The following is a 42,675-nucleotide window of genomic DNA, read 5'->3' as shown; positions in this document are numbered from 1 at the left end:
CGCTGGGACAGAACCTGTTCGTGGGCACCCAGGCCCGTCCGAACGAGGTGACCTTCAGCGAGGACTGGCTGCGGCCCGACTACATCCCGCCGTCCAGTGCCCCGCCGGCGGGGCCGGCGGGGCACTGGACGGCGGGATGTAGTCGGGCCGCAGCCAGTCCTCGCTGAAGGTCACCTCGTTCGGACGGGCCTGGGTGCCCACGAACAGGTTCTGTCCCAGCGGCAGGAAGTTGTACTGCCGGTTCTTGACGATCGGCGCCAGATACTGCATGCACAGTTTGGCCGACTGCTCGGCGCCCAGCCGGGAGGCCGCCTGGACGGCCCCGCACAGGAACGAGATCGGGTTGGCGAAGTTGTTGATCGCCAGCACGCTGGTGGCCGCCCCCTGGGCCGGCTGGTAGATGTTCACGTAGTTCTGCAGCGTGTTCGGGGCGACGTGCAGCAGCTGCTTGATGTCGTCGAGACTGTCGTAGAGCGTCTGCGACACCGCGGCCAGCTTGTCCGATGTGGTGCCCAACGTCTCGCGGTTGTCGGCGACGAAGCTCTGGACGTCGCCGACGGCCGCGTTGAGATCGGAGACCGCGGCGGCGACCTCCCCGGGGTCGTCGGCGAGCAGGCCGGTCACGTTCGCGAGGTTCTGGTTGAGCTGGCGCATCAGGTCGGTGCTCGACTGCAGCGCCGAGACCAGGATCGACAGGTTCTTCACGGTGCTGAAGATGTCGGTGCTGTGGTCGCCGAGCGCCGAAATGGCCTGCGACAGTTTGATCAACGTCTGCCGGATGTTGGCGCCCTCACCGCGCAGGTTGTCCGCGGTGGTGTTCACCAGTGCGCCCAGCGTGCTGACCCCGCCGGGCTCGGTGGGCTGCAGCGTCTCGGTCAACCGCTCCAACTGTTCCCGGAAATCGTCCCACTCCACCGGGACCGCGGTGCGGTCCTGACCGATGACGGCGCCGTCCTGCATCGTCGGACCGCTCGAGTAGACGGGGGTGAGCTGGATCGCGCGGCTGGTCACCAGCGCCGGCGAGAGGATCACGGCCTTGGCGTCGGCGGGAACCTTGTACTTGCTGTCGAAGGAGAAGCTGATCTTCACCCGTTCCGGTTGGGGCTCGATGCTGTCGATGCGCCCCACCGGCACCCCGAGGATGTCCACGTCGTCACCGACGAAGATCCCGTTGCTGTTGTCGAAGTAGGCCACCACGTTGGTGCGGTTGATGGGGCCGCCGGGGCGCAGCAGCAGCGCCACCGCGGCGACGATCGCCAGCACCAGCAGAACGGCGATACCGATCTTGCCGTTGCGGCCCACGCGCGGGGTCATCCTCGGACTCGTCATCGGCCGCCCTCCCCGTCAGCCGGGCCGGGCAGCGGGCCCTGCGGGGGTGCGGGCGCCGTCTGCGTCACCGGGGGCAGCTGGCCGGGCCCGGGAACCGCGACCGGTGCCACCGACGGTGCCGGGGTGGTGGCGATGCCCGGCGGCGCGATGCCCGGCGGCCCGGGCGGCGGGCCACCCGGCGGCGGGGCCGGCAGCGGCTCGCGGAGCGGATAGCAGCCGGGACCCGGCAACGCGATGCCCGGCGGGCCGCACTGCCGGTCTTCGGGATTGCCGGTGATCGCGTCGGGCAGGTTCAGATGCGGCTCGCCGCCCTGGCCGGTGCGCGGGAACGGCACGGGCAGGGCCGGTGTTCCGGGCTGGCCGATCTGCGGGTCCACCAGCTCGCTGGGCAGCTTGACGTTCGGGTCGAGGCCGAGGTCGGAGAAGGCCGCGTCGATGAACGGCTGAACGAACTGGCCGGGCAGCAGATTGGCGATGTAGGACTTGAAGAAGGGGCCGGCGGCCACCGACTCACCCAGCGCCATCGCGTAGGTGCCCAGCATCTTGATCGACTTCTGCACCCGGTCGCGGCGGTTGTCGATGGTGGCCAGCACGCCGTTGAGTTTCTCCAGCGCCGGTTTCATGGTCACGCGGTTCTCGGCGATGAAGCCCTGCAGCTGCCGGCTGAGGGTGGAGATGTTGCCCGAGATCTCGTCGAGGGCGGCGCTCTGGGTCTGCAGCTCTGCCATCAACGCGTTGGTGTTGCGGATCAGGCCGACCACCTGGTCGCTGCGGTCGGCCAGCACCGTGGTGGCCTTGTTGGCGTTGGTCAGCAGATCCCTCAGCTGGGCGTCCTTCTCGTTGAGGACGTCGGAGAACCGGGCCACACCTTCGACGGCCGCCTTGAGCTCCGGGGGCGTCTCGGAGAACGTCGAGGACAGCACCCGCAACGAGTCGGAGAGCTGATCGGTGTTGAGACCGCTGATGGTGGCGGCCAGATCGCCCAGCGCGTCGGGCAGTTGGTAGGGCGAGCGGGTGCGGTCGGCCGGGATGGTCTGGTCGAGGCTGCCTTCGCCCCGCGGGGTGACCTCCAGGTACTTGGTGCCCAGCACGCTCTTGGTCTTGATCGCCGCCTCGGTGCGGTCACCGAGGCGAATGCTCTTGTCCACCTTGAACTTCACCAGCACGTGTTGACCGTCCAGGCTGATGCTGGTGACCTGGCCGGCGCGCAGGCCCGACACCTGCACCTGGGCGTTGCCCGCCAGACCGCCCGCCTCGGCGAAGTAGGCGGAATACGTCTTGCCCTGGTTGAAGAAGGGCAGCTTCTGATAGTTCAGGGCGGCCAGCACGATGGCGGTCGTGCCGATGATTCCGATCAGGCCGATCACGAAGGGATTGCGTTCACCGAAGGACTTCATCGCGGTGTGCACCTCCCCGTGTCCTGACCCGCAACCTTGACGTACACCGGCTGGCCGCCCTTGCCGTTGAGCTTCAGCGACACGTCACACAGGTAGAAGCTGAAGAAGTCGCCGTAGATGCCCTGCCGGTTGAGCACCTGATAGGCGTTGGGCAGTGTATCCAGCAGGTCGTCGAAGTAGGCGTGATCGGCCATCACGATGCCGGCGGTGCGGTCGGTCTCGGTCACCACCTTCTTCAGCGGCGGCCGGGCCTGGGCCAGCAGGTCGGAGATCGAGCCGGCCGCGGCGTTGGTGTAGGCCACCCCGTCGGCGATGTCGGTCTTGCGTTTCTCCAGCGCGGAGATCAGCTCCGACAACGCGGTGACGCCCTTACCGAACTGATCACTCTGCCCGGCAAGCGAACCCATCACCGTGTTCAGGTTGGTGATGACCTCACCGATCAGCTGGTCGCGGTCTGCGAGGGTGTTGGTCAGCGCCGCCGTCTGCGACAGGAAGGAACCGATGGTGGCCCCCTGGCCCTGCAGCGCACTGATCAGCTGCCCGGACAGGGCGTTGATCTGGTCGGGATCCAGGGCACGGAACAGTGGCCGGAAGCCGCCGATGAGCGCGTCGAGATCCAGGGCCGGCTCGGTCTGGTCGAGCGGGATCGTGTCGCCGGGCTTGAGCCGCTTGGTGTCGCCGGCGCCTTCGGTCAGCGACAGATAGCGGCCGCCGATCAGGTCGTCGTAGCGGATCACCGCCCGGGTGCCGTGGGTGAGCACCACCGAGTCGTCGGCGGTGAACTCCACGTCGAGCGTGCCGTCGTCGTTGACGGTGATGGCCTGGACCTTGCCGACCTCCACCCCGGCGATCCGCACGAAATCGTTGCCCTGCAGCCCGGTCACGTTCGAGAAGTGGGCGCGGTAGCTCTGCGCCTTCTCGAACCGGAGCTGACCGAACACGGCGAACAGCGCGAACATCCCCAGCAGGCAGACCATCACGAAGATGGCCAGGCGCCACAGCGCACCTACCAGGTTGTCTTTCACTGCCTGTCGCCTTTCGCTGGTCTCGGAGTTGTCGGGATGGGGACTCTACGGTCCGCGGCCCCCTGGGAGCGACCTATTGCTGGGGCCCCGGGGCGGCCGGAACCGGTAGCGGTGTCGGCGGCAGCGGGGTCGGCTGCTGACCGGGGAAGGGCACCACGAAGGGTTCCGATCCGGGGGTGGGTCCCGGTGCGCGCGGCGCACCGGGCGGTGGCGCCGGCGGGAGGTTGTTCCACAGCGGGGTGCCGTCGGGGGCGTACATCTGCGCGCCGTAGGGGTAGTCGCCGGGCTCCGGGATCACCTTGGGCGGGTTGCCGACGTTCGGGCCGGGCGCCGGGCCGCCGAACAGATTACGCACGCTGGGCGGTTCGGGAATGCCGCGGGTGGTCGGCAGGTAGTTGGCGTAGCCGGGGAATCCGATGCCGGGGTTGGGCCGGATGTCCACGCCGGTGCCCCATCCGGTGTTGGTGACCAGCGCCCGCACCGGCCAGTTGTCGTCGACGATCGGCAGCGAGCCGCATCCCGGTTTGCCGCCGGGGCCGCCCTTGGCGCCGGTGATCGGCAGGTTCTCCGGGTAGCGGTACTGGTCGTCGCCGGCCAGGGCGCCGCCGTCGACGATGAAGGACTTGCCGTTGCCGCCGGTGGCGTCGTATCCGCCGTTGTCGAGCAGCCACTTGGCGCCGACCAGCATGCAGGTGTACTCCGGGTTGTACTTCATCAGCAGGTTGGTGGTCGGCTCCAGCGTGTTGATGGCCTTGATCAGGTTCTGCTGGTTGGGCGCCAGCAGCGCGATACCGCTGTTGGACAGACCGATCACGTTGAGCAGCAACGCGTCCAGGGGTTTGGCGTTCTTGGTGATCGTGACGCTGGTGGTCGACAGGGCGTCGAGGGTGTTGAGGATGTTGCCCGCCGCGGCGCTGTAGGTGTCGCTGAATCCCTTCAGGGCCTGCCAGTCGGCACGGATCGTGTCACTGCGCGGATTGAGTGCCAGCAGAACCTGGTTGGCGTCGGTGGTCGCCTCACCGATGCGTTCGCCCTGCCCGCGCACACCGTCGGCGAGCGCGGTCAGCGTCGCGTTGAGCTTGACGGCGTCGACCTGGTCGAGCACCCCGACCAGGTTCTGGAACACGGTGTTGACCTCGGTGCTGACGTTGGAGGACTTGAGCACCTGCCCGTCGGACAGCCGTTTCGCGCTGGGATCCTCGGGATACATCAGGTCGACGAACTTGGCGCCGAACACCGTGGTGGCGCGGATCTGTGCGCCCACGTTGGCCGGGATGTTCTTGATCTGGTCGGGATAGATCTCCAGCTGCAGCGTGACCGGCTCCCGGCCGCCGGTGATCTGACCGACCCGGCCGACCTGCACGCCGCGCATCTTGACCTTGCCGCCGGTCTCCATCACCAACCCGGAGCGGTCCGAGGTGAGCGTGACGTTGACGTACTTCTCCAGGGTTCCCGCGAACAGCGCGCCGGTGAGCCAGGCCAGCACCGCCAGGACCACGACGAGAATCGCCGTCGCCCATGCGGGGTGCAAACCCTTGTCATCGTCCATGTGTTCGGGTCTCCCGTTACCCGGAGAGGTTGAAGTTGCCGGACTGGCCGTAGACGGCCAGCGAAATCGCCACCACCACAAGCGCCGCCACGATCAGCGAGGTCCGCACCGCGCGACCGACCGCCTCACCCACCCCGGCCGGCCCGCCGGAGGCGGTGAATCCGTAATAGGTGTGCACCAGCATGATCACCAGCGCCATGGCCAGGGCCTGCAGGAACGACCAGATCAGGTCGACGGGATTGAGGAACGTCCGGAAGTAGTGGTCGTAGACACCGGTGGACTGGCCGTAGATGACCGTGGTGCCGACGCGGGCGGCCAGGAAGGACATCAGCACCGCGACGCAGTACAGCGGAATGACCACGAGGACGCCGGCGATCACCCGCGAGGAGGCCAGGTAGGCGATGGCGCGGATGCCCATCACCTCCAGGGCGTCGATCTCCTCGTTGATGCGCATCGCGCCGAGCTGTGCGGTGGCACCGGCACCGATGGTGGCCGCCATCCCGACCCCGGCGGTCAGCGGGGCGATGAGCCGGACGTTGAAGAACGCCGAGGCGAACCCCGTCAGGGCCTCCACACCGATGGTGGCGAACTGGTTGTAGCCCTGCACCGCGACCAGCGCGCCCGTGGTCAGGGTCAGGAAGCCCACGATGGCGATGGTGCCGCCGATCACGGCCAGGGCGCCGGCGCCCAGACCCATCGACGCGATCAGCCGGATGACCTCCCCCTTGTAGAAGATCACGGCGTCCCAGGTGCCCTTGAGGGTGCGGCCGTAGAACTTGGTCTGCCGGCCGATCCGGTTCCAGCCCTCCCCCCAGGAGCGGACCGTGCGCCGCAGGCGCACGAACGAATCGGTCGAGACGGCGGTCATGCCGTCACCTGCACACCGACGGCGGTCACCAGCAGGTTGATGACGTTGAGGGCGATGAAGGTGAACACGACGGTCTCGTTGACCGCGTTGCCGACACCGGCCGGTCCGCCGCCGACGGAAATCCCCTTGTAGCAGGCGATCAGGCCCGCCGAGAGTCCGAACAGGGTGGCCTTGACCAGCGCGATGATGACGTCGGCGGTGCCGGTGATCAGCGTGAGGCCCGCGACGAAGGCGCCCGGGGTGACGTGCTGGAAGAACACCGAGAAGAAGAACCCCCCGGTCAGGCCTACGACGATGACCGTGGACGCCAGCAGCAGGGCCACCGCGGTGGCCGCGAGCACCCGCGGCACCACCAGGGCCTGGATCGGGTTGATGCCCATCACCCGCAGGGCGTCGAGTTCCTCGCGAATGGTACGGGCGCCCAGGTCCGCGCACATCGCGGTGGCGCCGGCGCCGGCGACGACGAGCACCGTGACGATGGGTCCGATCTGGGTCACCGTGCCGATCGCGGCGCCGGTGCCCGAGAAGTCGGCCGCGCCGAACTCGACCAGCAGGATGTTGAAGGTGAACACCAGCAACACGGTGAACGGGATCGCCAGCATCAGCGTCGGCACGATGGAGACCCGTGCGACGAACCAGGTCTGGAGGATGAACTCGCGCCACGCGAACGGTGGTCGGAACATGGCCACGAAGGTGTCCATGGTCATCGCGAAGAAGCCCCCGATCGACCGGACGGGCTTGGCGAATGACTGCGCGGTAACCACTCAGCGCCCCCCGGGGCGGACGGGCAGCAGTCCGTGCCGCGAGGCCACCTGCGGGGTCGTCCTCGACGTCATCGGCCGCTGCTGTCCTTCCACTCCGCCCCCACTTCCCGCGTTACCACTGTGACCTGTGACACAGAACTGACGAAGAACGTACACCACCGTTTTCACGGCGAGCAACCGTTTGTCAGACCTGGTGACCGGTCCGCCGAACCGCCCCCCAGACCTCTCGGCAGCCAGGCGATCTTCGCATATCTCATTCGGCGGCGTGCCGGTTGCCACAGAGTTGCCCGCCCACGCGGCCCGGCGTGCACGGGCAGCAAAGAATGAATTCAGGTGACGGGCATGGCCGGGGTGCGCCGCAGCGGCGGCCGAGCCGCTGGGTAACGTCGGGTGCCTGGCGCAGAAAGTGGGTACGGAGTGATCACACCGCAGACCGTCGAGTTCTCCGGCGCCGACGGCATCACGCTGGTGGGCGACGAATGGAACCGCGGGTCCGCCGCGGCCGCCGAGCATCCCACGATTCTGATGCTGCACGGCGGCGGTCAGAACCGCTTCTCGTGGAAGAACACCGGCCAGGTGCTGGCCGAGCGGGGCTTCCACGTCGTCGCGGTGGACACTCGCGGCCACGGTGACAGCGACCGCGCACCCGGCGCCGACTACGCGCTGGAGAAGCTCACCGCCGACGTTCGCCACGTGATGGACGCGATCGGCCGGCCGGTGAGCCTGATCGGGGCCAGCATGGGTGGTCTCACCGGAATCCTGGTCGCGCACGAGGCCGGGCCGGACCGGGTGACCAAACTCGTGCTCGTCGACGTGGTGCCCCGCTTCGAGAAGACCGGCAGTGCCCGCATCCGGGATTTCATGTTCAACCACGTGCACGGCTTCGACTCGCTGGACGAGGCCGCCGAGGCGGTGGCCGCCTATCTCCCGCACCGGGCAAAGCCCCGCAGCCCCGAGGGCCTGAAGAAGAACCTGCGACGCCGGGACGGCCGGTGGTACTGGCATTGGGATCCGGCCTTTCTGACCAAGCCCACCGACGACCCGTTCGAACGGACCGACAAGCTGGAGGCGGCCGCCCAGGAGCTGCAGATCCCGATCCTGTTGATCCGCGGCAAGCTCTCCGACGTGGTCAGCACCGAGGGCGTCAACGACTTCCTGCAGAAGGTGCCGGCCGCGGAGTTCGTCGAACTCACCGGCGCCGGGCACACCGCAGCCGGGGACGACAACGACGCGTTCAGCGAGGTGGTCGTGGAGTTCGTCAGCCGGCCCTGACCACCGGGCCGACCGTCATTCGGTCCCGGCACCGGCCGCCCGCCGACGCGCAGAACCACGGTTTACAAAGCGCCGCGAACGCTCAGAAACTAAGGTATTCAAACCTCCCTCGAGTACCCCAGGATGCGTGGATGGCCAAGACCCGGAGCGAGCCGCGCCAGCAGCGCTCACGCCAGACCTACGAGCGGATACTGACCGTCGCGTCCAGGGTCTTCGCCGACCTCGGCTATGCGGGCACCACCACCAACAAGGTCGCCGACGCCGCGGGCATCTCGATCGGCACGCTGTATCACTACTTCCCCGACAAGGACGCCCTGCTGTCGGCCCTGGCCGAACGCCACATCGCCGACAGCCTGGCCAGCCACACCACGATGTTCGAGACCATGACCGCGACCAACCAGGACCTCGAAGAGACGGTCCGGACCGCGGCGGAGGGCCTGGTGGCCCTGCACATCCGGGACAGACACCTGCACAACCTGCTCTACGACAGCGCCCCACGAACGCCCCAGCTGCTCAGGCAGCTGCGCGAGGCCGACGACGCCATCGCCGACCAGGTGGCCCTCCAGTTCGAGCGGCTCGGCGTGGTCACCGAGCACCGCAGGCTGGTGTCGCAGCTGGTGGTGTCGGGGATGGAAGCCCAGGTTCACCATGCGGTGGGCAGTGCGGACGCCGGGCGCGAGGCCATGAACCCGCAGGTGCTCACCGACCTGTTGACGCGGATGTGGACCCGCGCGCTCAACAGCGGCTGAACCCCGTCAGGGCCCGTCGGCCGCGCCCTCGGCCTCGGCCAGCCGGGCGTGCAGGCGGGCCCGGATGTCGTTCGGGGTGTAGGAGTTGCGGCGACGCTGATCCCGGGCGACGAGCACGCCACCGGCCGCCACACCCACGACCCCGGCCAGGCCGATCCACTTCCATACGCTGCGCATAGCGTCAGTGTGCCTACGCTGCGGGGGTGAACGCGAGCACCGTTGGCCTCGGCCAGGCGCTGGAAGCCACCCGCACCGGGGACATCTGGCTGTTCCGCGGGGTGTCCGGGCCCGACCGCGCCATCCAGACGATGACCAACGCGCCGGTCAACCACGTCGGAATGACCGTGGCGATCGATGACCTGCCGCCGCTGATGTGGCATGCCGAGCTCGGCGACAAGCTCCTGGATCTGTGGACGGGCTCGTATCACCGCGGCGTGCAGCTCAACGATTTGCGGGCCTCGGTCGAACAGTGGATGGACCGGTACGGGCAGCGGTGCTGGCTGCGTCAGCTCATGCCGTTCGCCGATCGTGAGCAGGAGGACCGGATGCTCAAGGTGATCGCCCGGATGGACGGCACGCCGTTCCCGTCCACCGCACGGCTGACCGGTCGCTGGCTGCGTGGCCGGCTGCCCACAGTCAGCGACTGGACCCGGGGAATCCCCCTCGTACACCCCCGAGTTCGCCGGTCGGCCGAGCAGAGCAAGACCCGCCGTCGCAGCACGGGACTGGAGGCCGCCTACTGCGCGGAGACGGTCGCCATCACCTACGAGGAGATGGGCCTGTTGAGCACCGAGAAGCGGGAGAACTACTTCGATCCGGGATCCTTCTGGAGCGGGGACTCGCTGCCCCTGGCGCCCGGCTACGAGCTGGGCCGCGAGATCGCCGTGCTGCCGGGGTAGCGGCTTAGGCTGTCGCCGTGACGACGATCCGGGTGTTCGGTGATCGGGCCCTCGACGGCCCCTCGGGCGTGATCGCGGCCGCCGGAGACGTCTGGTTCACCAGCATCGGCAACCACCGGGTGGGCCGGGTGCGTGACGGCCGCATCGAGACGTTCGCCGATCCGGCGAACCGGGTCCGGTTGCCCGCCAACATCTTCCCCGGCGGCGACGGGCGGGTGTGGTGGGTCAACTCCTCGACCGACACCGTCGGCTGCCTGTACACCGCCTCGGGCACTGTCGGCGTCGTCGAACCTCCCCTCGGCAGCCCGCGGGCCTGGACCCAGACCGCGGACGGACGCCTGTGGCTGAGCACCCGCGAGCCGGCCGGGCTGTGGTCGTTCGATCCGGCCGACCCTTCGGGCAGCGCGCGGCACGTGACCCATGAGCGTCTGCGTGAACCCGACGGCGTCTGGGCCGGCGTGGACGGCGCCGTGTGGATCGCCGATACCGCGGCGAACATGCTCGCCGGGTACCACCCCGCCACCGGGCGGTGGCGTTTCGCCGGAGGGCCCCCGCAGGTGGACGGCCCGTTCGACATCAAGGCGGGACCGGACGACGGCAACCTCTGGTTCACCAACAAGGCCGGCAACACCATCGGGTGCCTCACCCTCTCAGGGGACCCCGCCCAGGAGTGATCACCGGTCAAGCCGCGTTCGAAGGCCCCTGCGGGCGTCGCTACACCCCGAACTTCGCACGCGCGGCGTCGCTGACCGGAGTGAACAGGTTGACGAGGTTGCCCTCTGGATCACGGAACAACAGCGCACGGTTATCCCACGGCATCGTCGTCGGCGCGGTGACGATCTCCCCGACGTGGTCGCGCAACCGCGCGTATTCGGCGTCGACGTCCTCGACAAGGAACTCGAGGATCGCGCTCCGATTCGCTGCCGGCTCGGCCGAGCCCGGACCGAACAGCGGGACCGTCTTGTCGCTGCCGATGGCCAATGTGCCCACGGGTGTGGCGATCTCGGCGAAGAGCTCGTTGCTCCACACCGCGGCGCTGCCCGTGACCAGCTCGTAGAAACCAACGAGCCGGGCGACGTCGGCGGTGATGATCCGAGTCGAGATGAATCTCATGGTCCTCCCAGGCCGGGCGACGCCGTCCCTATCGGACAGCGTCGTGTAGAGGGGATGCTAGAAGCACCCTCCGACAACGCCGGTGAGCGGCTGTTCGAGCACTATCCGTTCCGGTGGGGCGACCCGCTGTCCGCGCTCGCCGTCCTCGGCCCGTTGGCCATGATCTCTGCGGTCTTCGCAATCTTCGCGATCTCGTGCATCGAGCCGCGCGACCGGTGACTCGGGCGTCGCCCCTGGCGCCTCGGAGCCGGAGAGAATCAGCCGAGATCACGTCACCGGTAAGCGTCACGCCGGTGAGCGATGTGGATGACCCGAACCGCGACTCTCTCATCGAAAATCCGATATATCAACCGAAATTCGCCGCGTCTCGCCGAGTACCGGCCCTCCAGTTGACCACGCAAGGGCTTGCCGACACGGTGCGGATTCTCGGCGAGGGGACCTCGAATGAACTCCCAGCAAGCCACTGCGACGGCTTCGGGCAGTGTTTCCGTCAGCGTCTTCTTGGCAGATGGAGTCAGCTCGATCCGATAGGTCACCCTGGTAGCCGCCCGGCGGCCCGCATCTCCTCGCTCACCTCGTCCAGTGTGTACACGTCGCCCGCCTCCGCCTCCGCCTCGGCCTGGGCGACCTCCCGCATCAGTTGACGGTCGCTGAGGATTGCCAGGGTCTCCATGATCGAGTCGTAGTCGTCGGCGCTGAGGATCACCGCGGCCCGCCGGCCCTGCCGGGTGACCTCGATCCGCTGATGGGTGCGCACCGCCTCCTCGACGAGCTTGGACAGAGTTGCCCGCACCTCGGCCAATGGCAGCGTCAACATGTACAGAATTCTAGCGCGATCGATGATCGGCGCGGCTCGACACAATCGAAAGCGGCGATGACGCACCCGACGGGCTCGGACCGAGGTTGCGCAGGTGAGCCAGGCCAGCCACATCGACGTCGAGGTCATATGCAGCGACACAGACGCACACCGGCGGCGCGTCGAGTCGCGGTCTGCAGACCTCGAGGGGCTCGCGGTACCGACGTGGCAGCAGGCCGAGACACGCATCTACGAACCCTGGGCTCAGGAAGTGCTTCGCGTCGACACCGCAGCAGGAACCGAGCATGCAATCCAAACTGTCGCCGTCGCCCTTCGCGGGCTCAGCTGCTAAAACCCTGATCCTGGGAGAACCGGGAGTGCAGTTCGACGCCGAGCCGGAACTCCATCTAGTCACCACGGCACGGGTCCTTCGTCGTTGAAGAAGCCGCCGTGCGGTCCGTCCTCCCCCGCGACGGCCATGTCGACGATGATGCGCGCGCCTTCCTGGACCGTTCGGACGCCGCGGTGGTTGTTGATGTCGGTGGCGACATATCCCGGGGTGACGGCATTGACCGTGATGTGGGCGAACGCGGGGTCGGCGCGCAAGGCATCCGCGAGCTGCAGGGTCACCATGTTCAACGCCGCCTTCGAACTGGAATACGCCATTCGCGTGGACGCGTACCCGCCGAAATCGTGCCCGCCGGCGGTCATCGACAGCGACGCCGTGGTGCTGGGCACGTTGACGATCCGCGGCCGGCTCGATGCCGCCAGCAGCGGCAGGCAGGCGTTCGTGAGTTCGACGACGCCGAACACGTTGGTGGCGTAGACATCGGCCATCTCGGCGGCGGTGGTCTGGGTGGCCGGCGCCTCGACGAAGCGGCCGGCGTTGTTGACGAGTACGTCGAGGCCGCGTCCGCTCGACGCGACGGCGGCAACCGCCGCGGCGATGCTGCCGGCGTCGGAGACATCGAGTCGTACGGCCTCGGCGGCCCCGCCGGTGTCGGTGATCTGCTCGGCGGCGCGTCGGCCGGCGTCGATGTCACGGGCACCGAGGTGGACGAAGAATCCGCGCGCCGCGAGCTGCCGGGCGGTTTCGAAGCCGAGTCCCTTGTTTGCACCCGATATGAGAACCGAGCGTCGACTCTCCACCATGAATTTCAGGCTAGCGCGGCCACTCCACCGAGGCCGGTCCACGTCATCGCCCGCGGCCGCGTCTACTGCCTTCCTATTGCCGGATCTTGCCGGATCTTGCCGGATCTTGCCGGACTATCAGACGTTGAACCGGAACTCGACCACGTCGCCGTCGGCCATCACGTAGTCCTTTCCCTCCATGCGCACCTTGCCGGCGGCCTTGGCGGCGGCCATCGACCCGGCCTCGACGAGGTCGTCGAAGGAGACCACCTCGGCCTTGATGAAGCCCTTCTCGAAGTCGGTGTGGATCACCCCGGCGGCCTTGGGTGCGGTGTCGCCGCGGTGGATGGTCCACGCCCGGGCCTCCTTGGGGCCCGCGGTCAGGTAGGTCTGCAGCTTGAGGGTGTGGAAACCGGCCCGGGCCAACGCGTCGAGCCCGCGCTCGGTCTGCCCGATCGACTCCAGCAGTTCGGCGGCCGACTCGTCGTCGAGCTCCTGCAGCTCGGCCTCGATCTTGGCGTCGAGGAACACCGCGTCGGCCGGGGCGACCAGCTCGCGCAGCTCGGCGATCCGGGCCGGGTCGGTCAGCACGGCCTCGTCGGCGTTGAAGACGTACAGGAACGGTTTGGTGGTCAGCAGGTTCAGCTCCCGCAGCAGCGAGGTGTCGGCCCCGGCGACGAACAGGGTCTTGCCGCCGTCGAGCACCTGCTGGGCGGCCACGGCCGCCTCGTAGACCGGCTTGCGGTCCTTGTTGTTGCGGGCCTCCTTCTCCAGCCTCGGCACGGCCTTCTCCAGCGTCTGCATGTCGGCGAGGATCAGCTCGGTCTCGATCACCTCGATATCGGAGCGGGGGTCGACTCGGCCGTCGACGTGGACGACGTCGTCGTCGGCGAAGACCCGCACCACCTGGCAGATGGCGTCGCATTCGCGGATGTTGGCCAGGAACTTGTTGCCCAGTCCGGCGCCCTCGGAGGCCCCTTTGACGATGCCGGCGATGTCGACGAACGTGACCGGGGCGGGCACGGTCTTCTCCGAACCGAAGATCTCGGCGAGCTTGTCCAGCCGCGGATCGGGCAGCGGCACCACGCCCTCGTTGGGCTCGATGGTCGCGAACGGATAGTTCGCGGCCAGGACTTCGTTGCGCGTCAGGGCGTTGAAGAGCGTCGACTTCCCGACGTTGGGCAGGCCGACGATTCCCAGGTTGAGGCTCACGGGATCCCAAGTCTAGAGCGCCGCGGCACCCCGGCGGGCACGGCACGTCGACGGTGACACCGGTCACGGCGGCCGGGTCCGGCGACATGCGCTAGCCCGCCCGCCATCAGCGCTACCTCGGCGCCAGCCGGTACGGTCTACGTGTGTCAGCTCAGCGGGCGCGGTCGTCGATCCCGGCCGAACATCGCTCGGCGCATCCCGACATCCCGGGTGTGCCGTGGTGGGCTGCCGTCCTCATCGCGGTGACCTCCGCCGCCGCCGGCATCGCCTTCGACGCCGGTTCCGGGGACCGGGAACTGACCAACGTCTTCGCCGCGCTGTATTTGGTCGGCTGCGTCGCCGCCGTGCTGGCGGTGCGGCGGGTCGGAATCTTCACCGCGGTGGTGCAGCCCCCGCTGATCCTGTTCGTCGCCGTGCCCTCGGCCTACTTCCTGTTCCACCACTCCGAGATCCACGGGATCAAGGATCTGCTCATCAACTGCGGCTACCCGTTGATCGAGCGGTTCCTGCTGATGTTCTCGACATCGGTGATCGTGCTGGTGATCGGGCTGGCCCGGTGGTATTTCGGCGCGGCGGGCCGAACAACGGCGACGGCCACCGAGGGTGCCGCGACCGCGGCGGCCGGTGCGGCCGCCGTGGGTGTGGCGGCCGGGTTGCGCGCCAGGTTCACCGACTTGTTGGGCCGCCCGGCGGTCGCCCGGGACACCGCCGACGAGCACACCGGGACGGACACCAAGACCGACACCGAGAAACGGTCCCGCCGCCATGCCGTCAACCGGCAGTCCGCCGGCGCCAAGACCGGCACCCGCCGCCCCGCCGGGAAACGCGCCGCCGCCGCCCGGTCACGCCAACCCAGACCCGCGCCCGACGACCGGGACGCACCGCCCCCGCGCCGGCGCCGGCCCGGCCCGGCCCGCGAGGCCGACCGCGTCGACGACCTCGACGGTCTCGGCGGTCACCGCGGTGCCGACCGGCCGGACGACCCGCGGCCCCCGCGGCGCCGTCCACGCCCGCCGCGCGACGAGGCGCTGCGCGAACCACCGCCGCGTCCCCGGCGGCGCGGACCACGGGACACGTACAACACGCGGGACGCCCGAGACCCCCGCGACGCTCACGAGGACCCCTACGCGCCGCCCATGCGGCGGCGCAGCCGCTACGACTCCCCCGAGGACCTCAACGGCGCACGCCCCTACGAACGCCGAGACCCCTACGAATCTCCCGCGCCGCGCCGGCGGTCACCGGACGGCGGCACGCATCACCCGTTCTCCCATGTGCGGTACCGGGGCGAGTCCGCCGGTGACGGCGACGACCGAGTCGAATACCGCAGCCGCCCCTCACGTCACCGGCTCGATGCCGACGATTGGCGCTACGGGGGCTGAGGCGGGCACCGGTGCGCGACCGGAGCGGCCCCCGGGTCAGCGCCGGGCCGGACGGATCTCCCGGGGCAACGCGAAGACCAGCGTCTCGTTGGCGGTGGTCACCGGCTGCACGGTGTCGAAACCGTTGTCGGCCAGCCGCTCGAGCACCCCGCGGACCAGCACCTCGGGCACCGAGGCCCCGGAGGTGACGCCGACGGTGGTCACACCGTCGAGCCAGGCCGGGTCGATGTCGTCGGCGTAGTCCACCAGGTGCGCGGCATCCGAGCCGGCGCCCAGGGCGACCTCGACCAGCCGCACCGAGTTCGACGAGTTGCGCGAGCCGACCACGATCACCAGCTCGCATTCGGGCGCCATCGCCTTCACCGCGACCTGACGGTTCTGGGTGGCGTAGCAGATGTCGTCGCTGGGCGGGTCCTGCAGGCTGGGGAAACGCTCGCGTAGCCGCTGCACGGTCTCCATCGTCTCGTCCACGCTCAGGGTCGTCTGGGACAGCCAGATGACCCTGCTCTCATCGCGGACGACGACGTCGTCGACGGCGGCGGGCCCGTCGACCAGCTGGACATGGTCGGGCGCCTCGCCGGCGGTACCGATGACCTCCTCGTGCCCCTCGTGACCGATCAGCAGAATGTCGTAGTCGTCGCGGGCGAAGCGTTTGGCCTCGTTGTGCACCTTGGTGACCAGCGGGCAGGTCGCGTCGATGACCTGCAGGCGGCGCTGGGCGGCCGTGTCGTGGACGGTCGGCGCCACGCCGTGGGCGGAGAACACCACGATGGCGCCCTCGGGCACCTCGTCGGTCTCGTCGACGAAGATCGCCCCCGCCTTGGCCAGCGTCTCCACCACGTGGCGGTTGTGCACGATCTCGTGGCGGACGTAGACCGGGGCGCCGTGTTTCTCCAGCGCACGCTCGACGGTCTCGACGGCCCGGTCCACACCGGCGCAGTACCCTCGCGGTTCGGCGAGAAGCACCCGTTTACCGGTGACGGAGTCCGCCGCCGGCCGGGTGGCACCGGGAAGGCCCATATTGACGGTTGGCGGCATACAAACCAGGGTAACTTCCCCCGGGCCTGCCTACGAGCGCGGCGAGCCACCCGTAGGCTTGCCGACATGGCGACTGCACCATACGGCGTCCGGCTGCTGGTGGGAGTGGCGGCGACGGCCGTCGAGGAAACCCGCAGACTGCCGCAGAACATCATGATGTACCCGATGACGCTGGCCAGCCAGGTCGCCCACCTGGTGATGAAGGTGCAGCAGGATCTGGCGGATCTGGTGATCAAGGGCGACGAGACCCTCGAGTCCATCTTCCCGCCGAGGGACGAGCAGCCGGCGTGGGCCACCTTCGACGAGGATGAGGCCACCGAGGACGGCGACCGCGAGCCGGCGGCATCGGCAGAATCGGGCCGCATGACCGAGGGCCGCTTCGCGCTCTACTCGATTCCCGAACCCGCCGAGGCGGGCACCGCGGCGCCGGGCGGGCCCGACGGCGACGCCGACGCGTCGATCACCGCGCCCGCGGTGGCGGCCACCATCGAGTACGGCTCGCTGACGCTGGCCCAGCTGCGCGCCCGGCTGCAGTCGCTGTCGGTGGCCGAGCTCGAAGAGTTGCTGGCCTACGAGGAGGCCAGCAAGGCCCGCGCCCCGTTCCAGACCCTGCTGGCCAACAGAATCACCCGCGCCAGCACCAAGTGAACGCACCCGCGCAGGGGCATTCTGCGCAGAACCCGTTTCCGGTACGCGCCGTCGCGATCCGGGTGGCCGGCTGGATCGACAAGCTGGGCAGCGTGTGGGTCGAGGGCCAGATCGCCCAGATGAACGTGCGCCCGGGCGCCGCGACTGTGTTCATGGTGCTGCGTGACCCCGCGGCCGACATGTCGCTGACGTTGACCTGCTCGCGCGACCTGGTCGCCTCGGCACCGGTGCCGCTGACCGAGGGCACCCAGGTGGTGGTGTTCGGGCGGCCCAGCTTCTACACCGGACGCGGCACGTTCTCGCTGCGGGTCAGCGAGATCCGCGCGGTCGGAATCGGCGAGCTGCTGGCCCGCATCGAGCGGCTGCGCCGGTTGCTCGACGCCGAGGGCCTGTTCGACCGGCGGCTCAAACGCGCGCTGCCGTTCCTGCCCGCACGGATCGGGCTGATCACCGGGCGGGCCAGCCACGCCGAGCACGATGTGACGACGGTGGCGGCCGCCCGCTGGCCGGCCGTACGCTTCGCGATCCGCAACACCGCGGTGCAGGGCCCCAACGCGGTGGCCCAGATCGTGGAGGCGCTGCGCGAACTCGACGCCGACCCGGAGGTCGAGGTGATCGTGGTGGCCCGCGGCGGCGGCAGCGTCGAGGATCTGCTGCCGTTCTCCGACGAGACCCTGTGCCGGGCGATCGTGGCGTGCCGGACGCCGGTGGTCAGCGCCGTCGGACACGAACCGGACAACCCGCTGTGTGACCTGGTGGCCGACGTGCGCGCCGCCACGCCCACCGACGCCGCCAAGCGCGTCGTGCCCGACACCGCGGCCGAGCTGGCCCTGGTCGCCGACCTGCGCCGGCGTACCGCACGGGCGCTGCGCCACTGGGTGACCCGGGAAGACCATCACCTCGCCCAGCTGCGCAGCCGGCCCGTGCTCGCGGCGCCGCTGCGGATGCTGGAGGTCCGCGCCGAGGAGGTCGACCGGGCCCGGGCGGCCGCCCGCCGCGACATCGGGCGGCTGGTCGGCGCCGAGACCGAGCGGATCGGGCACCTGACGGCCCGGCTGGCGACACTGGGTCCGGCCGCGACGCTGGCCCGCGGGTACGCGGTGGTCCAGGCGGTGGCGGGCCCGGGCGACGACGCCGCGGTCCTGCGGTCGGTGACCGGGGCCCCCGAGGGCACCCGGCTGCGGATCCGCGTCGCCGACGGCGCCATCGGTGCGGTCAGCACCGGAGAGGGTGGCGATGACTGAGAAGAAACGGAGAACCGGAGAAGTGAAGCCCATTAGTGCGCGGGGCTACGAGGAATGCCGCGACGAACTGGTCGAGGTCGTCCATCTCCTGGAGCAGGGTGGACTGTCCCTGGACGAATCGCTCAAGCTCTGGGAAAAGGGCGAGGAACTGGCCAAACGATGCGAACAGCACCTGGCCGGCGCCCGGGAACGCGTCGAGACCGCGCTGGCCGCCGAGGCCGACGAGACCGCCCCCGAGGACGACTGAACCCGCCCCCGGTTCGGCCGGGGCTCGATTTCTAGAACGTGTTTCAGTTATGCTGGCGCCCATGACTGACACCACCGGTTCCGCCCCGGGACCCGCCGGGCCGCCCGCCGGGCTGGGCCAGATCCTCGTCACCGGCGGATCCGGGTTCGTCGGGGGCAACCTGGTCAGCGAGTTGCTCGCCCGCGGCCACCGGGTGCGCTCCTTCGACCGCACCCCCTCACCGCTGCCCGCACAGCCGGGGCTGGAGACCGTCGTCGGCGACATCACCGACACCGACGATGTGGCCGCGGCCGTCGCCGGCGTGGACACGGTCTTTCACACCGCGGCGATCATTGAGCTGCTCGGCGGGCGCTCGGTCACCGCGGAGTACCGGCGGCGCAGCTTCGCCGTCAACGTCGGCGGCACCGAGAACCTGGTCCACGCCGGGCAACGCGCCGGGGTCGGGCGATTCGTCTACACGGCGTCGAACAGCGTGGTGATGGGCGGGCAGCGCATCTCCGGCGGTGACGAGACGCTGCCCTACACCGACCGGTTCAACGACCTCTACACCGAGACCAAGGTGGCCGCGGAGCGGTTCGTCCTCGCCCAGAACGGCGTGGCGGACATGCTCACCTGCTCCATCCGCCCCTCGGGGATCTGGGGCCGCGGCGACAAGACGATGTTCCGCAAGGTCTTCGAGAGCGTCATCGCCGGGCACGTGAAGGTGCTGATCGGCAGCAAGAACGCCAAGTTGGACAACTCCTACGTGCACAACCTGGTGCACGGCTTCATCCTGGCCGCCGAGCATCTGGTCCCCGGCGGGACCGCCCCCGGGCAGGCCTATTTCATCAACGACGGCGAGCCGATCAACATGTTCGAGTTCGCCCGGCCGGTGATCGAGGCGTGCGGCGAGCGCCTGCCCACGCTGCGGGTGTCGGGGCGGATGGTGCGCGGCGCCATGTCCGGTTGGCAGCGGCTGCACTTCCGCTTCGGGCTCCCCCAGCCACCGCTGGAACCGCTTGCGGTGGAACGTCTCTACCTCGACAACTACTTCTCGATCGCCAAGGCCCGCCGCGATCTCGGTTACCAGCCGCTGTTCACCACCCAGCAGGCGATGGCCGACTGTCTGCCGTACTACACGGACATGTTCGCGAGCATGAAGGCCGCCACGGACTCCCCCGCGCCGCTGCCGACCACCTGAACGTCGCCGCGCGCCACCGAGCCTCAGGTGGTGGCCGACGGCCCCGCGGTCCGCAACACCTCGGCGCCGAACTGGTCGCAGGCCAGCAGCGCCAGCTCGACGTCGATGCGGTCGGCGCCGATGGGCCGGCCTCGGCGTTCGAACGCCCGCTGGACCCGGTACCGCACCGAGTTGAAATGCAGATTCAGAACGTCGGCGGCGGCCTTGTAGCTCGCGCCCTCGCGCAGGAACACCCGCAGCGTCTCCCGCAGCCTGCCGTCGGATTCGGTGTCGGCGGCCAGCGGCCCGAGTGTTTCGCCCACCCACTCCCGGGTGGCCGCCAGGTTCTCGGCGAGGAGGGCCGCCGCGGACACCCCCGGGTCGCCGGCGGCGGTGACGCGGGGGCGTCCGCGGCGGCCCCGCGCTCCCACGATCGCCACGCGGCGCGCGGTACGGGCCTGCATGTGCGATCGCCGGAATCCCAGCGCCCCCGGAAGTTCGGTGCCGACCGCCAGGTACGGCGGATCCTCGCTGCCGGCCACCACCTGCCGGATGCGCTCGACAGGGTCGGCATGGGCGCCCTCCGTGAGCGGGAGCCAGCCCCAACCGCTGACCCGGTCGGCCGCCACGAACAGTGGGCCGTCGCGCAGCCCGAGGGAGTCGCCCAGTTCGCACAGGAACCGTTCCAGCCGCAGAAGCTCACGCCCGGACGCCTCCTCGCCGGCTGCCACCCACAGAATCACCGCGAGGTGGCTGCGGCGCAGCGGGTAGCGGATCGCGGTGCCCGCAGCGTCGACGTCGAGGTGCTCGAGTTGGTCGGCGGGGGTCTCCACCAGTTCACGAACACGCACCGCCCGCACGCTGTTGCGGTTCTCCAGCCATCGCTCGCGCTCGGTTTCGTAGGCCTGGATGACCTGCTCGGATATCCAGTCGATATAGCGGAACGTGACCGAGGAGATCACGTCGAACACGTCCAACGCCTGGTCCGGCGCCAGGTCGGCACGCCGGACCTCGTCCAGGACATCCATGAGCATCTGCTGCTGGCCCAGCCGGTAGGCGCGCACCAGCGCGGTCACCGGGATCCCGTGCTGCGCCACCCGGCGGGCGTATTCAAGAGCCGCGGTCGGCGGCTCGATCCGCTCGATGCCGATGCCGTAGCGCAGCGCGTCGAACACCGTCTCCACGTTCCCGGCGACGCTGGCGCCCATCAGTTCGAGCAGCTGGGCATCACCGCCGAGCTCGGCGATCTCGGCGGCCAGGTGTCGCTGGATCCTGCCGATGAGCTCGCCGCCGCGCTGCTCGACCGAGTCGATGACCGCCGCCACCCGCGCCTCGACCACCGAGCGGCCATCGCCTGAAGCCACCACCGCACGGTAGACCCCGCCCACGCCGCCCCAGGCAGGTTTTGTGCTCTCGATACAAGTGCGTGACGCAATTTGATCGCCGGGTGACGGAGTGATCGGGATCACTGACTCCTAGCTTTGTGGCGTTCGTACACCACCGATCGATTCCAGGAATCCCCGTGAAGCTGCCGTCCCTACCCGATCGGCGGGCCGCCGAGGCGCCCCACGGCCTCTGCCTCGCCGATGACGAGCGTTCCCTGACCAACGCCGAGTTCCGCGACGCCGTCCGGCGCGCGGCGACGGCACTGAGCCGGCACGGCGTGCGCGCCGGGGACATCGTCGCCGTCTCGCTGCCCAACACCGTCACGTTGGTGGTGGCGCTGTTCGCCGCGTGGCGACTCGGCGCCGCCGTGACACCGCTGAACCCCGCGCTGTCGGCCGACGAGGCGAAGTATCAGATCACCGACGCCGCGGCGCGGGTGCTCATCACCGACCGTCCCGACGGCGACGAGGCCGGTGCCACGATTCTCACCCCCGCCGAGCTCGACGCCGAGCCGGACCCGTCGATCGAGCCGGCCGCCGACGAGCGGGCGCTGGCGCTGGTGATCTACACCAGCGGCACCACCGGCCGACCGAAGGGCGTCATGCTCGACCAGGCCAATCTGGACGCGATGTGCGCGATGGCGATCGACGCCTTCGCGCTGACGGCCGCCGACCGCAGCCTGCTGATCCTGCCGCTGTTCCACGTCAACGGGATCGTGGTGGGCACGCTGTGCCCGCTGCTGGTCGGTGGCCACACCACCATCGCGGGGCGTTTCGACCCCGCCACGTTCTTCGACCGGGTGCAGCGCAGCCGCGCCACCTTCTTCTCGGCGGTGCCCACCATCTACACGATGCTCGTCGGGCTACCGCCCGAACCCGTCCCGGACACCTCGTCGTTGCGGTTCGCCGTCTGCGGGGCCGCACCGGCCAGCGTCGAGCTGCTGGCGAACTTCGAGAGGCGCTATCGGGTGCCCATCATCGAGGGGTACGGACTGTCCGAAGGCACCTGTGCCAGCACCGCCAACCCGCTGCACGGTCCGCGCAAGCCCGGGACGGTGGGCCTGCCGCTGCCCGGTCAACGCGTCAGGATCGCCGACGCCGACGGTCGGCCGGTGGCCCCCGGCGAGTCCGGCGAGGTGCTGATCGCCGGCCCCAACGTGATGCTCGGCTATCTCAACCGACCGGAGGAGACCGCAAGCACCCTCGCCGGCGGCTGGCTGCACACCGGCGACATCGGCCGCCTCGACGAAGACGGTTACCTGGTGCTGGTCGACCGCGCCAAGGACATGATCATCCGCGGCGGCGAGAACATCTATCCCAAGGAGATCGAGACCGTCGTCCACCGGCTTCCCGAGGTCGCCGAGGCCGCCGTCGTCGGCGGTGCGCACCCGGTGTACGGCGAGGTCCCGGTGCTGTTCGTCTCGGCCGCCCCGGGCGCCCGGGTCGACGTCGCAACGCTGCAGGCCCATCTGGAGGCCTCGTTGGCGAAATACAAACGCCCCGCTGAGATCACCGTGCTCGACCAGTTGCCCAAGAACCCCGTCGGAAAGATCGACAAGCCGGCGCTGCGAGCCCGCACCGCCTCCGCTGCGGTATCCGGCTGACCCGACCCGCATCCACCGAATCAAGGAGTCACGCCATGGGATTCACCCAACCGGACCTGCCCGCGGTCGAACCGGCGGAGTTCCTGCGAAAGCCGCTGATGGACCGGCTGCACCTGCTTGCCCTCAGCTGGGTCGAGCGGGGCTTCGGCTCACCGCGGATGGTGCACACCATCTACATCGCCAAACTCGTGTTCTTCTACGCGCTCGGCGGGGTCGTCATCGCCACGGCCACCTCCGACCTGCCCGCGTTCTGGCACGTCGGGCAATGGTGGGACCAGCCGATCGTCTACCAGAAGCTGGTGCTGTGGACCGTCCTGCTGGAAGCGATCGGGGTGGCCGGGTCGTGGGGTCCGCTGGCCGGCAAGGTCAAACCGATGACCGGGGGAATCCGGTTCTGGGCCCGGCCCGGCACCATCCGCCTCCGTCCCTGGACATGGGTACCGCTGACGGCCGGTGACCGGCGTACTCGATTCGACGTCGTGGTCTATCTGGCGCTGCTCGTCTCGGTCGCGGTGGCGCTGCTGGCGCCGGGGGTGAGCACCCCGTCACTGCGGGCAGCGTTGCCGGACAACACCTCCGGGCTGGTGAACCCGATCCTGATGATCGCCCCGATGGCGCTGCTGGTGCTGATCGGACTACGCGACAAGACGATCTTCCTGGGCGCCCGGGGCGAACAGTATCTGCCGGCGATGTTCTTCTTCGCCACCCTCGGATTCGTCGACATGATCATCGCGCTGAAGTTGCTGATCGTCGTGGTGTGGGTCGGCGCCGGCGTCTCGAAGTTCGGCAGACACTTCTCGAACGTCATCCCGCCCATGGTGTGCAACAGCCCCTGCATCCCTTCTGCCTGGCTCAAGCGGGCCCAGTTCCGGGATTTCCCCAGGGATCTGCGGCCATCCCGCGTCGCCGATGTGATGGCCCACGTGCTGGGCACCACCGTCGAGATCGTCGCGCCGCTGGTGCTGCTGTTCTCGGCCGACGCCACCCTCACCGTGTCGGCGGTGGTGCTGATGGTGGCGTTCCATCTGTTCATCGTCTCGACGTTCCCGCTTGCCGTACCGCTGGAATGGAATGTGCTGTTCTCCTACGCCGCGGTGTTCCTCTTCCTGGGCTTCCCCGCCTGGGACGGCTACGCCGTCACCGACATGTCCTCGCCCTGGCTGACCGCCGCGATCGTCGCCGCGCTGGTGTTCTTCCCGATCCTGGGCAACTTCCGTCCCGACAAGGTGTCCTTCCTGCCGTCGATGCGCCAGTACGCCGGCAACTGGGCCTCGGCGACGTGGGCGTTCGCCCCGGGGGCCGAGCAGAAACTCGACCGGGTGACCCGACCGGCCGCCAACACCGTCGACCAGTTCATCGGCTTCGGCTACGAGCCGCTGTGGGCCGAGGTGACCATGCAGCAGGCGGTGGCCTGGCGCAGCATGCACAGCCAGGGCCGTGGACTGCTCTCGGTGCTGCTCAAGGCGTTGCCCGACCTGGACACCCGTACCGTCCGCGAAGCGGAGTTCGCCTGCAACACGCTGATCGGTTTCAACTTCGGCGACGGCCACCTGCACGACGCCGCGATGATCGCCGCCGTCCAGCGCCAGGCGCGCTTCGAGCCGGGCGAGCTCGTGGTGGCCTGGGTGGAGTCGCAGGCCTGGGGATCGTCGGTGCAGCGCTACCAGCTGATCGACGCGGCGCTGGGTGTCGTCGAGGAAGGCACCTGGAAGGTGGCCGATGCCGTCGCCGCACAGCCCTGGCTGCCCGACGGCCCCATTCCCACCCGGGTCAGCTGGTCGCGAGACCGTGGTACCCGACGGGGCCGCGGGGCACTGGCGTGATCGCGGCGGGAAGAATGGCTCCTCGATGAGCACCGCGACCGTCGTCGGCGGCGGGCCCAACGGGCTCGCCGCCGCCGTGACGCTGGCCCGCGCCGGGCTGTCGGTGACGGTGCTGGAGGCCGCCGACGACATCGGCGGAGGCACCCGCACCGGGGAGGCGCTTCTGCCCGGCCTGCTCCACGACCACTGTTCGGCGATCCACCCGATGGCCGTCGGTTCGCCCCTGCTCCGTGACCTCGATCGGTACGGGCTGTCGTGGCGATGGACCGATATCGACTGCGTCCACCCACTCGACGGAGGCGAGGCTGCCGCACTTTACCGCTCGGTCGGGGACACCGCGGCGGGCCTCGGTGTCGACGGACCGGCGTGGAGATCCCTGTTCGGTTACGCCGCAGCGCGATTCGACTCGCTGGCCGAGGACATCATGGGCCCCCTCGTGAGTGTGCCGCGACACCCACTGATGCTGGCCCGGTTCGGGGCGCCCACGCTGCTGCCGGCCTCCACGCTGTCGCGGGTGTTCCGGACCGCGGCGGCGCGGGCGCTGTTCGGCGGGGTGGCCGCACATGCCTTCCGCCCCCTGCACCTGCCGATGACCTCGGCGATCGGGCTGGGCATCCTGACCGCCGGACACCGGCACGGTTGGGCCGTCGCCGCCGGCGGGTCGCGGAGCATCACCACGGCGATGGCCACCGTGTTGACCGAACTGGGCGGCACCATCGAGACCGGAATCCGCATCGGCGCGGCCGGGCAGCTGCCGGCCGCCGACGTCACGGTCTTCGACCTGGCTCCCGAGGCCGTCGCCGACATCCTCGGCGATGCGCTGCCGCAACGCGTGGCTCGCGCCTATCGCCGATTCCGCCGCGGTCCCGGCGCGTTCAAGGTCGACTTCGCGGTGCGGGAGGGTGTGCCCTGGACCAGCGCAGCCGCGCACCGGGCCGGCACCGTCCACCTCGCCGGGACGTTCGACGAACTCGCCGCAACCGAACGCGACATCCATGCCGGCCGGATGCCCGAGCGACCGTTCGTCCTGGTCGGCCAGCAATATCTGGCCGACCCGCAACGCTCGGTCGGCGACGTGCACCCCGTGTGGAGCTACGCCCACGTGCCGCACGGCTACACCGGCGACGCCACCGAGGCCATCATCGGCCAGATCGAGCGTTTCGCACCGGGCTTTCGCGAGCGGATCGTGGCACACACCTCGCGCTCGACGAGCGGGATGGCCGACTACAACGCCAACTATGCCGGCGGCGACATCATGACCGGCGCCAAGGACATCCGGCAGCTGACGTTCGGGCCACGGATCACCCTCTCGCCCTATTCGACCGGTGTGCCCGGCTACTACCTCTGCTCCGCCGCCACCCCACCGGGACCCGGCGCCCACGGCATGTGCGGCTACCACGCGGCCAGGGCCGCCCTGGCACACCTCGGCCACGATCGCTGACGTCGTCGCCGGGCGACCATCGCCATTGCGGTGTGCGGCCCACTGCTGATCCTCACCGGCGCCTACCGGCCCGGCTTCGTGCTCACCGGCGCGGTGACGGCCGCCTCGGCGGTGGTGGCCCGGCGGACCATCGAGCACCGGCAGTCGGCAGGTCCATGAGCGGATTCCATCACGCGCGGACCGTGAATCAGCGGAGGCCGGCGCGGCTCGCGTCGAGCCGGTTCATCACACCCAGCTTGCGGTAGATGGAACGCTGATGTGTCTTGAGGGTGTTCACCGAGACCGACATCTGCTCGGCGATCTGGGCCGAGGTCATCGGTGTGCGCAGATAGGCCAGCACCTCCCGCTCCCGCCGGGTGAGCGGCGGTGTCGACGCCGAGGCACCACGACCGGCGGCGATGTAGCAGGCGTCCAGACACTGCTGGAGAAAGCGGTGGTACCCGGTGACCGGCAGGTGCGCGGCCAGCATCTCCAGACACTGCGCATCGGCGTTGTCCAGGAACGGATAGACGATGTACTCGGCCTCGGCCTGCGCCAAGGCGTCCTCGAGCTTGTCGTGGGCGGCACTGCCCGCGCCGCGGCTCCAATCGACGAGCGCCAGTGTCAGCAGTGCGTAGACCCGGGTGTAGCGCTGGAGTTCGGTGGCCACCGCGACCTCGGCGTACCGGACGGCCACCGCGGGCTCACCCAGCCGCCGCGCGATGCCCGAGGCGATCGCCAACATGGTCGGGATGTTCGTGCCATCCCCGAGCCGGGCGACCATGGCCAGGGCCGTCCGTCGCTCACCACGAGCCTCGGCCAACCTGGCGGCGGCCACCAACTTGTAGGTGCCCAGCGGCGCCCCGTGGCAGTCGATGTCGTGGATGCGCGCGACGGCCTCGGCCGCCTCCACCAACCCGTCGCCGAGGGTTGCCGCGGTGAACGCGAGCAGCGACCGTGCGATGTCCGGGTAGCCGATGCCCGCCACGGCCTCGGCGGCCACCAGATCCGCCCGGGCACCGTCGAGCTCACCCCGCCACATCCGGGCGTAACCGCGCGTCAAAGGCTCGATTCCAACCCAGTAGTTGTGAACGAACGACTGGTCCTGGTCGCCGGTCCGAGCCGAATCGAGCTCGCGCAGGACCGTCAGTGCGCGCTCGAACTCGCCGATGCTGACCGCGGAGAACGCCAGGGTCTGCCGGGCCCGCAGGGCGAGCTCGGTCAGACCCAGCGCCTCGCTCTCGCCGACCGCGGCCTCCAGCAGGTCCAGCCCCCCTCGCCGCAGACTCGACTGCGCCCACCCCAGCACGAACAGCGCACCGGCATACACCGGCGTCGGCACCAGACCGCGGTCGGCAAGCGCCGTCACGGCGCGATCTCCGGCCGCCAGTATCTCCTCGTCGTCCGCGGAGACCAGGACGCACGCGATGTCGGCCACGAAGGCCGACCGCGCGGACAGCGCCTCCCCCGGCTCGGCGCGGCGTGCCCGCTGCAATATCAACCGCGCATTCGCGGTGTCGCCCAGCAGATCCCGGCAGCAGGCCCGGATCATCAGCAGCATCGGATGCTCGCCGAATTCCGCCATCGCGGCGAGGCAGATCCGATCGAGCGCCTCCGGCCGAGACTGCAGTAGCAGTCCCAGCCAGTGGTCGAAGATCACCCCGCGGGCCAGCTCGGAATCACCGGCCCGAATGGCGTGCTCGACCGACGTCAACGGATGCTCGTCGGCCAACTCCCTGGCGGCGACGGTGTTCAACCGTTCCCAGCGTCGGACGTCGGCGCGGCGCAGGATGTTCTGGCAACTCGTCGTGAGCATCGAATGCCATTGGTAGACAGTGCTTCCACCGGATTGGAACCGCTCGACGAACAATCCCGCGGCGATGCACTCGGCGAGCAACTCACGGGCGTCCGAACGCCCCGAGAGGGTGCGGGCCAGTTTCTCGTCCACCCGACCGGTGACCGTCACCGACAACACGAAATCGGCGAGGTCCGGCCGCATCCGCTGCAGCACCGCGGAATCGACATAGTCGGTGGGATCGACATCGGTGGCCAGGTCCGGGGACCGCCCGCCGTTGTTCAGCGCCAGCCGAACCGCCGCGGGCCAGCCGCCGGTTGCCGACATGATCTCCGCGGCGGCGCCGTGGTCGACGGGTACCCCGGCCCGCGCACCCGCGGCCACGATGTCGGCGGGTGCGAACGCCAGATCCGCCGGCCCCAGGACGGTCACACGGCCGTGGGCCCGAAGCCGCACCAGGACGGGATCCGCTGCGTCGGTGGTGACCACGACCAGGTGCAGCCACCGCGGACCGTACTCGACCAGTTGAGCGAACCCGGAATCACTCAGCGCCCAGCGCGCGTTCTGGGCGTCGTCGACCACGACGACGACCGACTCACGATGCTGAATCGCCGCCAGAACCGTCATGGCGTCGTCATAGGTTTCCGCGTCCAGGACCGCCGACAGCGAGCGATCGAACCGCGAGTCCCCGGCTTCCTGCGCGGACTGCCGCAGGGCGGTGACGGCGGCACGCAGCACGTCCCAGAGGTCCGTCATCTGATCGCTGAGCGTCACCCACGACACGCTCCCCACGCGCTGCGCGCAGCGCGCCGCGGCGAACTGCGCGACCGCCACCGTCTTGCCGAACCCCGAGGGCGCCGAGACGATCGTCGCCCGATGCCGAGCCGATGTCCGGAGCTTGTCGACGACCGCCGGGCGAGGCACCATCTCCGGGTTGTCCTGCGGAGCGACGGTCAGGAACCAGGGCACCCGGCCCATCGACGGCGTCCTCAAACGCATGGCGCAACGATCTCACACGGTCAGGGTGATGTGCAGGCTGACCAGCGGTACGAGGATATCCGCTCGTGTATCAGACGCTGTTCGAACTGGCGAGCGGCACCACCCATGCCGCAGGGCTTGTCGCGCACACCCTACAAGGCGTCGAGGCCAGCCAACAGGAACTCAATGCCTTCACGGTCGTGCTGGCGGATGCGGCACGCGACGCGGCGGCCGAGGCGGATCGCCGGCGCGCACGCGACCAGAAGGCTCCGCTGCTCGGAATTCCGGTGGCGGTCAACGACGAGGTCGACGTCTCGGGAGCGCCGAGCGCCTTCGGGATCTCGACGGTCACGGCGAAGGCCACGACCGATGCGGCGGTGGTACGCCGGCTCCGGGACGCCGGGGCGGTCATCGTCGGCAAGACGGCAGCAGGTGTTCTCGGTCAACAACTTTGCCCGACGGGACTCGGAGGCCGTCCGGTCCGCAATCCGTGGGCGCTCGACCACACTCCCGGCGCCAGTTCGGCCGGCGCCGCGGCCGCCGTCGCCGCCGGGCTGGTTCCCGCGGCCATCGGAACCGATACCGGCGGCGGGCTGCGCATCGCTGCGGCGTGGACGAACCTCATCGGCCTCAAGCCCGGCCGCGGTGTGTTCCCCGCCGCCGCACTGCGCGAGGGCTTCAACGGTCTGACGTCGTGTGGCGTCCTGGCCCGAACGGCGACCGATGCCGCGCTGGTGCTTTCCGCGGTGGCCGGCGACGGGTCGTACCGGCCACGGGGCATCGACCGGGAGCTCCAGATCGCCATATCCGGACGGTTTCCCTTTCCGGCCGGACTGGTCGGCGGCGGTATCGACGCCGAGATCGCGGTTGCCCTGGTTCAGGCCGGCGAGGTCCTCGAGTCGCTGGGCCATCGCGTCGTACCGGGTTCTGCCGACTACGGCGTCCGGCTCTGGCAGGACTACGGAGTGCGACGTGCGGCCGGACTGTACGACTGGGCCTACCGTCAGGGCGGCCTCACCGCAGTGCCGGATGCGGCGATCCGCGGCCGCGCCCGGCTCGGGTTGGCCCTGTCCGAGGTGACCCTACGACGGGCCCGCGCCCGCGAGCCCGGCCAGCGCAAACGCATCGGGCGCGTCTTCGAGATCGTCGATCTGCTGGTGACGCCGACGACCTCGGTGCCGGCTCCACGGCTGGCCGAAGACGCCGCCACCGCAGCGTCGCCGCGGCAGATGCTGGCCATGTGCCCGTGGACATGGCCGTGGAACGTGCTCGGCTGGCCCGCGGTGAGCGTGCCCGCGGGTTTCACCTCCGACGGTCTGCCCGTCGGCGTCCAGCTCCTCGGGCCACCCGGGAGTGAGCTTCTGCTGCTGTCGGTGGCCGATATGTTGATGGCCGCGAACCCCCGTGTCGGCCGGCAGCCGGACCCCCAGTTCTCCACGACGTCGTCGCGCACCGGGCGATCCGCGAGTTCCGAAGCCACGCCCAACGGGTGGGGATGACCGCTGATCATCCGCGCGGCGAAGCCGCTGCAGCCAAACAATTCTCACAGGCGGCATTGCTCCCCATCCAGGCGACTATCGCCTACGGTGAATTGGCGACTTATTCCATCCATGACGAGGGGTCACCGTGCCTGACAAAAAACCCAACATCCTGGTGATCTGGGGCGACGACATCGGCATCACGAATCTGAGCTGCTACAGCGACGGCCTGATGGGCTACCGCACCCCCAACATCGACCGGATCGCCAAGGAGGGCATGCGCTTCACCGACTCCTACGGCGAGCAGAGCTGCACCGCGGGCCGCTCCTCGTTCATCACCGGGCAGAGCGTCTACCGCACCGGGCTGTCCAAGGTCGGGATGCCCGGCGTCGACATGGGACTGTCGCCCGACGACCCGACGATCGCCACCCTGCTCAAGCCACTGGGTTATGCCACCGGCCAGTTCGGTAAGAATCACCTCGGCGACCTAAACAAGTACCTGCCCACCGCGCACGGCTTCGACGAGTTCTTCGGCAACCTCTACCACCTCAACGCCGAAGAAGAGCCCGAACACCCCGACTACCCGACCGAGGCGGAGGCGCCCCGGCTGCGCAAGGCGTTGCTGCCGCGCGGGGTGATCAAGTCGTGGGCCACCGAGGAGGTCTCCGACGAGGTCGACGAGCGGTTCGGGCCGCTGGGCAAACAGAGGGTCGAGGACACCGGTCCGCTGACCAAGAAGCGGATGGAGACCGTCGACGACGAGACCACCGCCGCGGCGATCGACTTCATCAAGCGCCAGACCGAGGCCGACACCCCGTTCTTCGTCTGGATGAACACCACCCACATGCACTTCCGGACGCATACCAAGCCGGAGAGCCTGGGCCAGGCCGGTCGGTGGCAGTCGCCGTACCACGACACGATGGTCGACCACGACAAGCACGTCGGGCGGCTGCTGGACTGCCTCGACGAACTCGGTATCGCCGAGGACACCATCGTGGTGTACTCCACCGACAACGGCCCGCACGCCAACACCTGGCCCGACGGCGCCACCACCCCGTTCCGCAGCGAGAAGAACACCGGCTGGGAGGGCGCGTTCCGGGTGCCGGAGATGATCCGCTGGCCCGGAAAAATCGAAGCCGGCACCGTGTCCAACGAGATCGTCCAGCACCACGACTGGCTGCCGACGTTCCTGGCCGCCGCCGGCGAGCCGACCATCGTGGAGAAGCTCAAGCAGGGCCACACGATCGACGACACCACTTACCACGTTCACATCGACGGCTACGACCTGCTGCCGTATCTGACCGGCGAGGTGGACAAGAGTCCGCGCCGGGGCATGATCTATTTCTCCGACGACTGCGACGTCCTCGGCATCCGGCTGGAAAACTGGAAGGTCGTGTTCATGGAGCAGCGCTGCAAGGGCACGCTGCAGATCTGGTTCGAGCCGTTCACCGAGCTGCGGGCGCCGAAGATCTTCAACCTGCGCACCGACCCGTTCGAGCACGCCGACGTCACGTCGAACACCTATTGGGACTGGTTCCTGGACCACGACTACATCGCGTTCATGGCCAATGCGGTGGTGCTGGAGTTCCTGGAGACGTTCAAGGAGTTCCCGCCGCGGCGCGAGCCGGCGTCGTTCACCATCACCAATGCGGTCAACAAGCTGAACAACTATCTGGAATCGGTCGGCGGCTGACCGACGCGACCGGATACGACCGTGGGAATTCTGGATTCCTGGATCGACGGGCCCACGAAGTCGGCGATCGTCGACTTCGTGGACCGGGTCACCGCCGAGGGCGGTCCGGACTACGTGGCCCCGGAGGCCCGGGTGGCGGTCTTCGACAACGACGGCACGCTGTGGGTGGAGAAGCCCGCCTACGTCCAACTGGACTTCCTGGTGCGCCGGCTGGCCGAGCAGGCGGCCGCCGATCCCGCGCTGGCGGCCGACCAGCCGTACCGGGCGGCCGCCGAGGGCGACCTGGCCTGGTTCGGTGACGCGGTGACCCGGCACTACAACGGCGACGACTCGGCGCTGAAACTCCTTGCCGGCGGGATCTTCTCGGCGTATCAGGGGCTGACGGTGGAGGAGCACGCCGACCGGGTACGGGCGTTCTTCGACGAAGCCGCCCATCCCACCCTGGGCCGGCCCTACACCGCGTGCGGCTATGCGCCGATGGTCGAGCTGCTGGCCTACCTGCAGGCCAACGGGTTCACCAACTACATCGCCTCCGGCGGCGGACGCGACTTCATGCGCCCGGTCACCGCCGCCATGTACGGTGTGCCGCCCGAACGGGTGATCGGCAGCTCGGTGGGACTCGACTACGCCGACGGCCAGCTGCGGACCACCGCGGAGCCGGAGTTCCTCAACGACGGACCGGTCAAGGCGGTGCGCATCTGGGGCCGGGTGGGCCGCCGGCCGATCCTGGCCGCCGGAAACTCCAACGGCGACATCGCGATGCTGGAATACGTCGACGCCGGGCCCGGCCCGTCGTTGTCGGTCCTGGTCCGCCATGACGACGCCGACCGGGAGTTCGACTACGTCGCGGGCGCGGAGAAGGCCCTGGCCGAGGCCGAGGCCAGGAGTTGGACGGTGGCCAGCATCCGCGACGACTGGGCGGCCGTATTCGGTGACTGATAGTGACTGACAGTGATTGATAGTGATTGACGAGGACCTCGTCTGGATACCGGCGCAGACCGCCGTGCTCGGCGACGACCACCACTACCCCGAGGAGGCGCCGGCTCACGAGGTCACCGTGTCGGGGTTCTGGATGCACAGATACGAGGTGACCAACGCCGAGTTCGCCGAATTCGTCGCGCAGACCGGCTATGTCACGGTGGCCGAGCGCCCGCTGGACCCGCAGGACTACCCGGGGGCCCCGCCGGAGAACCTGCAACCGGGGTCGATGGTGTTCCACCGCACGTCCGGCCCGGTGGACCTGCGCCATCTGAGCCAATGGTGGACCTGGACGCCCGGGGCATGCTGGAACCATCCCCGCGGGCCCCGTTCGTCACTGCGCAACCGCGAGAACCATCCGGTGGTGCACGTCGCCTTCGAGGATGCCCGGGCCTTCGCCGACTGGGCCGGCCGTGAGCTGCCGACGGAGGCGGAGTGGGAGGTCGCGGCCCGCGGCGGTCTGCCGCACGCGACCTTCACCTGGGGCGACGAGCCCGAGCGGCCCGGGCAGCGCTGGGCCAACTACTGGCACGGCGAGTTCCCGTATCTGCCCGACACCGGTTACGGGCAGACCGCGCCGGTGGGCAGCTTTCCCCCCAACGGTTACGGGCTTTTCGACATGGCCGGCAACGTCTGGGAGTGGACCGTCGACTGGTACACCGACACCCCGGTCGACGGCGGCTGCTGCGCCGCAGACAGTTACGATCCCGCGCAGCCGCAGTTCGAGATCCCCCGCAAGGTGATCAAGGGCGGGTCGTTCCTGTGCGCCGACAGCTACTGCCAGCGCTACCGCCCCGCGGGACGGCGACCTCAGATGGTCGACACCGGGATGAGCCACATCGGCTTTCGCTGCATCCGGCGGTGACGGTTTCGCCCCAACCGCACCGACGGTGTTGTGGCGGTCCGGTGTGCAGGGCCACGTCTGCGGCCACGCAACGATGCCGGCGCCGGGAGTCTCGCGAGTTTCGGGAGTCTCGAAGGCCCACCCGCGTCCGCTCGGTGTGTTCCCGATGTGCGTCCGATGTCGGTACGACCTGGTGTCGGCACGCCTCGTGGGCGATGATTCCTAGGACCCACTTCCGAGGATCCACCTTCCGGGAGTCAAATCGGACACGACGATGGGAGACGCATGACGGTTCTGGTCACCGGAGCGTTCGGCCTGGTCGGATCGGCCACGGTGCGGCAATTGGCGGCCGACGGGCGGTCCGTGGTCGCCTCCGACCTCGACATTCCCGCCAACCGCAAGGCCGCGGAGCAGGTCACCGAGCAGCTGCGCGGGGTTGAGGTCCGCTACGCCGATCTCGGCGACCCCGCCGCGGTCGACGCGCTGGTCGACGCGGTCAAGCCCGAAGCGATCATCCACCTGGCCGCGATCATCCCCCCGTTCATCTACATGCGACGCGAACTGGCGCGCAAGGTCAACGTCGACGGCACCGCGCACCTGCTGGCCGCGGCCGCCAAGCAGCCCACTCCCCCGCGGTTCGTGCAGGCCTCCAGCATCGCGGTGTACGGCTCGCGCAATCCGTACACCGTGGGCGGCGTTCTGACCGCGGAGACACCGACCAACCCGGCCGACATCTACGGCGACCACAAGGTGCAGGCCGAGCAGCTCATCCGCGGCTCCGAGCTGGACTGGGTGATCCTGCGCCTGGGCGGGGTGATGACCGTCGACCTCACCGCGGGCTACATGAAGCTGGACAACGCCTACTTCGAGTCGCTGCTGCCCATCGACGGTCGGCTGCAGACCGTCGACGTGCGCGACGTGGCGTCGGCGTTCGCCGCCGCGACGACCGCCCCCGTGGTCGGCGAGACACTGCTCATCGGCGGCGACGACACCCACCGCCAGATCCAGGGCGACGTCGCACCGGCGATGGCGGCGGCGATGGGGCTGGTCGGAGGCATGCCCGTCGGTCTCAAGGGCAATCCCGCCAGCGACGACGACTGGTTCAACACCGACTGGATGGATTGCCGTCGCGCGCAGGAAGCCCTTGATTACCAGCACCATTCGTGGACGGACATGCTGACCGAAACCGCGGACAAGATGGGCTGGCGTCGCCACCTGCTGCGCATCGCCGCACCCCTGGCCCGCGAGCTCCTCTCCCGCCGTTCGGCCTACCACGGCAAGAACCTGCAGTACGCCGATCCCTGGGGCGCCATCGCCGAGAAATGGGCCGACCCCCGGCCGGACCGGGCCCAGCCATGACGTGTGCGCCCGCGGCGCCCGGCGCCGCGGGCCGGCGACAGTCGACACCGAGGACCGGGCGGGATGCTGGATGAGTTCACGCTGACCCAGAAGCGCGCCCTGGCCGTTGCGACGGTGGTGGCACTGGGCTTCGGCGCCTACTTCCTGCGCAGCTATGTGGTGCTGATGGCGATCGCCGCGGTGATGGCCTACCTGTTCCGGCCGATCTACAACCGGTTCCGGGCCCGGATGAACACCGGGCTGGCGGCCACGCTGACGCTCCTGACCGCGATCGCGATCGTCGCGATCCCGCTCAGCGGGGTCGTCTTCCTGGCCGTCCTGCAGATCAGCCAGATGGTCAGCGGCATCAGCCACTGGATGTCGGAGACCGATCTGACGGCGCTGGGGCAGCGCCTGCTGGATTCCACCAACGACCTGCTGGCCAAGATCCCGTTCATGCACATCACCCTCACGCCGGACTCGATCCGCGAGGGGGTCACCAAGGTCGGGCAGAACGTCGGCGGTGTCGCCCTGGACTTCGCCCGCGGGTCGGTGGGCAACATCGCGATGATGGTGACCTCGGCGGTCATCTTCCTCTACGTGTTCCTGGCGTTGCTGACCAACGGCGAGAAGGTGCTGGCGCTGTTCCGCGACCTGAACCCGCTGGGAAGCGAGGTCTCCAACATCTACCTGGCCAAGATCGGGGCGATGGTGTCGGCGACGGTGCGCGGCCAGTTCATCATCGCGGTGTGCCAGGGAACCGCCGGGGCGGTCTCGATCTACATCGGCGGCATTCACGACGGATTCTTCATGTTCGTCATCTTCTTGACCGCGCTGTCGTTCATCCCGTTGGGCAGCGGCATCGTCACGATCCCGCTGGGCATCGGGATGGCGTTGTTCGGCAACGTCGCCGGGGGCGTGTTCGTGGTGGTCTTCCACCTGGTGGTGGTGACCAGCATCGACAACGTGCTGCGCCCGTTCCTGGTGCCCAAGAGCGCCCACCTCAACGCGGCGTTGATGCTGCTGGCCGTGTTCGCCGGACTGCGGATGTTCGGCTTCTGGGGGATCGTGCTGGGCCCGGTGCTGATGATCGTCATCGTGACCACCATCAGCATGTATCTGGCCGTCTACAAGGGGGCGCCGCTGGAGATGCCGCCCGAGCCGGCGGACGACCCGGAGCGCAGGATCCCGGTGTGGCGCCGGTGGTGGCCGTTCGGGTTGTCGAACAGGGACGCCGATACCGACGCCGATACCGAAGAGGCTGGTGACGGGGAGACCCCGGCCGAGGGTGGCGGCACCGACCAGGGCACGCTGTCCCGGTCTTCTCCGTCGTCCCCGTCTTCTCCGTCGTCCCCGTCTTCTCCGTCGTCTGAGGCGGCTACCCGGCCAGCCGCTCCTTGAGGAATTCCAGGACCCGCTTGCGGGCCTCGTAGGCCGGGTGCCCGTCGTATTCGCGCACCTGGTCGGTGAGCACCGAGTGGGCCATCCTGTTGAAGCCGTCGGGATTGCCGGGGCCCGAGTTGATCTCGATGACCTCGAAGGCGTCCCCTAGCCGTGCTTTCAGGGTCTGGAAGCGGTCCCCCGGCGACATCCGGTCCTCGCTGAACCGCAGCCCCAGCGCGCACAGTCCCTCCTGGGCCGCACGCTGCTCGATGATCTTCAGCTCGCCCTCGGAGAGGCCGGGGTCGCGGCGCTGTTTGGGAGTCAGCGGCAGCGGCAGCGACGGCTGGCTCATCACCGGCGCCAGGACGCTGTCGTCGACGGCGGCCGCCAGCGCGAACCCACCGGAGAAGCACTGGCCGATGACGCCGACGCCCTTGCCCGGGGTCTGCGAGTTGAGGTCACGGGCCAGGGCCTGCAGGAACCGTGACACCGGCCGGTTCTTGTTGGTGGCGAAGGCGGCGAACTCCTTGGCCACACAGCCGCGGAGCAGGACCGGCACCGCAGACGGCCCGACCGGTGCGCCCGGGGTGCCGTAGAGCGAGGGGCTGACGACCGTGAACCCGTTGTCCACCAGGTAGTTGCCCAGGGCGAGCACACCGGGGTGAATGCCCGGCATCTCGGGGATCAGGACGACGCCCGGCCCCTCCCCCTTGCGGTAGACGTCGTACGTCAGTCCCCCCGCGGTGAACGGTGCGCTCGTCCACCCGGTGAGATCAGCTTCCGGTGCCGCCGATGCCGACATGTTCTCCCTGCCCTCTTGCCTCAGCGCGGCCGCGAGGACAGCGGCTGCGCGGTTTGTGTGGCCGCGGCCAGCGTACGGAATTCGTCTGTCGAACCGGCGCCGGTGATCGCGAGCTGCGTGGTCGCGTCCCCACTCCGCAGCCGCGTCGTCCACACCGGCTCCTGGTCGGCCGCGGATTCCCCGGTGCCCTCGTAGACGACCCAGTTCTGGCCGTCGACCGTCACGACACCGGTGGGGTAACTCTGCGGGTTGATCGACTTCACCAGCGCCGCCTCGTCGGCGTTGCTCTGGGTGAGGCTGACGAACTCCTCCGTCGGCGTCAGATAGCCCACGGTGGAGATCAGCGCGCGTTCGGGTTGGCCGGTCTGCGGGTTGGTGCGCGCCCCGTCGAGTCCCTCACGACGACCGGAGTTGGCCCGCCAGCCGTCGGGCAGCGCGGGATTGCGAATGGGGAATCCCAGCGTCTCGGCATCGGATTTCAGCGCGGCCGCCGCGTCGTATGCGGGGACCTCGCCGGTCTTGGGTCCGCTCAGCTGGAACGAGCAGGTGCCGACCAGCCCCGCCAGCACGATGCAGGCGACGACCAGGGGGGCCAACGACCAGAACATGTCGCGCCCGTCCTGCAGCAGCCGGGGCTTGGCGGGCTTGGGCTCCGGAGTCGCCGCGCCGACGACATCGGACTCCGGAGTCGCCGCGCCGACGACATCGGACTCGCGAGTCGCCGCGCCGACGACATCGGACTCCGGAGTCGCCGCGCCGGCGCCGAGAGCATCGGATTCGGGAGCCGCGACCCCGGCGACATCAGACTCCCGGGCCGCGCGGCGGGCGCCCTCGGACGGCTGCGGTGGCTGCGTGGTCACCAGACCAGTATCCCAGCTCCCAACTACCGACCCCGATCTGGGACAATGACCCCATGACGGAGACATCTGCCGCGGCATCTCCCGGGGGTTCGGCCGGCCCGGTCCGACGCCGGGAGGCCCCGGACCGAAACCTGGCGTTGGAATTGGTACGAGTCACCGAGGCCGGCGCCATGGCCGCCGGCCGCTGGGTGGGCCGAGGTGACAAGGAAGGCGGCGACGGCGCCGCCGTCGACGCGATGCGCGAGCTGGTCAATTCCGTCTCGATGCGCGGGATCGTGGTCATCGGTGAGGGCGAGAAGGACAACGCCCCGATGCTCTACAACGGTGAGGAGGTCGGCAACGGCGACGGCCCGGAGTGCGACTTCGCCGTCGACCCGATCGACGGCACCACCCTGATGAGCAAGGGCATGCCGAACGCCATCTCGGTGCTGGCGGTCGCCGAGCGCGGAGCGATGTTCGACCCGTCGGCGGTGTTCTACATGAACAAGATCGCCGCCGGCCCCGATGTCGCGGACTTCATCGACATCACCTCCCCCATCGCGGCCAACATCCAGCGCATCGCCAAGGTGCGCAAGGCGTCGGTCTCCGACATCACGGTGTGCATCCTGGACCGTCCCCGGCACACCAAGCTGATGGCCGACGTCCGCGCGGCCGGCGCCCGCATCCGGCTGATCTCCGACGGCGACGTCGCCGGGGCGATCTCGGCCTGCCGGCCCGATTCCGGCACCGACATGCTCGTCGGCATCGGCGGCACCCCGGAGGGCATCATCACCGCGGCGGCGCTGCGGTGCATGGGCGGCGAGATCCAGGCCACGCTGGCACCCACCGACGACGAGGAGCGACAGCGCGCGATCGACCGGGGCCACGACCTGGACCGGGTGCTGACCACCGAGGATCTGGTGTCCGGCGAGAACGTCTTCTTCTGCGCCACCGGAGTGACCGACGGCGACCTGCTGCAGGGTGTGCGGTTCTACGGCGGCGGCTGCACCACCCAGTCGATCGTGATGCGCTCGAAGTCCGGCACGGTCCGGATGATCGAGGCCTACCACCGCCTGTCCAAGCTCAACGAGTACTCCGCGGTGGACTTCACCGGGGACCTGACCGCGGCGCATCCCCTTCCGTAACGGACCCTTCCGCAACCGACCGCTCTTCTGAAACCGACCCAGACCGACCGAGATAAAGGGAGCACATGACCGACAGCGCTGTCGACAACACCGGCGAGGGCGAATACCGCATCGAGCACGACACGATGGGCGAGGTCCGGGTGCCCGCGAAGGCACTGTGGCGGGCGCAGACCCAGCGTGCCGTGGAGAACTTCCCGATCTCGGGTCGCGGTCTGGAGCGCACCCAGATCCGGGCGCTGGGCCTGCTCAAGGGCGCCTGCGCCCAGGTGAACAAGGATCTGGGCAAGTTGCCCGCGGACAAGGCCGACGCCATCATCGCCGCGGCCGCCGAGATCGCCGACGGCCGCCACGACGACCAGTTCCCCATCGACGTGTTCCAGACCGGGTCGGGCACCAGCTCCAACATGAACACCAACGAGGTGATCGCCTCGATCTGCGCGGCCAACGGTGTGAGCGTGCACCCCAACGACGACGTCAACATGTCGCAGTCGTCCAACGACACCTTCCCCACCGCCACCCACATCGCGGCGACCGAAGCCGCGGTCCGGCTGCTCATCCCGGCCCTGGAGGTGCTGCACGAGTCGCTGGCCGCCAAGGCGCGGCAGTGGCGCACCGTCGTGAAGTCCGGCCGCACGCATCTGATGGACGCTGTGCCGGTGACGCTGGGCCAGGAGTTCGGCGGGTATGCCCGCCAGATCGAGGCCGGCGTGGAGCGGGTCCGCGCGGTGCTTCCCCGGCTGGGCGAGCTGGCCATCGGCGGCACCGCCGTGGGCACCGGCCTCAACGCGCCCGACGGCTACGGCGCCAAGGTGGTCGAGGTGCTCAAGAACGAGACCGGGGTCGCCGAGCTGCGGTCGGCGGTCAACTCCTTCGAGGCGCAGGCCGCGCGCGATGGCCTGGTCGAGGCGTCCGGCGCGCTGAAGACCATCGCGGTGTCGCTGACCAAGATCGCCAACGACATCCGCTGGATGGGCTCGGGCCCGCTGACGGGGCTCGCCGAGCTGCACCTGCCGGACCTGCAGCCGGGCAGCTCGATCATGCCGGGCAAGGTCAACCCGGTGATCCCGGAGGCGGTCACCCAGGTGGCCGCTCAGGTCATCGGCAACGACGCCGCGATCACCTGGGGCGGCGGCAACGGCGCGTTCGAGCTCAACGTGTACATCCCGATGATGGCGCGCAACCTGCTGGAGTCGTTCACGCTGCTGACCAACGTGTCCAAGCTGTTCGCCGAGCGCTGCATCGACGGTCTGGTGGCCGACGAGGCCCGGCTGCGGACCCTGGCCGAATCCTCGCCGTCGATCGTGACGCCGTTGAACTCGGCCATCGGCTACGAGGAGGCCGCCGCGGTGGCCAAGCAGGCCCTCAAGGAGAAGAAGACGATCCGCCAGGTGGTCGTCGACCGCGGCCTGATCGGCGACAAGCTCTCCGAGGAGGAACTCGACAAGCGGCTCGACGTCCTGGCGATGGCCAAGGTTCAGGACGGCGACAACTAGCACTCGATCGATTCGGTACTGAGAGCGAACTCTGCGCGTAGTTTTCGCGCTCAGTACCGAATCAACGCCAAGCCAGTTGGGGGTGGGCCATCGGCACCGAGGTTTCCCCGTGGCGTGCCGCGGCGGCCAGCTTCGTCGGGACGACGGTCGAGTTCTACGACTTCCTGATCTACGGCACCGCCGCCGCCCTGGTGTTCCCGAAGCTGTTCTTCCCGGGCACCGACCCGGCCACCGGTGTGCTGCTCTCGTTCGCCACCTTCGGGGTCGGGTTCGTCGCCCGGCCCCTGGGCGGAATCGTGTTCGGGCATTTCGGCGACCGGGTCGGGCGCAAGCGCATGCTGGTGTATTCGCTGCTGCTGATGGGCGGGTCCACCGTGGCGATGGGGCTGCTGCCCACCTTCGCCCAGATCGGCGTCGCCGCGCCGATCCTGCTGACCCTGTTGCGGCTCATCCAGGGGTTCGCGGTCGGCGGCGAGTGGGGCGGCGCGACGTTGATGGCCGTCGAGCACGCCCCCGCACACCGTAAGGCCTTCTTCGGGGCCTTTCCCCAGATGGGCGCGCCGGGTGGGACGGCCATCGCGACGCTGGCCTTCTACGCGGTCTCCCGGTTGCCCGACGAACAGTTCCTGTCCTGGGGATGGCGGATCCCGTTTCTGGCCAGCGCCGTACTGATCGCGATCGGCCTGGTCATCCGGCTGTCGTTGACCGAGAGCCCCGAGTTCGCCGCGGTGCGGCAGCGCGCTGCGGTGGTGCGCCTTCCCATCGCCGAGGCGCTGCGCCGGCACTGGCGGCAGATCCTCCTGGTGGCCGGCGCGTACCTGTCGCAGGGGGTGTTCGCCTACATCTGCGTGGCCTACCTGGTGTCCTACGGCGCGACGGTGGCCGGCATCGACCGCACCGATGCGCTGTTCGGGGTGTTCGTGGCCGCGGTGGTGGCGGTGCTGGCCTACCCCGCGTTCGGTGCGCTGGCCGACCGGGTGGGACGCAAACCGGTGTTCCTGGCCGGTGTGGTGGCCATGGGCGTCTCCATCCTGCCGGTGTTCGCACTGATCAACACCGGCAGCTCGACGCTGTTCCTGGTGGCGTTGGTGCTGGTGTTCGGTCTGGCCATGGCGCCCGCCGCGGGGGTCACCGGCTCCCTGTTCAGCCTGGTGTTCGACACCGACGTGCGATACAGCGCGGTGTCGGTGGGCTACACGCTGAGTCAGATCGTGGGCTCGGCCTTCGCGCCCACGATCGCCGTGGCGCTCTACACCGCCACCGGCACCAGCGACTCGATCGCGGCCTACCTGATCGGGGTCTCGGTCGTCTCGGCCATCTCGGTGGCCCTGTTGCCGGGCCCGTGGCGCGCCGCGACGCCCGAACCCGCTCAGGTGGGCCGGTAACCGCCCGCCGACTGGCGCAACGACCAGATCTGGGCCGGGCACAGTTCCTGGGTCGCCTGGCTGAGCAGGTAGGACACCTTGTACTCGTCGGGCCCGAAGTCGTTCTTGATCTGGGTGGCCAGCGAGGGGTAGCCCTCGCCCGCGGCGATCCGGTCGCACAGGTTGTAGCCGTAGCTCAGTGCGGCGTCGGCATTCGGAAAGTTGAAGCCGGGCCCCAGCGTGACGTTGATGATGTAGCCGATCTGGTCGGCCTGCGCGGTCGGGGCCGTCACCACCGAGCCGGCCAGGACGCCGATACCGGTCAGGACAGCGGCCGCCGCACCGGCCGAGGACACAGCAACCCCGCGCTTCATGGTCCAAGACCCTATCCGACGGGTCGGGGCCGCGGTGCGGGATCCGTGATCGAGGGGCGCTGGGGCGGCGACGGGGGCGGTGACGGGGGCGGTGACAGGGACGGTGACAGAGCCGGTGAC

41 protein-coding genes are annotated in these 42,675 nt (G+C 69.4%); 23 read left to right on the top strand and 18 right to left on the bottom strand.

The window, feature by feature from the left end:
- Positions 1-54: 54 nt before the first annotated feature.
- The 6 genes from CSR00_RS19460 to CSR00_RS19435 all read right to left on the bottom strand — a co-directional run bounded on the left by CSR00_RS19460 (position 55) and on the right by CSR00_RS19435 (position 6,875).
- On the bottom strand, positions 55-1,314 hold the full coding sequence (locus CSR00_RS19460) for an MCE family protein (RefSeq protein WP_099024069.1): 1,260 nt from the start codon (positions 1,312-1,314) through the stop codon (positions 55-57).
- Positions 1,315-1,325: 11 nt separating this feature from the next.
- On the bottom strand, positions 1,326-2,726 hold the full coding sequence (locus CSR00_RS19455; protein ID WP_099024074.1) for an MCE family protein: 1,401 nt from the start codon (positions 2,724-2,726) through the stop codon (positions 1,326-1,328).
- Complete coding sequence (locus CSR00_RS19450; RefSeq protein ID WP_099024068.1) at positions 2,723-3,751, bottom strand: MCE family protein; 1,029 nt, start codon at positions 3,749-3,751, stop codon at positions 2,723-2,725. Before CSR00_RS19450 ends, CSR00_RS19455 begins: the two co-directional genes overlap by 4 nt.
- Before the next feature lie 73 nt (positions 3,752-3,824).
- Positions 3,825-5,300 carry an MCE family protein gene (locus CSR00_RS19445; protein ID WP_099024067.1) on the bottom strand — a complete coding sequence of 492 codons (1,476 nt, stop codon included), beginning with the start codon at positions 5,298-5,300 and terminating at the stop codon, positions 3,825-3,827.
- Positions 5,301-5,316: 16 nt separating this feature from the next.
- Positions 5,317-6,168 carry an ABC transporter permease gene (locus CSR00_RS19440; RefSeq protein WP_099024066.1) on the bottom strand — a complete coding sequence of 284 codons (852 nt, stop codon included), beginning with the start codon at positions 6,166-6,168 and terminating at the stop codon, positions 5,317-5,319.
- Entirely contained in the window at positions 6,165-6,875 is a 711-nt protein-coding gene (locus CSR00_RS19435; RefSeq protein ID WP_099024065.1) for an MlaE family ABC transporter permease, read from the bottom strand. The genes CSR00_RS19440 and CSR00_RS19435 overlap by 4 nt, the downstream gene beginning before the upstream one ends.
- A 474-nt stretch (positions 6,876-7,349) precedes the next feature.
- On the opposite strand from CSR00_RS19435, the gene CSR00_RS19430 reads away from it, so the two are divergent.
- Entirely contained in the window at positions 7,350-8,204 is an 855-nt protein-coding gene (locus tag CSR00_RS19430) for an alpha/beta fold hydrolase (RefSeq protein ID WP_099024064.1), read from the top strand.
- Positions 8,205-8,335: 131 nt separating this feature from the next.
- Positions 8,336-8,953, top strand: a complete 618-nt coding sequence (locus CSR00_RS19425; RefSeq protein ID WP_099024063.1) for a TetR/AcrR family transcriptional regulator — start codon at positions 8,336-8,338, stop codon at positions 8,951-8,953.
- Between the two features lie 6 nt (positions 8,954-8,959).
- Here the strand turns inward: CSR00_RS19425 and CSR00_RS19420 are convergent, their stop codons facing one another.
- Positions 8,960-9,130 (bottom strand): hypothetical protein, encoded by a 171-nt coding sequence (locus CSR00_RS19420; RefSeq protein WP_099024062.1) that lies wholly within the window; start codon positions 9,128-9,130, stop codon positions 8,960-8,962.
- Positions 9,131-9,156: 26 nt separating this feature from the next.
- Between CSR00_RS19420 and CSR00_RS19415 the strand changes: the two genes are divergently transcribed.
- Positions 9,157-9,852: a guanylate cyclase gene (locus CSR00_RS19415; RefSeq protein WP_099024061.1), complete on the top strand. Its 696-nt coding sequence runs from the start codon at positions 9,157-9,159 to the stop codon at positions 9,850-9,852.
- 17 nt (positions 9,853-9,869) lie between these two features.
- Complete coding sequence (locus CSR00_RS19410; protein ID WP_099024060.1) at positions 9,870-10,526, top strand: Vgb family protein; 657 nt, start codon at positions 9,870-9,872, stop codon at positions 10,524-10,526.
- A gap of 40 nt (positions 10,527-10,566) precedes the next feature.
- Here CSR00_RS19410 and CSR00_RS19405 read toward each other — a convergent pair whose 3' ends face one another.
- Positions 10,567-10,965: a VOC family protein gene (locus tag CSR00_RS19405; protein WP_099024059.1), complete on the bottom strand. Its 399-nt coding sequence runs from the start codon at positions 10,963-10,965 to the stop codon at positions 10,567-10,569.
- Positions 10,966-11,019: 54 nt separating this feature from the next.
- Here CSR00_RS19405 and CSR00_RS30715 point away from each other — a divergent pair, with 54 nt between their 5' ends.
- On the top strand, positions 11,020-11,184 hold the full coding sequence (locus CSR00_RS30715) for a hypothetical protein (RefSeq protein WP_176562148.1): 165 nt from the start codon (positions 11,020-11,022) through the stop codon (positions 11,182-11,184).
- 53 nt (positions 11,185-11,237) lie between these two features.
- Here CSR00_RS30715 and CSR00_RS19400 read toward each other — a convergent pair whose 3' ends face one another.
- The 4 genes from CSR00_RS19400 to ychF form a co-directional block, all read right to left on the bottom strand.
- Positions 11,238-11,429 (bottom strand): type II toxin-antitoxin system RelE family toxin, encoded by a 192-nt coding sequence (locus tag CSR00_RS19400; protein WP_407662479.1) that lies wholly within the window; start codon positions 11,427-11,429, stop codon positions 11,238-11,240.
- A gap of 68 nt (positions 11,430-11,497) precedes the next feature.
- The gene (locus CSR00_RS19395; protein WP_099024057.1) at positions 11,498-11,782 is read right to left on the bottom strand and encodes a type II toxin-antitoxin system Phd/YefM family antitoxin; all 285 of its coding nucleotides are present in this window, start codon (positions 11,780-11,782) and stop codon (positions 11,498-11,500) included.
- Between the two features lie 390 nt (positions 11,783-12,172).
- The gene (locus tag CSR00_RS19385) at positions 12,173-12,913 is read right to left on the bottom strand and encodes an SDR family NAD(P)-dependent oxidoreductase (protein ID WP_099024055.1); all 741 of its coding nucleotides are present in this window, start codon (positions 12,911-12,913) and stop codon (positions 12,173-12,175) included.
- Between the two features lie 117 nt (positions 12,914-13,030).
- On the bottom strand, positions 13,031-14,104 hold the full coding sequence (gene ychF / locus CSR00_RS19380; RefSeq protein WP_099024054.1) for a redox-regulated ATPase YchF: 1,074 nt from the start codon (positions 14,102-14,104) through the stop codon (positions 13,031-13,033).
- A gap of 143 nt (positions 14,105-14,247) precedes the next feature.
- Here ychF and CSR00_RS19375 point away from each other — a divergent pair, with 143 nt between their 5' ends.
- Entirely contained in the window at positions 14,248-15,483 is a 1,236-nt protein-coding gene (locus CSR00_RS19375; RefSeq protein WP_099024053.1) for a DUF6542 domain-containing protein, read from the top strand.
- 36 nt (positions 15,484-15,519) lie between these two features.
- Here CSR00_RS19375 and CSR00_RS19370 read toward each other — a convergent pair whose 3' ends face one another.
- Positions 15,520-16,521: a 4-hydroxy-3-methylbut-2-enyl diphosphate reductase gene (locus CSR00_RS19370; protein ID WP_099024052.1), complete on the bottom strand. Its 1,002-nt coding sequence runs from the start codon at positions 16,519-16,521 to the stop codon at positions 15,520-15,522.
- A 66-nt stretch (positions 16,522-16,587) separates the two neighbouring features.
- On the opposite strand from CSR00_RS19370, the gene CSR00_RS19365 reads away from it, so the two are divergent.
- The 4 genes from CSR00_RS19365 to CSR00_RS19350 all read left to right on the top strand — a co-directional run bounded on the left by CSR00_RS19365 (position 16,588) and on the right by CSR00_RS19350 (position 19,840).
- The gene (locus tag CSR00_RS19365) at positions 16,588-17,169 is read left to right on the top strand and encodes a lipid droplet-associated protein (RefSeq protein ID WP_099024051.1); all 582 of its coding nucleotides are present in this window, start codon (positions 16,588-16,590) and stop codon (positions 17,167-17,169) included.
- Positions 17,166-18,413, top strand: coding sequence for an exodeoxyribonuclease VII large subunit (gene xseA, locus CSR00_RS19360; protein WP_099024050.1), 1,248 nt, complete (start codon positions 17,166-17,168; stop codon positions 18,411-18,413). The genes CSR00_RS19365 and xseA overlap by 4 nt, the downstream gene beginning before the upstream one ends.
- On the top strand, positions 18,406-18,660 hold the full coding sequence (locus CSR00_RS19355) for an exodeoxyribonuclease VII small subunit (protein WP_176562147.1): 255 nt from the start codon (positions 18,406-18,408) through the stop codon (positions 18,658-18,660). The genes xseA and CSR00_RS19355 overlap by 8 nt, the downstream gene beginning before the upstream one ends.
- Positions 18,661-18,721: 61 nt before the next feature.
- Entirely contained in the window at positions 18,722-19,840 is a 1,119-nt protein-coding gene (locus CSR00_RS19350) for a 3-beta-hydroxysteroid dehydrogenase (RefSeq protein WP_099024073.1), read from the top strand.
- Between the two features lie 23 nt (positions 19,841-19,863).
- On the opposite strand, the gene CSR00_RS19345 is transcribed toward CSR00_RS19350, so the two are convergent.
- Complete coding sequence (locus CSR00_RS19345) at positions 19,864-21,183, bottom strand: PucR family transcriptional regulator (protein WP_245906264.1); 1,320 nt, start codon at positions 21,181-21,183, stop codon at positions 19,864-19,866.
- A 158-nt stretch (positions 21,184-21,341) separates the two neighbouring features.
- Between CSR00_RS19345 and CSR00_RS19340 the strand changes: the two genes are divergently transcribed.
- From CSR00_RS19340 to CSR00_RS31580, 4 genes are read left to right on the top strand one after another with little or no spacing between them, the layout of a single operon-like run.
- Positions 21,342-22,808: a class I adenylate-forming enzyme family protein gene (locus CSR00_RS19340; RefSeq protein ID WP_099024047.1), complete on the top strand. Its 1,467-nt coding sequence runs from the start codon at positions 21,342-21,344 to the stop codon at positions 22,806-22,808.
- A 35-nt stretch (positions 22,809-22,843) separates the two neighbouring features.
- Positions 22,844-24,631, top strand: coding sequence for a DUF3556 domain-containing protein (locus CSR00_RS19335; RefSeq protein ID WP_099024046.1), 1,788 nt, complete (start codon positions 22,844-22,846; stop codon positions 24,629-24,631).
- 25 nt (positions 24,632-24,656) lie between these two features.
- Positions 24,657-26,072, top strand: a complete 1,416-nt coding sequence (locus CSR00_RS19330; RefSeq protein ID WP_099024045.1) for a phytoene desaturase family protein — start codon at positions 24,657-24,659, stop codon at positions 26,070-26,072.
- A 30-nt stretch (positions 26,073-26,102) separates the two neighbouring features.
- Entirely contained in the window at positions 26,103-26,231 is a 129-nt protein-coding gene (locus CSR00_RS31580) for a hypothetical protein (RefSeq protein WP_281259737.1), read from the top strand.
- A 28-nt stretch (positions 26,232-26,259) separates the two neighbouring features.
- Here the strand turns inward: CSR00_RS31580 and CSR00_RS19325 are convergent, their stop codons facing one another.
- Positions 26,260-28,845, bottom strand: a complete 2,586-nt coding sequence (locus CSR00_RS19325) for a LuxR C-terminal-related transcriptional regulator (RefSeq protein ID WP_141564403.1) — start codon at positions 28,843-28,845, stop codon at positions 26,260-26,262.
- 65 nt (positions 28,846-28,910) lie between these two features.
- Here CSR00_RS19325 and CSR00_RS19320 point away from each other — a divergent pair, with 65 nt between their 5' ends.
- The 6 genes from CSR00_RS19320 (at position 28,911) to CSR00_RS19295 (ending at position 36,556) form a co-directional block, all read left to right on the top strand.
- On the top strand, positions 28,911-30,323 hold the full coding sequence (locus CSR00_RS19320; protein ID WP_099024043.1) for an amidase family protein: 1,413 nt from the start codon (positions 28,911-28,913) through the stop codon (positions 30,321-30,323).
- A gap of 127 nt (positions 30,324-30,450) precedes the next feature.
- The gene (locus CSR00_RS19315) at positions 30,451-31,995 is read left to right on the top strand and encodes an arylsulfatase (protein ID WP_099024042.1); all 1,545 of its coding nucleotides are present in this window, start codon (positions 30,451-30,453) and stop codon (positions 31,993-31,995) included.
- A 27-nt stretch (positions 31,996-32,022) separates the two neighbouring features.
- A complete protein-coding gene (locus tag CSR00_RS19310) occupies positions 32,023-32,934 on the top strand; it encodes an HAD family hydrolase (RefSeq protein WP_099024072.1) in 912 nt (303 codons plus the stop codon).
- 25 nt (positions 32,935-32,959) lie between these two features.
- On the top strand, positions 32,960-33,838 hold the full coding sequence (locus CSR00_RS19305) for a formylglycine-generating enzyme family protein (RefSeq protein WP_099024071.1): 879 nt from the start codon (positions 32,960-32,962) through the stop codon (positions 33,836-33,838).
- 264 nt (positions 33,839-34,102) lie between these two features.
- Positions 34,103-35,176 (top strand): NAD-dependent epimerase/dehydratase family protein, encoded by a 1,074-nt coding sequence (locus tag CSR00_RS19300; RefSeq protein WP_099024041.1) that lies wholly within the window; start codon positions 34,103-34,105, stop codon positions 35,174-35,176.
- 63 nt (positions 35,177-35,239) lie between these two features.
- Positions 35,240-36,556, top strand: a complete 1,317-nt coding sequence (locus CSR00_RS19295; protein ID WP_099024040.1) for an AI-2E family transporter — start codon at positions 35,240-35,242, stop codon at positions 36,554-36,556.
- Here the strand turns inward: CSR00_RS19295 and CSR00_RS19290 are convergent.
- On the bottom strand, positions 36,534-37,340 hold the full coding sequence (locus CSR00_RS19290; protein ID WP_099024039.1) for a dienelactone hydrolase family protein: 807 nt from the start codon (positions 37,338-37,340) through the stop codon (positions 36,534-36,536). The genes CSR00_RS19295 and CSR00_RS19290 overlap by 23 nt on opposite strands.
- A gap of 20 nt (positions 37,341-37,360) precedes the next feature.
- Positions 37,361-37,969: a DUF4245 domain-containing protein gene (locus CSR00_RS19285; protein ID WP_245906267.1), complete on the bottom strand. Its 609-nt coding sequence runs from the start codon at positions 37,967-37,969 to the stop codon at positions 37,361-37,363.
- 284 nt (positions 37,970-38,253) lie between these two features.
- Here CSR00_RS19285 and glpX point away from each other — a divergent pair, with 284 nt between their 5' ends.
- From glpX to CSR00_RS19270, 3 genes are all read left to right on the top strand, one after another.
- Positions 38,254-39,324 (top strand): class II fructose-bisphosphatase, encoded by a 1,071-nt coding sequence (gene glpX / locus CSR00_RS19280; RefSeq protein ID WP_099024038.1) that lies wholly within the window; start codon positions 38,254-38,256, stop codon positions 39,322-39,324.
- Between the two features lie 65 nt (positions 39,325-39,389).
- Complete coding sequence (locus CSR00_RS19275) at positions 39,390-40,817, top strand: class II fumarate hydratase (RefSeq protein WP_099024037.1); 1,428 nt, start codon at positions 39,390-39,392, stop codon at positions 40,815-40,817.
- Positions 40,818-40,906: 89 nt separating this feature from the next.
- On the top strand, positions 40,907-42,202 hold the full coding sequence (locus tag CSR00_RS19270; RefSeq protein ID WP_099024036.1) for an MFS transporter: 1,296 nt from the start codon (positions 40,907-40,909) through the stop codon (positions 42,200-42,202).
- Here CSR00_RS19270 and CSR00_RS19265 read toward each other — a convergent pair.
- Positions 42,187-42,555, bottom strand: a complete 369-nt coding sequence (locus CSR00_RS19265; RefSeq protein WP_099024035.1) for a DUF732 domain-containing protein — start codon at positions 42,553-42,555, stop codon at positions 42,187-42,189. The two genes, CSR00_RS19270 and CSR00_RS19265, sit on opposite strands and share 16 nt — an antisense overlap.
- Positions 42,556-42,675: the final 120 nt, after the last annotated feature.

This window comes from Mycolicibacterium palauense (assembly GCF_002592005.1).
In the GTDB taxonomy this organism is placed as follows: domain Bacteria; phylum Actinomycetota; class Actinomycetes; order Mycobacteriales; family Mycobacteriaceae; genus Mycobacterium; species Mycobacterium palauense.
The sequence above is the reverse complement of the archived record's forward strand: the minus strand, read 5'-3'. Positions and strand labels throughout refer to the sequence as shown.

Excerpts from the sequence above, each read along its gene's own strand:
- CSR00_RS19295 (WP_099024040.1), top strand. The coding sequence starts at position 35,240 with ATGCTGGATGAGTTCACGCTGACCCAGAAGCGCGCCCTGGCCGTTGCG.
- CSR00_RS19420 (WP_099024062.1), bottom strand. The coding sequence starts at position 9,130 with ATGCGCAGCGTATGGAAGTGGATCGGCCTGGCCGGGGTCGTGGGTGTG.
- CSR00_RS19445 (WP_099024067.1), bottom strand. The coding sequence starts at position 5,300 with ATGGACGATGACAAGGGTTTGCACCCCGCATGGGCGACGGCGATTCTC.
- CSR00_RS19385 (WP_099024055.1), bottom strand. The coding sequence starts at position 12,913 with ATGGTGGAGAGTCGACGCTCGGTTCTCATATCGGGTGCAAACAAGGGA.
- CSR00_RS19455 (WP_099024074.1), bottom strand. The coding sequence starts at position 2,726 with ATGAAGTCCTTCGGTGAACGCAATCCCTTCGTGATCGGCCTGATCGGA.
- glpX (WP_099024038.1), top strand. The coding sequence starts at position 38,254 with ATGACGGAGACATCTGCCGCGGCATCTCCCGGGGGTTCGGCCGGCCCG.
- CSR00_RS19325 (WP_141564403.1), bottom strand. The coding sequence starts at position 28,845 with ATGCGTTTGAGGACGCCGTCGATGGGCCGGGTGCCCTGGTTCCTGACC.
- CSR00_RS19370 (WP_099024052.1), bottom strand. The coding sequence starts at position 16,521 with ATGCCGCCAACCGTCAATATGGGCCTTCCCGGTGCCACCCGGCCGGCG.
- CSR00_RS19425 (WP_099024063.1), top strand. The coding sequence starts at position 8,336 with ATGGCCAAGACCCGGAGCGAGCCGCGCCAGCAGCGCTCACGCCAGACC.
- CSR00_RS19335 (WP_099024046.1), top strand. The coding sequence starts at position 22,844 with ATGGGATTCACCCAACCGGACCTGCCCGCGGTCGAACCGGCGGAGTTC.
- CSR00_RS19275 (WP_099024037.1), top strand. The coding sequence starts at position 39,390 with ATGACCGACAGCGCTGTCGACAACACCGGCGAGGGCGAATACCGCATC.
- CSR00_RS19395 (WP_099024057.1), bottom strand. The coding sequence starts at position 11,782 with ATGTTGACGCTGCCATTGGCCGAGGTGCGGGCAACTCTGTCCAAGCTC.
- CSR00_RS19330 (WP_099024045.1), top strand. The coding sequence starts at position 24,657 with ATGAGCACCGCGACCGTCGTCGGCGGCGGGCCCAACGGGCTCGCCGCC.
- CSR00_RS19460 (WP_099024069.1), bottom strand. The coding sequence starts at position 1,314 with ATGACCCCGCGCGTGGGCCGCAACGGCAAGATCGGTATCGCCGTTCTG.
- CSR00_RS19440 (WP_099024066.1), bottom strand. The coding sequence starts at position 6,168 with ATGACCGCCGTCTCGACCGATTCGTTCGTGCGCCTGCGGCGCACGGTC.
- CSR00_RS19365 (WP_099024051.1), top strand. The coding sequence starts at position 16,588 with ATGGCGACTGCACCATACGGCGTCCGGCTGCTGGTGGGAGTGGCGGCG.
- CSR00_RS19405 (WP_099024059.1), bottom strand. The coding sequence starts at position 10,965 with ATGAGATTCATCTCGACTCGGATCATCACCGCCGACGTCGCCCGGCTC.
- CSR00_RS19300 (WP_099024041.1), top strand. The coding sequence starts at position 34,103 with ATGACGGTTCTGGTCACCGGAGCGTTCGGCCTGGTCGGATCGGCCACG.
- CSR00_RS19290 (WP_099024039.1), bottom strand. The coding sequence starts at position 37,340 with ATGTCGGCATCGGCGGCACCGGAAGCTGATCTCACCGGGTGGACGAGC.
- CSR00_RS19350 (WP_099024073.1), top strand. The coding sequence starts at position 18,722 with ATGACTGACACCACCGGTTCCGCCCCGGGACCCGCCGGGCCGCCCGCC.
- CSR00_RS19265 (WP_099024035.1), bottom strand. The coding sequence starts at position 42,555 with ATGAAGCGCGGGGTTGCTGTGTCCTCGGCCGGTGCGGCGGCCGCTGTC.
- CSR00_RS30715 (WP_176562148.1), top strand. The coding sequence starts at position 11,020 with ATGCTAGAAGCACCCTCCGACAACGCCGGTGAGCGGCTGTTCGAGCAC.
- CSR00_RS19435 (WP_099024065.1), bottom strand. The coding sequence starts at position 6,875 with ATGACCATGGACACCTTCGTGGCCATGTTCCGACCACCGTTCGCGTGG.
- CSR00_RS19355 (WP_176562147.1), top strand. The coding sequence starts at position 18,406 with ATGACTGAGAAGAAACGGAGAACCGGAGAAGTGAAGCCCATTAGTGCG.